Genomic DNA, 57,671 nt, shown 5'->3' with positions numbered 1-57,671 from the left:
CAACTGCGATTTCTGCCGGGACACGGACAGACCCGTGTCCCCGGGCCAGTCGACGTTCTCCACCGTCGACAACCACAGCCCCCGGAACTGGGTGCCTGCTGCCTCTGCGGGCTGGAGCGACGAGGGTCGGATGGCCAGAACGGTCCCCAGGGCAGCACTGAGCACGCCCGCGGAACCGAACAGCCGCAGGGCCCTGCGGCGGTCGAGGTTCACTGATGTCTCCTTGTGTGGGAAGTGGCCCGGCCAGGAGTCCCCGGGCACACGGGAAGTCTAACCGCCGGGCACCCACCGGCTGATGAATTCCCAGTCGCCCGCGCGCCGCCCACTCCACCCCGACAGAGTTCCACTACGACATGAAATGTCGTTTGGGAGCGGTCCCACAGGGATTTTTCAACAATTCAGGGCGTAGTGGAACGTGAGGGCGGGGCTTCGCCCACCACCTGCGGGGCCGTTTCACGCGCCGGCGCCCAGGCCAGCAGGGCGACCACCACGATCAGGCCGGAGACGCCGAAGGCCGCTGCATAACCGAAGGTGTCGGCCAACCAGCCGGCGACGATCGGCCCGAAGATGGAGCCGGCATCCTGGGCCATCTGGAAGCGCGAGATGACCCGGCCGGCCGCGCGCTTGGAACCCACCACATCGGCCACGGCAGCCTGCTGTGCCGGGTTGAGCATCCCGGCGCCCACCCCGCCCACCAGGCTCAGTGCCAGGAACACCCACAACACGCCGGAGAATCCGATCGCGATGGTCGTGGCGGCCAGCACAGCCAGACCCGCCAGAACGAAGGGCTTGCGCCCGTGCCGATCCGACCAGCGGCCGACCATCGTCACCGATGCCGTGTTGCCGATGGCGAACATCGTCAGGGCCAGACCCGCCGCCGAATGGTCCGCATGCAGCACCTGCACCACGAACAGCGGGTACAGCGAGGTCCGCGCCCCCAACGCGGCCCAGCCATTGGCCAGACCACCGACCAGCGAGGCCCGGTAGGCGGTATTGCGCCAGGCCTCGTGAATGCGCATCGGCGGCAGGGACGCCGAGGCCGCGGCCTCTTCCCGCCGCTCCGCCGCCTGCTCGGCAGCCGCCACTGCGTCGACGTCGATCCGCCTGTCGCGCGGCCGGCGCGGCTTGGCGCCGATATCGCCCAGGCGCACCCGGACGATCACCGCCGCGATCACCAGGCCGGTGCCGTAGACGAAGAACGGCACCCGCATGCCGAACCCGGCCAGTAGTCCACCCACCACCGGGCCCACGATATTGCCAAGCAGGAACGAGGTCGCGTACATCCCCGTGGCCCGCCCACGCGCGGCGGGCGGGGCCAGCCGGATGATCAGCGCGGTGGCCGAGATCGTGAACATCGACGAGCCGATCCCGCCCAGGGCACGGAAGATCAACAGCTGCCAGTAGTCCTGCGCGAACCCGCAGGCGTATGTGGAGGCCGCGACGATTCCGATGCCCACGATGTAGACGGTGCGCTCGCCGTAGCGGTTGAGCAGACGGCCCGAGGCCGGGGCCATGACGAGGCGGAACAGGGCGAAGGCGCTGACGACGACCGTCGTGGCCATGATGCCCATGTCGAAGGACGCTGCGAACTGCGGCAGGACGGGGGCGACGAAGCCGAACCCGAAGGCCACGATGAACGCCGCGGACACCAACACCCAGATCTGGTGGGGCAACGGCTCCTTCGGAGGGCGCGGCGGCAGAGGGGGTCTGTCGCTGCGGGCCGGCTTTGGGCTCACTTCCCGCTGCCGGGCAGGTGGCCCAGGAACCGATCGGGGTCCAGCGGCTTCCGCTTGGAGGCGGCCAGCTTCTGCTTGAACTTCGGATCGATGGTACCCACGTAGAGCCATCCCATGAGCAGTTCATCCTCGGCGAGGCCATGGTAGGCGCGGACTTCGGGGGCGTTGGCGGCCAGGCCGGTACGCCACATCACGCCCCAGCCGGCGGCCCACAGGGCAAGTTCCAGCAAGTGAGCCGCACCCGCAGCGGTCGCGTGCTGCTCCCATTCGGGAACCTTGCGGTTCTCCGTATGGCGGGCCACCACCGCGATCAGCAGCTCGGCGCGCAGGGGCTTGGTATTGACCTCGCCGTCTTTCCGCTCCGTGCCCGAGGCCGCGTCCAGTGCCCGGCCCAAGCCGACGCGTTCATCGCCTCGCAGGGTGATGAGGCGCCAGGGACGCAGGGACTTGTGATCGGCCACCGGGGTGACCGCCGCCAGGAGTTCGCGCAGCTCGTCGTCACTCGGTGCGCCGGGTCCGACCTTGGACACCGAACGCCGGGAGGCCATCGTGGCCAGGGTGGGGTTTTCGAAGATATTCACACTTCTATTATGGGTGACCTAAGCAGTGCGGGGCCAGGCCGGGTCATTTCATCCAGTCGGCCCACTGCCGGCGGGCCTGGGCGACCTTCGGATCGATGATGAAGGTGCAGTAGCCGTTGAATGGATTGCGGTTGTAGAAGTCCTGGTGATATTCCTCGGCAGGGTAGAACGTGCTCATCGGTTCCAGGCTGGTCACGATGGGGCGCTCGTAGAGTTCTTGCCATGTGTCGATCGCGGCCTGGAAGTGTTCGCGCTGGGCCTCGTCTACATAGAACATCGCGGACCTGTACTGCGTGCCCACGTCGTTGCCCTGCCGGTTCAGGCTCGTCGGGTCGTGCCCGGTGAAGAACTCGCCCAGGATGACGTCCTCTGGCACCTGTTCCTCGTCGAAGGTCACGCGCACGGCCTCGGCGTGCCCGGTGGCCCCCGTGCACACGGCACGATAGTCCGGGTCCGGCAGGGTCCCGCCGATGTAGCCGGATTCCACGTCCACCACGCCCACCGTGTTGCGGTAGACGGCGTCCAAGCACCAGAAGCAGCCAGCGGCCAAAGTCAGAGTTCTCACGTGCAGGTCAACGGCGCTGGCGGGCCCGGTTATTCCGCCTCCGCCCAACTCCAAAGCGATCCCTGCACTCCAAACCTCAGAGGGGGTTTGGAGTGCAGGGATCGCTTTGGAGTCCGGCCGGCCTCGGCTACTTCCCGGCCGTCGCAGCCTTCTCCGCGCGCCCCAGACGGGAGTGCCCGCGCGACCAGGCGAAGTAGACGATGACGCCGATGACCAGCCACACCACGAAGCGCAGCCAGGTATCCAGGGGCAGGTTCATCATGAGGTACAGGCAGGCGATGACCGACAGGATCGGCAGGACGGGAACCCACGGGACTTTGAAGGAACGCTGCAGATCCGGCCGGGTGCGGCGCAGCACCACCACGCCGATCGACACGACAACGAAGGCGGCCAGGGTGCCGATGTTGACCATCTCGGACAGGGTGGACAGCGGCACGAAGGCCGCCACGATGGCGATGATGATGCCGGTGCAGATGGTCAGGCGGTACGGGGTTTTGGCCTTCGCACCGGTTTTCGAGAACCACTGGGGCAGCAGGCCGTCGCGCGCCATGGCGAAGCCCACGCGAGTCTGTCCCATGAACAGGATCATCGCCACGACGATCAGGCCGATGCAGGCGCCGACCGCGATGATCGTGGCCATCGAATCCATCCCGACGGCCTGGAAGGCCGCCGCCATGGGCGCCCCACCATCCGCGTCGATGTCCTTGTAGCTCTGCATGCCGGTGATGACGAAGGTGACGAGGACGTAGAGCAATACGACGATCGCCAGGGATGCCAGGATGCCGCGCGGCAGATCCCGCTGCGGGTTCTTGACCTCCTCGGCAGTGGTGGCGACGACGTCGAAGCCGATGAAGGCGAAGAACACGATCGCGGCGCCCGCGAAGATGCCTCCCACGCCGAAGGTGCTGGGCTGCATACCGAAGAGCGCCTGGACCATGGGCTGGTGCATCAACCCGCCCTCGGCGGCGGCCGGCGCCTCGGCCGGCGGGATGAAGGGCACCCAGTTGCTCGCCTTGACGAAGAACAGGCCTGCGACGACGACGATCGCCACGACCACCAGTTTGAGGCCGGTGATGACCAGGTTGATCCGGCTGGAGAGTTTGACCCCGGAGACCAGGACGAAGATCAAACCGATGATCAGCAGCCCGGCGGGCAGGTTGATGAACCCGCCCTCGACCGTGGCTATCGCCTCGGGTATTGCGAACGGAGTCTTCTCCAGGACGATCGACAGGTATTGACTGAAGGACGTGGCCAACGCGGCCGCACCCAGGGTGAACTCCAGGATCAGATCCCAGCCGATGATCCAGGCGATGAACTCGCCCAGGGTCGCATAGGCGAAGGTGTAGGCGGAACCGGCCACCGGCACCGTCGAGGCCAGCTCGGCGTAGCACAGGGCCGCCAGGGCACAGGCGATACCGGCGATGACGAAGGACAGGACCAGCGCGGGCCCGGCCTTGGTCGCGGCGGCCGTACCGGTGAGCACGAAGATACCGGCGCCGATCGTAACGCCCACCCCGAAGACCGTCAGGTCCAAAGCGGAGAGGTTCTTCTTCAGCGCGTGTTCCGGCTCCTCGGTTTCTGCGATGCTCTGTTCCACCGTCTTGGTGCGAAACAGTGAGGACATGGGGAAGCCTTTCCATGGGGTCGCGGCCGCCCGACCATGGGAGCCGGACGCCGAAAGTCTGTAGGACAGGATTGTATGCCCCAGGCTACCCACGGAACCGCACCCGGGGTAGGCCAGGTCACATGATCGGGGTGTCCGGCAGTTCGAAGCCCAGAGCCCGGGCGGCGGCCTGCGCGTCGGGTTGGTTCCACCAGCGCGCCACCTGTTCATTCGTCGCCAGCGAGCGCATCTCGGCCCGGTCCAGGTACAGGATCCCGTCGAGGTGATCGGTTTCGTGTTGGACGATCCGCGCCGACCAGCCGGTGACCTCGCGCTCATAGGCGGTGCCCTCATTGTCCTGGGCCGACAGGATGATCTTCCGGTGGCGCGGCACCACGGCCTGGTATCCGGGTACGGACAGGCAGCCCTCGTAGAAGGAGACAAGCTCTCCTGAGGCGTCGCGGTACTCCGGATTGATCAGCGGGGTGAAGGGCAGCAGTTCGCGTTCGCGCACCCGGGCGACCTCCTCTGGCACGGTGGCAGGGTCCTCGACCACTGCCAGGCGCAGGCCGATGCCCACCTGTGGGCAGGCCAGGCCGACGCCGGGCGCGGACCTGACGGTCAGGCGCATGGCCAACAGCAGCTGCAGCAGCACGTCGTCGTCGACCTGCCCGTCGAAGGGCACGGTGGGCTGGCGCAGGATAGGGTCGCCCGCCTCGACGATGGGAATCGTGCCGTCGCCGCGCTCCGCGGCCTCCAGGGCGATTTCGATCTGTTCGGACACGGCGCGGTCGCGGCTTCTCATCATCTTTCAAGAATAGAGGAGGAGCCCACGGCGCCGGGTGCCGAGGCGGCACGCGCCCCGGCACCCGGTCCGGCCGAAGCCGTGCCTATTCCCCCGCCCGCTCCAGGACCCGTGCGGCGTGCTTGAGCAGGGGCGCATCGATCATCTTGCCCTGATAGGCGAAGGCCCCCTGCGAGGACGCAGCCAGTTCGGTCACCGCCCTCGCCCACTCCAGCTGTGCGGAAGTCGGTGCGAAGGCCTCGCGCACCACCGGCACATGTGCGGGATGGATCGACACCTTCGCGTCGAAGCCCGACTCCGCCGCGTCCAGGGCCTCCGCGCGCAGACCGTCGAGGTCCTCGATGTCCGACCAGATCGAGTCGAGCGCCAGCTTGCCGGCGGCCTTGGCCGCCAGCAGGCTGTGGCTGCGCACGTGCGTGGCCACCGCGCGATAGCCGCCGTCGGGTCCCCGGCTCGAGGTCCCGCCCAGTCCCGCGACCAGGTCCTCCGAACCCCAGAACAGGGCGATGACGTTCGGTTCGGCCGCGATCTCGGCCGCGCGCAGGGTGCCTGCGGCCGTTTCGATCATCGCCACCACCTGGTAGTCCGCCAGCGCGCGCACATCCGCCGGAGATTCCGTCTTCGGCAGCATCACGTGCGTATAGGGCAGTTCCTCCAACAGCTGCGCGTCTGCGGCGAAGAACTCGGTGTCACGCGCATTGACCCTGATCACGGTGCGCTCGGGCGACAGACAGCCGGCCGGGTAGACCAGGCCGGCTGCGGTGACGGCCGCCTTCTGCTTCTCACCCGAGGCCTGCGCAGCCAGCGCGGCCTGCGTCTCCGCGGCCACGGCCTCGCGCAGGGCGGTACGGGCGACGGGCTTATCGGCCGGCGCCACCGCATCCTCGAGGTCGATGATGGTGACATCGGAGCGGTCGGCGGCCTTCGCATAACGGTCGGGACGGTCGCCGGGGACGAACAGCCAGGCGGGACGGAATCGGAAGCTCACAGGCGTCCTCCTTCATTGTGTTTCCACTTCATCGTGTTTCAGGGTGTCGCGTGATAGCCCGCGGGGCCGCCGACCGGGTGGCTTCCCACCGGATGGTCGATGGCCCCGCACGCCCAGCCTACGACAGGAGGTGCGCCCGCGGGGCGGTCCGTCTCAGCCCCTCAGTTCAGCCCTGAGATCATCCAGCCCAGCACCGGGGTCGACTGGAGGTAGACGATGATGCACAGCAGCGCCAACAGGCCGACCGACCAGCCCAGCACCTTGCGCAGAATCGTCGCCTCCTGCCCCGGCAGGTTCACCGCGGTCGCGGCGATCGCCAGATTCTGCGGGCTGATCAGCTTGCCGACCACGCCGCCGGTGGTGTTCGCGGACACCGTCAGGTTCGGATCAATCCCCGCACCGGTCGCCGCGGTGTTCTGCAGCGAGGCGAACAGCGCATTGGCCGAGGTATCCGAACCCGTCACCGCAGTGCCGATCCAGCCCAGGACCGGCGAGAGCAGCGCGAACATCGGACCGGTCTGGGCCAGGAACACGCCAACCGACTTCGTCTGACCGGAGAAATTCATGACATAGGCCAGCGCCAGCACCAGCACGATCGTCAGGATCGCCCCGCCCATCTTCACAATGGTCGTACCCAGCTCCTTGACACCCTCGGCAGGCGTCAGGGTGAACCTATCTCCGGAGCTGCACACGGAGTACACGATCGTGACGATCACACCGGTGAGCAACAGCAGGAAACCCGGAGAGGACAGCCACGGAAGTTCGAACACACCGGACTTCAACGGATTGCCGTCGGCATCCACCAGCCCCTTGGCCAGACCCGGCCACGGGATATGCGCATCGGTGGCCTTCAGACCCGCGGCCACTGCCGGCACCAGCTTGGCCACGCCGAACACGACGACCAGCAGGATATAGGGGAACAGGGCCAGCCAGATCCGCGCGCCGGAGAGCTTCTCGGCGGCCTTCGGCTTCTCGATGCCCATGCGCTCGCGGGCCTCGTCTGCGCCCTTGGGTTTGAAGAACATCATGAAGATCACGGCCACGGCCATGCCGACCAGGGCCGCGACGATATCGGTCAGTTCATAGGAGAAGTGGTTCGCACAGAAGTACTGGGCCACGGAGAAGCACACGCCGACGACCAGGGTCAACGGCCACAGCTGCTTGATGCCCTTGATGCCATCGAGCAGGAACAGCAGGAGGAACGGGATGAACCAGGCCAGCAGCGGGGACTGGCGTCCGACAATCGCACCGATGTGTTCGGCGTGCAGACCCGACAGCTGGGCTGCCGTGGTGATCGGGGTGGCGATCGCACCGAAGGCCACGGGAGCGGTGTTGGCGACCAACACGGTGGTAGCCGCCTTCAGGGGCTTGACGCCCAGGGCCATGAGCATGGTGGCGGTGATCGCCACCGGGGCGCCGAAGCCGGCCAGGGCCTCGAGCAGGCCACCGAAGCAGAAGGCGATGAGGATCGCCTGGACGCGGATGTCGCCGTGGCCCACCAGGTCGAAGATCGAGCGCAGGTCCTCGAACCGGCCGGAGCGCACCGTCAGGCCGTAGAGCCAGATCGCCATGATGACGATGTAGAGGATGGGGACCAGGCCGAAGGCCGCACCCTGCGTGGCCGAGAGCAGGGCGAAATCGGCCGGCATCTTGAAGCCGAAGATCGCGACCACGATGGCCACGACCAGTGCCGCGGCGCCGGCGGTCTGCGCGCGCGTGCGGAAGACGGCGAGCATGACGAAGAAGACCAGCAGGGGGATGATGCCGACCAGGGCGGACAGAAACAGACTGTCTCCGACGGGCGCCACCTCCGGGGCGAATGTGTGCATACGTGACTCCTATGTCCTCATGTGTCCATATGTGCGGATGTGCCGCACCGACGCGGTGGGATACCGGGGTCGCCGATATCCGACTAAAACGTTAAGCGACAATACAACCAAAACACATGAAACACTTAACCGAGAGCTAGTGCGAACGCTCACATCCCATTTCGCAACCATCCTGACCTGGGGTTATGCATAGATACAAGATAAATACCCGGGGTATCCCACGAGTTTTCGAGAATAACGCGCACTTCCCTTATCGTGGAATTCCCCGGGTGGTGGAACCCGAATGTATGGAATCGGTCAGCTGTGGGCTACTCCGGTTTCCGTCGTGTGGTCGATCCGGGTCGACAGCAGGCGCTCGCGCTGCTGCGGATCCAGAGCCAGATCGATCGCGGTCCAGGCCATCGCCAGTCCGGACTCCCACATCGCCTCGTCGGCTTCCTCGGTCACGGTGTAGGCGGCGAACTCCGGCTGGTGATTGCCCGCCCCGCCGGCGTTCAAGCGCACCGAGGGGTGGATCGTCGGGATGAGCAGCGAGATGTTCGCCATGTCCGTCGAGCCGGCCTTCTCCTTCAGGTACGCCTCATCGGCATTGTCGAAGGTCCGCCCCAGGGCCTCGGCATTACGCTGATAGGTCGCGGAGAAGGGGTAGTCATTGCGGAACTCCGAGTACGCCGGCCAGTCCTCCTTGATCTCGAACGAGCAGCCGGTGGCCGTGGCCCCGGCCTCGAAGCACTTGAACAGGCGCAGCTTGAGCTCCTCGAGCTCCTCCATCGTATTGGCCCGACCGTTGTAGTACATGCTGGACTCGCCGGGGACGATATTGGGGGCCTCGCCCGCCTTCGTCACGATGCCGTGGAGCAGATTGCCGGGGCGCAGGTGCTGGCGCAGCAGGCCGATCGCAACCTGCGCCACCGTCACGGCGTCGCCGGCGTTGATGCCGTTCCACGGCGCACCGGCCGAATGCGCGGTCTTGCCGTGGTAGAGGACCTCGTAGTCGTTGATGGCGCGCGTGAAGTGGCGGGACTCCTCGTCGGTGCCGGGGTGGACCATCATCGCCGCGTGCACTCCGTCGAAGGCCCCGCGCTCGAGCATGAAGACCTTGCCGGCGCCCAGTTCCTCCGCCGGGGTGCCGTACAGCTTGACGGTGATCCCCAGTTCATCGGCCATGTCGCCCAGGACCGCCGCCGCCAGCACGCCGGAGGAGCCGATCATATTGTGCGCGCAGGCGTGGCCCACCTCCGGCAGGGCGTCCATCTCGGAGCAGATGCCGATGACCAGTTCGCCGCTGCCCTTGGTCGCCGTGAAGGCGGTGTCCAGGTCCGCGATGCCGCGCTCGACGGTGAAGCCCTGGCCCTCGATGAAGGCCACGAGCTTATCCGCCGTCTTGAACTCCTGGTAGGCGGTCTCCGGCTCCGCGTGGATCGCATGGCTCAGGGCCACGGTCGCCTCGCGCAGCGCTTCCGCTGCGGTGCGGGCGGTCTCCTTGAGTGCAGCGCCCGCGGCGGACTCCGCGGCCGCGTACTGGGCGATCGGATTGGGATTGCTGGTGGTCTCCGGGCTGACAGACACGGTTGTCCTCTCAAGGTATGCGGTATCGGGCCGTGGACGGCCCCAGCACAATCGTACCGACCGCTTAGAGTGAGGTGAGACACGCGAAAGGACTCTGATGAACAACACGCCATTGACCCGTGCGGACATGCTGGCCCTCGACGCGGTGGACCCGCTGGCGGGCGTACGGAACGCCTTCGAGCTGCCGGCCGGGGTCATCTACCTGGACGGGAACTCCCTGGGACCCAAGCCAGCCGGCGCACTCGAGGTGGCGCGCCGGGTGATCGGGGGGGGAATGGGGCACCGGCCTGATCCGCTCCTGGAACGACGCCGGCTGGTTCGAACTGCCCGCGCGCCTGGGCGACAAGGTGGCCGGACTCCTGGGCGGGGCCGAGGGGACGGCCGTGGTCACGGACACGACCTCGGTCAACCTGTTCAAGACCTCGGCGGCTGCGCTGAAGATCCAGGCGGCCGACCACCCGGAGAAGCGCACCATCTACACCCAGCGCGAGAACTTCCCCTCCGATATCTACATCCTGACCGGCCTGGCCGAGCAGCTCAACCAGGGCCGGGCGGCGGGCACTCCCGAGCTGGACACCTGGGAGTCGGTGCCCGCGGGCGCCGCGCCCTACCGGGTCGAACTGGTCGACGACGCCGAGGTCGTGGCCTGGGGCGACGGTTCCCGCCCGGTTCCCGAGGACGCGGCACTCATCGTGCTCACGCACGTCAACTACCGCACCGGAAGGCTGTTCCCGATGGCCGAGGTGAGCCGAGCCGCGCACGCAGCCGGTGCGTTGACGGTGTGGGACCTGTGCCATTCGGCCGGGGCCCTGCCGATCGCCCTGCGCGCAGACGGCGCCGACTTCGCCGTCGGATGCACCTACAAGTACCTCAACGGCGGCCCGGGATCACCCGCGTTCCTGTGGGTCTCCCCGGAGCACGTGGGCAGGTTCTCCCAACCGCTGTCCGGCTGGTGGGGTCATAATGCGCCGTTCGCAATGTCCCCGGAGTACACCCCGGCCGATGACGTCAGGCGGTATCTGACTGGAACGCAGGGGATGCTGTCCATGTCGGTGGCCGAGCTGGGACTGGACATCGCCGCCGACTCGGACATCGCGGCTGTACGGGAGAAGTCCCTGGCGATGACGGACCTGTTCATCCGCCTGGTCCGCGAGCGCCTGGCCGACCATCCGCTGACCCTGGTCACCCCGGAGGCGCACGCCGAACGCGGCAGCCAGGTGAGCATCGCGCATCCGGAGGGCTTCGCCGTCATGCAGGCTCTGATCGCCCGTGGGGTGATCGGGGACTACCGCGAGCCCGAGGTGCTGCGTTTCGGCTTCACTCCGCTATACCTGAGCTATGCGGATGTCTGGGACGCGGTGGAGGTGCTGCGCGAGGTGCTCGACGACAAGCTGTGGGACACCCCGGAGTACCGCAGGCGCGGCGCCGTCACCTGAGGCGCCGGCCAGACCACCCGGCGAACCCGGGATTCCGCTTAGCACTCGGGGTTCGATACACTTCTGTATTGAAATACAGTTCTGTATCGAACCCCATCTGCGTATCATCTGCTATCAGGAGTCAGCCGGTTTGAAGAAGTCCGCTCTGTCAGTCCTCCCCCTCGCCGCCACGGGCCTCCTGGCACTCGTCCTATCCGGTTGCGGTACCGGCACCTCACCGACGAAGACCGGAGACGACCTGACCCCCGCACCCACGGTCTCGCGCGGCGATGACCACAAGGCGAAGTTCGGCGACACGGTCGAATTCGACGATGGGCTCAAACTGACGGTGAAGACGAACGGCACCGAGAAGCTGCACAAGAAGGGCAAGGCCGATGACTGCCATACCGGCGATCCGGTCCGCCTGTACAAGCTGACCTATGTCAACGACACGGACGATGATTACGATGCGGCCGAGGACACGACCTACAGCCTGACCTACGAGAACTCCGATGGGCTCGACGACACCGCCACCGAGGTGACCGACACCCACGATGAGGACCACAAGATCAACGGGCTGCAGGACATCGACCCGATGGAGCCCGGGGAGAAGAAGTCGAAGACCATCGGCTTCTGCGTGCCCAACCGGGACTCCTCCGTCACCCTGACCGTGGACACCGACCGCTCGGAGTACACCCCGCGCACTCCGGTGGAGTACAAGGACTGAGCGCAGCCGCCGCCCGGGCCGGGCCGGTATGGCCCAGCCCGGTCCAGCCCGGTCCGGCCGGGCGGCGGCCCCCGAACACCGGATACAATCGTGAGATGACTCACAACAATGACGTTGTCCCCATCCCCGTTTCCGTCGACGTCCTCATCGTCGGCGCCGGCCTGTCCGGGATCGGCACTGCCTGCTATCTGACCCGTGAGCGCCCCCAAGACGACTTCCTGATCCTCGAGGCACGGGCGGAATCCGGGGGAACCTGGGACAAATTCCGCTATCCCGGCATCCGCTCGGATTCCGACCTGTTCACCTTCGGCTACGAGTTCCGGCCCTGGAGCCGGTCCAATGCGATCGCCGCCGGCGGGCTGATCCGCAGCTACATCCGCGACACCGCCGCCGAATACGGCATCGACGAGCACATCGTCTACAACACCAAGGTGCTGGCGGCCGACTGGGATTCCGAAAGCGCGCGCTGGACCATCACCGCCGAACGCGCCGGGCAGACCATCACGGTCACCGCCCGCTGGTTCGTCAGCGCCTCCGGCTACTACGACCACGACCGCGGGCACACGCCGGTCTTCAACGGCCAGGACGATTTCTCCGGCACCATCGTCCATCCGCAGGACTGGCCGGAGGACTTGGACTACGCGGACAAGCGGGTCGTGGTGATCGGCAGCGGCGCCACCGCCGTCACCCTGGTACCCGCCCTGGCCGGCTACAGCGCGGATACCGGGGCCGAGGCCTCGGCCGGGGATGACGCAGCTGCGGCAGGTGCCACGGGCCCGGCAGGTGCCACCGGCCCGACGGGTGCGAGCACGGTGGGCACGGACGGTGGTGCTGCGGGCGAGCGCGCCGGGGCGGCCGCGCACGTGACGATGCTGCAGCGCTCCCCCGCCTTCGTCCTGCCGACCATGACCGAGGACCCCGCCGACGTCCGCCTGCAGCGCTGGCTGCCCGCGCCGCTGGCTGCCAAGGCGACGCGCTACCGGCACATCGTCACCCAGCGCATGGTGTGGCGCAACGCCCAGGACCATCCAGATGAGATGCGCGCCTATATCCGCGCGGCCAATGCCGAGGCCCTGCCGGATGACTATCCGATCGATGAGCACTTCAGCCCCGATTACAACCCGTGGGAGCAACGGCTGTGCTTCGTGCCGGGCGCCGATATGTTCCAGGCGATCAGCGCCGGCGCCGCCGATGTCGTCACCGACACGATCGAGACCTTCGTCCCCGAGGGCATCCGGCTATCCTCCGGGAGGGTGTTGCCGGCCGACATCATCATCACGGCGACCGGACTCGAACTCCTGCAGTTCGGCGGGATCCGGATGAGCGTCGACGGGCAGGACGTGGATCTGCCCGCAACCGTCGTCTACCGCGGCTGCATGCTCAGCGGGGTGCCGAACTTCTTGTTCGCCATGGGGTATTTGAACAATTCGTGGACGCTCAAGCTGGGGCCGCTGTGCCGCTATTGGCTGCGCCTGTTGGCGGCGATGGACGAACGCGGGGCCGATGTAGCGGTGCCCGATGCGCCGACCGCAGGTGCCGAGTTGACCCCGATGAACACCTTCGCCGCCGGCTATGTGCAGCGGGCACAGGATCTGATGCCGCGGGCCGGGCTGGAATTCCCGTGGTCAGTGCCCGAGGACTACACGGACGACAGGCGGATCCTGCGCGGGGATCCCACGGCCGAACCCCATCTGCGGCTGGGGCCGGCGCGGGTGCGGGCGCGCAGGGCCCGAGCCGCTGCCGACTGAGCCGGCAGAGTTCAGCGCTCAGTCGTCGAGCCAGGCTGCGGCGAAGAGCGCGCGGGCCGAATCCTCCGGGGCCGGGTGGAAGATCCCGGCTGCGGCGTCCCGGTACAGGCGCGCGGCCTCGCCGGAGGCGTTGAACGAGGCGCCACCGCCCAAGATCAGCGCGGTCTCCGTGGCCCGGCGGGCCTGGGTGCCGGCGTTGATCCGCGCGGTCAGCAGGCGCTGCGGCCAGCCCGCCCCGTGGTCGGTCAGTTCGTCGAAGTCGCGCGTATAGGCATCGATCTGCGCATTCACCGGCATCTGGGCCATCGCGGCATCGGCCAGGCGCACCCGCCATTCCCCGACCTCGGCCAGAGTGGTGCCGCCCTTGGCGGACTTGCGACGGCGCAGCGCCGCCGCGCCCAGTTCCAGGCCGCGGCGGGCCACCCCGGCGTAGACCGAGGCGATGAGCAGTTGGAAGTTCACGGTGATCCCGAAGACCAGCAGGTCCTTGGCGGCGGCCTGTCCCGGCTCCATGGTCCGCGCGATCCGGTCGGGGCGCATCACGGCGCCGTCGAGGATGGTGGCGCGCGACTGCGAGGCGCGCATACCCAACACGTCCCAATCGTCCGAGGTCGTCACACCCGGCAGGGAGTCCGCGGTGCCGGACAGCTTGCCGCCCAGCGCTCCGGGGCGGTCCAGGAAGCCGTAGACCAAGCGCGGATCGTCCGGGCTGGAGTCGTCGGTCGCATGGACGATCAGCCGTGTCCAGGCCGGCGACAGCGAGGTGAAGATCTTCACGCCCGACAGCGCATAGCCGCCTTCGTCCGGGCCTTCGGTGATGGGGACTGCGCGCGTATTGGCGCCCTGGAGCACCCAGTCGTTGGCCGGTTCGCTGATGCCGAAGGCGAAGACCTCGCCGGCGGCCGCATCCTGCAGCACCCAGTCCAGGGAGTGATCGCCGCGGGCCCGCAGCGCATGGGCCACGCCCGTGCACATGAGGTGCATGTTGATGGCCAGGGCGGTGCCGGGCGCGGCGGTGGCCAGGCGGGTCTGCAGGCGCGCCACCTGGTTGAGGCTCAGGCCGGGACCGCCGAATTCCTCCGGCACGAACAGGGTCAGATAGCCCTGGGCCCGCAGGTCGTCCAGGTCGGCGAAGAAGAAGGTGTTCTGCGCGTCGTAGTCCGCAGCGCGCGAGCGCAGGGTCTCCAGCAGCTCGTCGGGCAGGTAGGTTTCGGCGAGTTCCGCGTGGCGGGCTTCGCGGTCGGTCATGGCGTTTCCTTCACTGTTGAGGGGTTTGATCGGGGATGTGGCGGTCGGGGTTCGCTCACGCTGCACTCTCACTCAGGCTGCATTCGCGAGACCACGAGCGAGGCGTTGTGCCCGCCGAAGCCGAAGGAGTTCGACAGCACATGGTCCAGGTGCTCGACGCGCCGGGCCGCGGTGACCAGGTCGAAATCCGCGAAGGCGGGATCGGGCTTGGCCAGGTTGATCGTCGGCGGCAGCAGCTGGTCTTCCAGGGTGGCGATGGCGATGATCGCCTCGACCACGCCGCCGGCGCCCAGCAGATGGCCGGTCGAGGACTTGGTCGCGCTGATCGGCGGTGCATCTGTCCCGAACACGGTGGTCACGGCGGCCAGTTCTGCGGAGTCCCCGGCCGCGGTCGAGGTCCCGTGCGCGTTGATGTGCCCGATTGCCGCGGGTGCCAGGCCGGCATCGGCGAGGGCACGGTGCATCGCCTGGGCCGCACCCCGGCCGTCGGGGTGCGGGGCCGTCGGGTGGAAGGCGTCCGAGCTGTCGCCGAAGCCGGTGATCCGGGCCAGGGCGCGGGCGCCGCGGGAGGCTGCGGATGAGGCGGATTCCACCAGGATTGCGGCAGCTCCCTGGCTCATGACGAAGCCCCGGCGGTTTGCGGCGAAGGGCCGGCTGGCGGCGGCGGGGTCGTCCTCGCAGCCGCTGGCCAGGGCCCGCAGGTTCGCGTTCGATGACAGGTTGACCGGGCCCAGGCAGTCCTCCATGCCCACGACCAGCACAGCGTCGGCGTAGCCGTGGCGGATGGTGCGCAGCGCCCGGCCCAGGGCCACCGTTCCCGATGCGCAGGTGGCACTGACCGAGTCCGCCGGGCCCTGGATTCCGTGGCGCTGGCTGATGACGGCGGCGGCGGAATCGGGGGCGCCGTGCATTGCCAGGCTCAGCGGCACGCGGCGCGGGCCTTCGGCGTCGAGGAGTCGGGTGGCCTGTTGCATGGCGCGTACGGGGCCGGAGCCGGTGCCCACCGTGACCTGGATGCGCGGTGGGTCCCAGGGCAGGTCCAGGGCTGGTTTGGGGCCCAGCGGCGCATACCCGGACGGGGCCTCGGCGGCGCCGTCCGACGCTTTCGAGCTCAGGCGATCGCCCGGGCCCAGGGCCCGCGAAAGGGCCTGTGCCAGGGCCTGGTCACCGGCGGCCACGGCCCAGGCGACCACGGCGTCCACCCGGCGGGCCTGCTGGCGGGTGAGCACGGCCTCGGCGTCGAAGCCGGTGACCCGGCCGCCGATCCGCACGGCCAGATCCGCGAATTCCGGATCGTCGTCCAGACGGGTGATCGCGCTGCGGCCGGAGCGCACGGCGTCCCACAGTGCACCGGGGGTCGTGCCCGAGGGGGTGATGGCCCCCAGGCCCGTGACGACGACTTCGCGGAGTTCGCTCAAATCCGCTGCACCCCCAGCTGGTCGGCATCGTGGCCGCCGGATTCGGCCAGCACGATGAGTTCGGCGGTGGCGCCGCGGCGGATCTTGCCGCCCACGGTGCGCGGCAGTTTGTCGATCTTGTACCAGCGGCGCGGTACGAACTGCGGGGCCAGGTTGGCGCGCGCGTGCATGATGAGCTCGGACTTCGAGGGGAAGGTCGAGGACTTGCCGACCTTGGAGTGGGACACGCGTTCCTCGATCGCCAGGGCCACGATCTGACCCAGGGACTCACTCGGCAGGGCGACCGCGCACACTGTGTTGAGGCCTGCCAGGGTTTCGAAGGCCCGCTCGACTTCCGGCAGGGACACCTTGTGGCCGCCGGTGGCGATGATGTCGCCGGCGCGCCCGGCCAGGCTGATCTTGCCGTCGACGATCCGGCCCATATCGTGCACGGTGCCCCAGCCGGCGGCGTCGCGCAGGTGTTCGGAGCTGGTCGAGGAGACGTAGCCGTCGGACACGGCGCCGCCGGAGATCCAGATCTCGCCCAGTTCCCCGTCCGGCAGGACCGCTGCGGGGCCGTCGCTCAGGGCCAGTTTGGGATCGCGGATCTGCACCTTGATGCCGTCGTAGATGCTGATGAGCGTGCCGTCGCCGTCGCGGGAGTCACCGATGAAGCCCAGTTCGGCAGCGCCGTAATAGCTGACGAGGCGGGCGTCGGGCAGCACTGCGCCCACCAGGTCGCGGGTGCGGGCGGACAGGTTCGCCCCGCCCACCACCATGAGGTTGACGCTGGTGAAGCGCTCAGGGTCGCGCAGAGCGGCGGCGGCCAGGCCCTGGACCACGGCGGGGACTGCGACGATCCGGGAGATCTTCTCCTGGGCGATCCGCGTGCCGATTTCGATCGGTGCGAATTCGTCGGCCACGTGGATGCTGCCGCCCGAGGCCAGGCATTCGATCAGCGCGTAGAGCGTCAGGCTGTAGGACATGGGACCGGGTGCCAGGGTCTGCACCTGTGGGTCCGGTTCCAGATACGCCGAGGACACGGCGAAGTTGTTGCGATACTGTTCTCTGGTCTTCAGGAAGGCCTTGGGCGCCGAGGTGGTGCCGGAGGAGAAGAGCATGAGGAAGGGCTCGGCGCCGTCGCGCACCGTGGGCTGGGCCAGGTCGTCGAATCCGTCGACCCACTGGGATTCGTGGGAGTGGAATTCCTTGAGGCTGATCGCAGTGCCGGTCCATCCGGCGTTGGCCAGGGCCGCGGGCAGGTCGGGGCTGTCCGTGATGACCAGGCCGATTCCCGTCGAGGTGATGACGTGGACCTGGTGCTCCATGGGCCAGCGCGGGTCCACCGTTGCCGAGACCGCGCGGAAGCCGGCCAGACCCGCGACGATGCGCGCGGAGTGGTAGGCGGATTTGAGGCTGACGGCGGTGATGGGGATGCCGCCGGTTTCCGGAGCGGGGGCAGGGGGATCAGACTGTTCGGCATGCAGCATGGACACGGATTTGAACATGTGCGCGGAATCGGTCACGAGCTGCGCATAGCTCAGGGACTCGCCTGGGGCAGGGCCGACGATGGCGGGCAGATCGGGGGTGCTGTCTGCGACTTCGAGGATTTTGCGCGTAATGGGCATATCTCTAGTCAACCACCCGGCACTGACCTGCGTCACACCAGTCCATCACCGCAGCCCGCTCCCTCAGTCCTTGGCCCCATCCAACAGCTCAGTCCATCACGCCGAATTCGAAGCCCAGCTTCTTCAAGCGCTTGACCACCGGGGTGATCGAATCGACGGTCGGCTCATTGTCCTTGTAGTCGTGCATCAGGATGACGGCCACGCGCGTGTCCGTGCCGATCGTGGACAGGGCCCGCTGAGCGCGGCCGGATCCGGTCGAGGAGGCAGTATCCGTGCCGTCGCCGTTCTCAGAGTTCCAGTCGATCCAGTTCATGCCCTTGGCATTCAGAGCCTTGTCCGCGGGCTTCATCCCGTTCCAGCCGTGGCCGCCGGGGTAGCGCCAGGTGTGGGTGTTGAATTCGGGGTCGACGGCCTCACGCAGATTGGCCAGGGTCTTCTCGTATTCCTTGACGATGGCCTTGGGCTTGGCGACCCGGCCGGGGTAGAGCTTGTGGAAGTTATGGCTGTAGCTGTGGATCGCGACGGAGTGGCCGGCGGCAATCTCGTCTTTGAGGTGGGCGGGGCTGCCCTTGCGCTCGACACCCAGTTCTCCGCCGATGACGAAGAAGGTGGCGGGCACGTCATTCTTCTTCAGCTGTTTGAGCACTTTGGGGGTGGTGTTCGTGGGGCCGTCGTCGAAGGTCAGGAAGGCGATCTTCTTCTTCGGGTAGGTCTTCGATTCCTTCTTCTCGCCCCACAGCCAGTCGTGGACGTCCTTGGACTTATAGACGTAGCCGGCCTCGTCCGCCGCATAGCTGTGGTTGGTGCCCGGCTTCAGGGCCGTAGGGTCCTGGGTTTCGGTGGGCTCCGCCGCGGCCGAGGCCTGGGCGCCGCCGGTGCCGTTCGTCGCGTTGGCAGCGTCGTTGCCGCTTTCATTCGAGCTGGTGCCCGAGGTGCAGCCGGTCAGTGCCAGCGTCACCGCCAGGGCCGATGCTGTCAGGGTCTTGGCGAGCGTGGCGCGGTGACGAGGGGCTGCAGAGCGCTCAACGGAGCGTGCGACAGAGCGGGGGCTGGTCTTCATCCTTCGATCCTCGCACAGCCGGTGAGGAGTCTCAACTGGGGTGGGAGTGCACAGACTCCCAGCCCATACCATCCGGGCATTAATTTAAAACTCAACTATTTCTCCTAGAGTCTGCGGGACCAGCAATCATCGATCCGACAGCAGGAGACCTCCGCCGTCGGGTCCCAATCCTCGAAGGAGCATCGATGTCCACCGACCGCATGCCGACCGAAACGACCAAGACCAGTCCAGCCGGGACCTCGGCGGATTCCGACCGCAGGCTCTTCACACTGCCGACCGCCGTCCGGGACTGGGTTCTGCTCATCGCCCGAGTCCTGCTGGGCGTGGTGCTCATCGCCCACGGCTACCAGAAGTGGGGCATGCAGGGCTTCGGCGACGGTGTCGAGATGTTCGCGGGCATGGGCGTGCCGGCCCCGGCCTTAGCACTGGTGTTCGCCCTGGCCGTGGAGTACGTGGGCGGCGCACTGATGATCCTGGGGCTGTTCACGCCGATCGTCGGACTCCTGGTCGTGCTCGACATGATTGGCGCTTTCTTCCTGGTCCATGCCGGGGCGGGGATCATCGTCTCGAGCGGCGGCTGGGAACTGGTCGCCATGATCGCCCTGGCCGCGGCGACCATCGCCGCGGTGGGCCCGGGCCGGTTCGGCCTGGACCGGGCTCTGGCCAGGAAGCGCTGAGGGCAGGTCTGAGTGCAGGGCCGAGGCCCTTCATACGGCACGCGATCGCGGTCGGTACATGGCGTACCGGCCGCGATCGCGTGCGTTGAGCGGTGATTCGGAGGGGCTTCTAGCGACGGAGGGTTCGGAGTTCTAGAACTTGCTCTAGAGTCGACTTCAGAATGATCCCCAACAAATGAATCACCCTGACCTCACCGAGGAAGTTCCCCGCAATGAATGACCATCTCGCCCTTGCCGCCCACCTCTGGGCGAAGACGGGACTGGATCCCGACACCGGCCAGATCACCCATTGGCTCCCTCTGCCAGTGCACCTGTACGACACGGGGGAAGTCGCCACGCGGCTGCTCCACCACAGAGTGTCCCCACAACAGCGGCGCGTCCTCACCGCATCACTGCCGACTGATGTAGAACTAGACCAGCTGGTCTGGTTCCTCGGCGCATCGCATGACCTCGGCAAGTCTGGCCCGGCGTTCCAAGGACAGGTAGACAAGATGGCTGGACACCTGCTCGAACAGACACAGATGGCTTTCGACGACCCGGGCTTTGCCCTGAACACCCATGATGCCGAACCTGTTGCAAGCCAAGGCGAGTTCCCGCATTCCCTGGCCTCGGAGATCATCCTGGCCCGGGTGCTGAGCGAAGACTTTGGGCTGCAGGAACCAGGACAGGCATCCAAGAAAAAGCGTCACCCGACTCCAGTGGAGTTCCCCATCGTTCACCAGATGGCCAGCATTGCAGGGGCCCACCACGGGATGACAACACCCATCCAGCCGACAACGAGTCTGATGCAGCAGAAATTGTGGCCGGCGCGGCTCGGCTCGGAAGACTCCCCCTGGCCACATGTGCAGCGGGCCCTCGCCCACCACATCATCGACGTATCAAGACTCGATTTCGCTGCTCCGATATGGAAGGACCCCGGATTCGTCCTTGACCGGGCAGTTCTGTCTCTACTGACTGGCTTGGTCATCCAAGCCGACTGGATCGCATCGAACCAGGACGTTTTCCCCTTGATCGAGCTGGAGGAGGACATCTGCTCCTGTGCATCGACACAGGAGCGAGTCGACCACGCATGGAAAAGGCTGCGGCTCCCCAGCCAATGGCGACCGGCACCGGCGCCTTCCGCCGATGTCGCGCTGCGCCACCGGTTCGACTTACCCGATGCTGCCACACCACGTCCCGGTCAATCAGCCGCGTTCAACGAGACCAAGGACCTCACGGAGTCGGCGCTGCTCATCTTGGAGGACGAAACAGGTGCGGGCAAGACCGAGGCCGCGCTTCTGGCTGCGGAGAACCTGGCCCAGGCGACTGGAGCCACGGGTGTGTTCATCGGCCTACCCACGCAGGCTACGACGAATGCCATTTTCACCCGAGTCGCCGAATGGTTGCGCCACGTCGAATCACATTCTCCGGACAGTCAGGTGTCCGTTGCGCTAGCCCACGGCAAATCATTGCTGAATCGGACTTACCGGGACATGCGCCGCATCAGGCCCAAGGACACCTCGGATACGGCTGAGCTGTCAGACGCACTGGATTTCCAGAGCCCCCCGGCCCAGGCTCCGACCGAATGCCACGATGCAGCTGCCGGGAATCGGAAGACCAAGATCCTCCAACCTGGTACCCACGACTGGCTGTCCGGCCGCAAAAAACGCATCCTGGCCGACTTCGTCGTAGGAACTGTCGACCAGCTCCTCATGGCATCGCTCAAGGCGCGCCACGTCATGCTGCGCCACAGTGGATTCGCCAATAAGGTCGTCATCATCGATGAGGCACACGCTGCGGACACGACGATGAAGGTCTTCATGCGCGATTCTCTGGAATGGCTGGGCCGCTTGGGCATACCCACGATCATCCTCACCGCAACACTGCCCCCGGCACAGAAGGCCGACCTCGCTGCGGCTTACCGTCGGGGCCTACGACAAAGGGCGAAGACCCCGGCGATGGCCTCTGCCGGAGATACCAACCCGGACGGCGACGAGATTGCCGTTACGGCCCAGGCAGACACGTCTACTGCACCCAAGTATCCAGTGCTCACGTTGGTGACCGGAACCTCGGTCACGGAGACGGAATTCCCTGGCAAGCCGAACCGATCCGTCGCATTGCAGGAACTCACCGACGATGACTCGACCCTGGTGGCGACAGTTCGCGAACTCATTGCGGAAGGCGGCTGCATCGCGGTGATTCGGAACTCCGTGAAACGCGTTCAGCACACCGCGCAGCTACTCCGCGAGGCCTTCGGCGCCGACGTCGTCAACGTCGCCCATGCACGCTTCGCAGCCAGCGACCGAGCCCAGTTGGACCAAGACTTGTTGGACCGCTTCGGCAAGGACGGCGCACGTCCCGAACGGGCCATCGTAGTCGCATCCCAGGTTGTCGAACAGAGCCTCGACATTGATTTTGACGCAGTCATCACCGACCTGTGCCCCGTCGACCTGCTGATTCAACGGCTCGGCCGCGTCCACCGGCATGCGGGCCGGACCCGACCGCAGCCACTGCGCGATCCGCGTTGCTTCATCGCGGGCATTACAGATCCCGCAGTCATCCCGCCGAAGATCAACGGGGACAGCATCGCCATCTACGGTGAACATGTTCTGCTCCGCTCACTCGCTGCGCTACAGCAGGTGTGCGGCGTGCCGGGCTCTCTCACGACTCCGGGAGACGTTCCGACTCTGGTCCACACCGTCTACGGAACTGACCCCATCGGTCCGGCAGACTGGCAACTGGCAATGGATGAAGCTACCCAAAACGCAGCAACCAAGGTACAGGAGATCGAAGACTTCGCGAATCGTTGGGCCACTACGCCCACGGCTTCCCTCAGCGGCCTGGACGGCTGGCTGCAGGACAATGACGGTGAAGCCGACGACCCGGACCCCTACAACCGCGCACGCGGCAGGGTCAGGGACGGCTCCGAATCCATCGAAGTGCTGCTCGTCCTCACCGACGGCACCGGCTGGCGGACCCTGGACTGGTTGCCCGAACACCGTGGTGAGGTCATCCCGGATGAGGGCCCCGTACCCTGGACCATCGCCGAGGCAGTCGCCAACTCATCCATCCGTCTCCCCTTCCAGATGTCCAAGGGGAAAGTCGGTGATGCCGTGATCGGCGAGCTGGAGAAACTGGGGCGGCCGAACCTGCAACACTCGCCTCTACTCCGCGGGCAGTTGATCCTCCCCCTGCAAACCGATGAGGGGAATCCGCACCGCTGCACAGGCCGAATTGGCGACTGGACCATCATCTATGACCTGGATGACGGACTTCAGGCATCTCGCCGATAACGCCGTCCCACCGCCAAGACACCTATAGGAAGGAAGCTCATGTCCGCATCCCCCACAATCCACGCAGAGGAGGTGTCTACCCAGATGAACCAACCGTTCTTCAACCTCATCGACGAACCGTGGATCCCAGTCCTTCTGACCGATGGCACGGACGCTGAGCTGTCCATCAACGAGGTGTTCAGGAAAGCCGAGTCGATCCGCCGGCTCAACGGTGAACTCCCCACGATGCGGCCGGCCCTCCTGAGGGTCCTCGTCGCCATCATGTCCAGGGCGCTGGGTCTGCCCAAAGATCCAAGTGACTGGGACACCAGAACGAATGACTGGCAGGACACGGTCGACCAAGTCGGGGCCTATCTGGCGAAACACCGTGAACGGTTCTGGTTGCGACACCCCACTGAACCGTTCTTCCAGGTAGCCGACCTGGGCCCGGCCAAGGGTGACCCCAAGGGCCTTGGGACCTTCGTCGCAGATTACCCCGCGAATGTACAGATGTTCGCTCAGCGCGGGCCCGATAGCCTCGAACGAATGACCCCGGCCGAGGCCGCACGCTGGTTGGTCCACACCCAGGCATACGACACCTCCGGCATCAAGACTCCGGACCGCCGTGACCCCCGGGCCAAGAATGGAAAGGTCTACCCCCTGGGAACCGCTTGGGGTGGCAAAGGCGAAATCCTCATCGCCTCCGGCGAGGACCTCGCCTTCACCCTGCAGCTCAACTACATTGCGCCGGAAACCATCGGAGCGATCAGCAGTCCGGATGATCTTCCGCCATGGGAACGTCCCCATCCCGGAGCTGTTCCAGAATTCGACAGCCCGGCCAGACCCCGGGGCTTCATCCAGGTCTACACCTGGCAGGCCCGGCGACTGCGATTGGTCTTCGACGGCCAATCAGTCGTCCGAGTCGTGCTCTGCTATGGCGATCCCCTGGCGGAACAGAACAAATACGATCTGGACCCGATGATGACCTGGCGCTATAGCAAGCCCCAGTCCAAGAAGTTCGACACCACAGTGTTCATGCCGGGCATGGTCGACCCAAACAAGGCCGTGTGGAGAGGCTTGACCGCCTGGCTACCGACTAAGGCCCAAGCACTCGTTGACAACCAACGACAGTTCAAGGAGCCGGGAATTCTCCAATGGATCGGTGCCCTGGCCGCCGCAGGCAAGCTGGACGTTGGCTTTATGCCTGATATCGCAAGTTTCGGCGTGGAGTACGGCCCTCAGAGCGCAACCTTTGCCGAGGTCACCGACGATAGTCTCAAGGTTCCGCCGTTCCTTCTAGAAGAAGAGGCAGTCGACGCTGCGCGCACCGTGTTGGCAGCTATCGACGAGGCAGACACCGTCGCCTGGTATCTGGGGACGTATGCCGCAAATCTGGCCAAGGCCCGCGGGATCGATATGGCCGACACACCTCGCGCCGAGGCCAAGGAAGAGGCCTATCTGCTCTTCGGCAAGCTCTTCAAACAGTGGCTGACGCTCTTGGAGAAAAACACTGCTTGGACCGATGCCCGCGCACATTGGCAGAAGGCCCTCAAAGTCGCGGCACTCAACCAGGCGAAGACCATGGCGGACGAGGCGGGCGAGGAGTCCTATCTCGGGCGCATCGTCGATAGTGAGAATAAGACCTGGCTCAATACCGAGCTGGCCCTGATCTATCTGCGCAGGGGGCTGGCGAAGACACTCCCATTTGCCTTCGAAGAGGAGAATCATGACGACAAATCCTGAACCAGAGACAAGAACCGGTTCCGTCGCAGAGAAGGCGGAAAGATTCGTGAGGACCCAAGCGGCATCCTTGCAGAGCCGCTACCTTGAAGGAGATCCCACCGCCCGTGCCGCTCTGGCCCAGCTCCGGCATGCGACGGCGGCTGAGCCCGGAACCGCGTGGGAGGTGGGCGAGTACCTCATCCCAGACTTCTTGCCGAACAATGACCCGGACGCGGACACCTACGGTCAGAGCCGGTATGACCGGGTGGAAATCGCCGTACACATCGCGATGACCAGTTTCGCCCAGTTGCAGCAGTCCAAGAGCGCTCCCATGCACGTCCGGTGGCGTGGCCTGGGCGAAGCGGCACGGAAACTCGCCGACCACCCCGATGAGCATATGGAACGCGGCGCGGTGTGGGAACGTCTGGCGAAGCTCGCTCAGGCGGAATCCGTCACCGGACTGCAGCGGCACCTGCGCAACCTCGTGGGTTTGATGGAACGCCGTAGCATCGGCCTGGACTTCGGCGTCCTTGCCAAAGACCTCTACTACTGGCAGGACCGTTCACTCCGGGCCAATGTGCAGAGGAATTGGAGCCGTGATTTCTTCAGATACCGCAAGGACCCGAATTCCATGAGTGCGGAAACACCGCAGGACTGATGCGCCCTATCCACGCACACGCATATTTTCATCCACTGAGAACTGAATCCCCACTTAGGAGAACACCATGTCCAACACCTTCCTCGACATTCACGTCCTGCAGTCCGTTCCGCCCAGCAACCTCAACCGGGATGACACCGGCGCACCCAAGACAGCCTTCTACGGCGGCGTCCGCCGTGCTCGGGTGTCCTCCCAGGCGTGGAAGCGGGCGACCCGCACGGCTTTCGACCAGTACGTCGACAAGGGCGAACTCGGAATCCGCACGAAGCGCATCATCGAACTGCTCGCCAGGGAGATCACCGCTATCGATCCGGCGATGGAGGACAGTGCCGAAGTCCTGGCCGAAGAAGTGATCAAGACGATCGGGGTCAAGGTCGAAAAGCCCAAGAAGGCGAAGAACGCCCAAGCCGACGAGCCCGAGCCCAAAACCGAGGCATCCTACCTCCTGTTCTTCAGCCACCTGCAGATCGCCAAGGCAGCCCGTCAGGCGGTCGAGGACCACAACAACGGGGCGAAGCTCGCCAAGAAGACATACAAGGAGATCTTGTCTTCGGATAATTCCCTGGACATCGCCTTGTTCGGCCGGATGATCGCAGACCTCACCGATCTGGGCGTCGACGCCGCAGCCCAGGTGGCTCATGCCATCTCCGTGCATGCGGTTGAATCCGAGGCCGATTTCTTCACCGCGGTCGACGATGCGAAGGCCGAGGACCCGGATCGCGACGCGGGAGCAGGGATGATCGGCACGGTGGAGTTCAACTCTTCGACCCTGTATCGCTATGCGACAGTCAACCTCTCCCAGTTGCAGAGGAACCTGGGAACGACCGAGGCAGTCGAACAGGCGTTGGGAGCCTTTGCCAAATCCTTCGCGTTGAGTCTGCCGACCGGCAAGGTCAACTCGTTCGGCAACGAGACTGTCCCGGCGGCCGTTGTGTACTCGGTGCGCACAGACCGCCCCATCAGCTTCGTCGAAGCGTTCGAAGATCCGATCGGGGCAGGCCGAGGATATGTGACTCCTGCGGTCGAAAAGTTGGTCGAGTACGCCCAGAACGTCGACGATACCTACGGAGCCGCGCAGGGTTACTGGACCGCGGGCTTGGGCGACAAAGCCGCCGAGCTCGATTCGCTGGCCCGGCGTTCCACCCTGGACCAGGCGGCGAGCGATGCGGTGGTGTCCGCGGTCTCCGCGCTTCGGGAATCCCAGGAGGCCTGATGAGCACCCTGTTGCTACGGCTCGCGGGCCCCATGCAATCGTGGGGAGTCAAGGGCCGTTTCACCCGCCGGACCACTGAGCTACAACCGACCAAGTCAGGAGTCGTCGGGCTCCTGGCCTCGGCCCTGGGACGCCGGCGCACCGATTCCATCGAGGACCTTGCGCAGCTGTCGATGGGTGTGCGGGTCGAACAATCGGGCAGACTCATGCGCGATTTCCAAACCGCGCAGCGCACAGGAGTCACGGCGCCGCTGTCCTACCGTTACTATCTGAGCGATGCCGTCTTCTTGGCCGCAGTCGAGGGTCCCGACGACTTCGTACAGAGCCTGGATGCCGCGATGGCCAGCCCGGTCTTCCCCTTGTACCTGGGCCGCCGGGCCTTCCCACCAGCAGGACAGCTGAGCCTGGGGGTCCATCGGGCATCGATGTCGGAACTGCTCCGGTCTACTCCTTGGAAGGCCAGCCCTCGGGTCATGAAGGACAACGGCAATCCTGTGGTGAAGATCCGCATCGTCCGTGACCTGTTGCCAGGAGAGGCCCCGACTGCCACCTTTGAGGACGATCCCGTGAGCTTCGATCCGGACCGGCGCCTTTTCGGCACCCGGCAGGTTGTCGAGGACTGGGAAGACATCGTCAACCCGGTGGTTCCGGCACAGCCGGCCGGGACCTCGGCACCGGCACCGGTCTTCGACAAACACGATCCCTTCAGCTATTTGGGAGGCCAGATTGTTTCTTAGCAAGCTAGAGCTCAACGGTGCCAGGCGTGGCACCGGCCGTCTGCTCGCCTCGCCCCAGCGAATGCACGCGGCGGTGGCCGCTTCGTTCCCGGCCGAGGACGCGGTCGATGCCGCCGGCGCCGGTGCCCGAATCCTGTGGCGGGTGGACGCCGGCAGTCACAATCCCGTGGTCTATGTGGTGAGTCCGGAGACCCCGGATTTCACCCACATTGTCGAGCAAGCGGGCTGGCCGACAAAGGTCTCGTGGGGCGTGGCCGACTACGCACCACTGCTCGATCGATTGGCGGAGGGCCAGGTCTGGCAATTCCGGCTGGCAGCCAATCCCGTGCACAACGTCGCCGGCGCACGGGGAACCCGCGGTAAACGGGTCCCCCATGTCACTGCGGCGCATCAGGAGGAGTGGCTGTTGGGCAAGGCCGACCAGATTGGAGCGGCATTCGATGTGGAATCCCCTCTTCCCGGTTCAACAGACTCGGAAACCGGTTCAGCGTCCTCCGCTCCGTCGTTCCGCATCGAAGAACGCAAGGTCGTGCGATTCGCGCGGAGAAAACCGGCTAATGGGAAGGTCGCCAAGACAGTGACCATTACCCAGGCCCGATTCGACGGGCTATTACGGGTCACGGATCCCGAATCGCTTCGGAAGGCGTTGGTTCAGGGCATCGGCCCGGCAAAGGGTTACGGCTGCGGTTTGTTAACTTTGGCCCCGGTCCCCCGGTCCTGACGCCGAGGGCCCTTTCCTCAGTGTGGCCGGGCGACACATAGGTGTCGCCCGGCCACACGCTTCTTCTCACACGTCCTCATCGCTGAAAGGTGTCACCATGCAGGGCTCCAAACCGTTGGAACGATATGAACTGACTCGGATACGTGACCGCCTCTCCTTCCTCTATGTGGAGCGAGCCACGATTGCCCGGGACCGCAACGCGCTGACCATCCGCACCGAGGAGGGCACGACATACGCCCCTGGCGCCGGGCTCGCCTGTTTGATGGTAGGTCCGGGAACCCGGATCACTCATCAGGGCATGAGCCTGTTGGGCGAATGCGGGGTTTCCACAGTGTGGGTTGGCGAGCGCGGGATACGGTATTATGCCCACGGCCGGTCCTTGGCATCATCTACCCGGTACCTGGTGAAGCAGGCCGAACTGGTGTCGAACGTGCGCAGTCGAGTCGCCGTGGCACGGGCCATGTATGCCATGCGGTTCCCGGACGAAGACGTCTCCGGTTTGAGCATGCAACAGCTGCGAGGACGCGAGGGCGCTCGGGTAAAACGCATATACAAAAAAGAATCCGAGCGGACCGGGGTGCAATGGAGGCGTCGAGATTTCGATGCGGTGGATTTCGATGCCTCGGACGGGATCAATATGGCGCTCAGTGCGGCTCACACCTGTTTGTATGGATTGACGCATGCTGTGATCACGGCAATCGGGGCTTCGCCTGGATTGGGGTTCGTGCACAATGGACACGAGAGGGCTTTCGTCTACGACATCGCGGATTTGTATAAGGCGGAGATAACCATTCCGCTTGCCTTCGACATCGCAGCCGAGGACCCACCGGACATCGGTTCGGCCGTTCGGCACAGGGCCAGGGACGCAATCAACACCGGGCACATCATCAGCCGCATGATCAGCGATATCACCACCCTGTTCTTCAAGCCCGAGGATGCCGCGGCCGCTTTAGACTCTTTGGGGCGTGACGACAATGTCATCAGCCTCTGGGATCCCAAAGGGAACGTCGCGGGCGGCGCCAACTACGACGGGGATAACTGATGTTGGTCGTGGTGGTGGCGGCGTGCCCAGCCGGGCTCCGGGGCGAACTGACCCGATGGCTCCTGGAGATATCGCCCGGGACATTTGTGGGCAAAACCTCTTCACGAGTCAGGGAGAAGATCTGGGACCGCATTCTGGATGGTGTGGGGACCGGCCGGGCGTCGATGGTGTGGTCGGCGCAGAACGAGCAGGGACTCGAGTTCCGGACGCACGGCAACACCTGGTCCGTAACCGACTTCGACGGTCTAAAGCTCATCACCCGTCCGGACCCGGGACAAACGGAGATCCGACGCCGCGGCGAGCGCTTGGCCGATAGCGACAAGGGCGGTTTGCAGACCGGTTGGAGCTTCGCTTCCAGGAACCGGACGTGAGGGCGGAACGCATTCAAACTCATCTAAAATCGGGGTATTGAGGATCAAACTTGCAGGTCAGCAAGTGTTGCCTCCGCGCCAGCGGGGATGATCCGCTACCTCGGCGGGGACCCCGGCCAGGGTGGCCGTTGCCTCCGCGCCAGCGGGGATGATCCCGGCCCTAGAACGGCCTGAAATCGTGTCGGATGGTTGCCTCCGCGCCAGCGGGGATGATCCCGCATCAGCAGCCTTCGACCCATCCTCCAAGCCGTTGCCTCCGCGCCAGCGGGGATGATCCGCGATCAAGGACAACGCGGAACGCGACAAGATAGTTGCCTCCGCGCCAGCGGGGATGATCCGGTCTTGTCGATAGACTTGGCGATCTTCTCGACGTTGCCTCCGCGCCAGCGGGGATGATCCCGAGTAACGACGAAACGGCCCCACCCTCCGTAGGTTGCCTCCGCGCCAGCGGGGATGATCCCAACGGCGAGGACAGCTCAGAGCCAGCTCGCCAGGTTGCCTCCGCGCCAGCGGGGATGATCCGTCGGCCGCGTCGAGGACCTGCACCTGAGCCGTGTTGCCTCCGCGCCAGCGGGGATGATCCCGTCCCATCCGAGCAGTTCGTACTGCCGCCGCTGTTGCCTCCGCGCCAGCGGGGATGATCCGACGCCCGCCACTGATCGCGTCCAAGGCGAAACGTTGCCTCCGCGCCAGCGGGGATGATCCCCGAGCTACGATCGGCCACCAGGTTTCCAACTCGTTGCCTCCGCGCCAGCGGGGATGATCCGAAGCCCGCGAACATCACGCTGCCAATCTCACGGTTGCCTCCGCGCCAGCGGGGATGATCCCTGGTGGGACCGCGCCACCGCAGCCCTTGAAACGTTGCCTCCGCGCCAGCGGGGATGATCCCTGTGATGCCGGCCATGTGGACGATGACCCGATGTTGCCTCCGCGCCAGCGGGGATGATCCGACCGCTAGCTTTATGGCTGCGAACCACTCAGGGTTGCCTCCGCGCCAGCGGGGATGATCCGAAACTGTACGCCCACGGCATCGCAGGCGACGGGTTGCCTCCGCGCCAGCGGGGATGATCCCAGCCCAACAGGGGCAGAGTGGCACAATCTCCCGTTGCCTCCGCGCCAGCGGGGATGATCCCCTGACCGCCAAACACCTGGAAGAGAACCGATGGTTGCCTCCGCGCCAGCGGGGATGATCCCATCTACGTGATCGGCGGGAAGCCTGCCCTGTATGTTGCCTCCGCGCCAGCGGGGATGATCCGGAACAGAGTCACTGACTAGGCGGCAGAAGGCTGTTGCCTCCGCGCCAGCGGGGATGATCCCTGTGCCGCCATCTGCGTGAAGCCTCCACCGTCGTTGCCTCCGCGCCAGCGGGGATGATCCCAGCGGACATTTCAGACTTGTACTTGGTGGCGGGTTGCCTCCGCGCCAGCGGGGATGATCCGACCAAAGGCAAGCCGGCACCTGGCGCATTCCTGTTGCCTCCGCGCCAGCGGGGATGATCCGGTACTTCACCGTGTCCAACTCACCCGGCACGGGTTGCCTCCGCGCCAGCGGGGATGATCCCGTGGGTGTGGTGATGTCTGCGACTCTCGGGTTGTTGCCTCCGCGCCAGCGGGGATGATCCGTCAGGGCGGGTCGTGTGCGAGACGATGGGATCGTTGCCTCCGCGCCAGCGGGGATGATCCCGTGGGCGTCCGCCGTACTGGATGAGGGATAGGGTTGCCTCCGCGCCAGCGGGGATGATCCACAATCTCCCACCCGCACAATTTCAGGCCGTTCGTTGCCTCCGCGCCAGCGGGGATGATCCTGCCACGCAGCTGCGAACGCAGGTTGCGGCCGGGTTGCCTCCGCGCCAGCGGGGATGATCCTGGAAACGGTAGCAATTGAACGTGACGTACTCAGTTGCCTCCGCGCCAGCGGGGATGATCCCCGGGACTCGATGAAGCCGTGGCGGCCGCTCGAGTTGCCTCCGCGCCAGCGGGGATGATCCTTGCCCAACACATGTAGGTGCCGGCACCCTGCGGTTGCCTCCGCGCCAGCGGGGATGATCCGGTCCGATGAGGTATCGGGAGCACCTGAAGAAAGTTGCCTCCGCGCCAGCGGGGATGATCCTCCGTGGCCACGAGCAGGACATGCGCGGCATGAGTTGCCTCCGCGCCAGCGGGGATGATCCCGATGAGGCGACGAGACGCGCCACTCTGGCTGAGTTGCCTCCGCGCCAGCGGGGATGATCCGGCCTCCAACGACATCCGCACGGACACGATCAGCGTTGCCTCCGCGCCAGCGGGGATGATCCCGCGCTGGCCTTCGCAAACGCCTTCTTCATGTCGTTGCCTCCGCGCCAGCGGGGATGATCCCGTGACGTACTCACGTCATTGTTAAAGGCCGCAGTTGCCTCCGCGCCAGCGGGGATGATCCGGCGGATGCAACGGTCGAGTCCATCTGCAAGCTGTTGCCTCCGCGCCAGCGGGGATGATCCGGCCATCGCGTCGCCGGATGGCGACACGGAAAGGTTGCCTCCGCGCCAGCGGGGATGATCCCGGCCTGTTGGGGGCGCTTTTAGGCCTCTCCAGGTTGCCTCCGCGCCAGCGGGGATGATCCCTGCAGGCACTGGGTGTCGATGTCATGGCCGGAGTTGCCTCCGCGCCAGCGGGGATGATCCGGCCGCACATGAGGAATATCGTGTGCTGGTCAAGTTGCCTCCGCGCCAGCGGGGATGATCCGTGGCGCAGGTCACGGGAATCCGTGGTGCTAATGTTGCCTCCGCGCCAGCGGGGATGATCCGCACGACTAGCCCCTGGGCGCTTCGGCGCCTGGGTTGCCTCCGCGCCAGCGGGGATGATCCCTTACGGCGAGGTTGTTGATGCGGAGGTCATCCGTTGCCTCCGCGCCAGCGGGGATGATCCGCGCGACGGACTGGGAATAAGCCCTGCCGCCGAGTTGCCTCCGCGCCAGCGGGGATGATCCGGCCAGCCTCGTGCCACAAGAGGATGAACATTTGTTGCCTCCGCGCCAGCGGGGATGATCCGTAGGTGCCTGTGTACTGCTCCACTGCGTGCGTGTTGCCTCCGCGCCAGCGGGGATGATCCCCGTTGAGTGCCATTTGAGCATCGCTCAACCTCGTTGCCTCCGCGCCAGCGGGGATGATCCCGACAGGCAGCGCGCACGAATCGGTGGACTCGTGTTGCCTCCGCGCCAGCGGGGATGATCCCGCCTTGAACCTGGACACCGTGTCACCGCAGATGTTGCCTCCGCGCCAGCGGGGATGATCCGCACCACCCCCGAAGGTATCGAAGAAACCGAGGGTTGCCTCCGCGCCAGCGGGGATGATCCCTGTCCGCACGGTTCCCAGCGGACGGCGTGGACGTTGCCTCCGCGCCAGCGGGGATGATCCGACGATCGATTCCTTCATGGAAGTAGGGCGGTCGTTGCCTCCGCGCCAGCGGGGATGATCCCTCGCATTGGACGCAGGATGGTTTCGTGTAGACGTTGCCTCCGCGCCAGCGGGGATGATCCGGCCGATACCGTTTCGACCCTCGATAATGATGGGTTGCCTCCGCGCCAGCGGGGATGATCCGACGCGGAGGACTATTGCCGAATGCGCTGTGCACGTTGCCTCCGCGCCAGCGGGGATGATCCGACGACCAGCTCGTGGACGGACAACGGGAGGTCGTTGCCTCCGCGCCAGCGGGGATGATCCTACCTGGATCATGTCTTTCTCGAAGCCGCCGTCGTTGCCTCCGCGCCAGCGGGGATGATCCGTCATGGCGAAAGGCAAGAACAATGAGCAACAGGTTGCCTCCGCGCCAGCGGGGATGATCCCTGCACCCCGTGCAGCCGGCACCATGAGGCCATGTTGCCTCCGCGCCAGCGGGGATGATCCGAAGCCGAGGAAGCAGAGCGCAACGCGGGAATCGTTGCCTCCGCGCCAGCGGGGATGATCCGGCGCGGGTCCCTCCGCATTTCCTGACTCTGTTGTTGCCTCCGCGCCAGCGGGGATGATCCGGAACAACCATGACAAAGCCAAAACCAGACGATGTTGCCTCCGCGCCAGCGGGGATGATCCGACCGCTAGCTTTATGGCTGCGAACCACTCAGGGTTGCCTCCGCGCCAGCGGGGATGATCCCTCCGATGAGGACGTAGCCCCAGTCCTGGCGGCGTTGCCTCCGCGCCAGCGGGGATGATCCCACGTGCGCGAGGGCGGATATTGCCTCTGGGCTGTTGCCTCCGCGCCAGCGGGGATGATCCCACTGGCTCGCCCTGTTCCCCGGTCGTTTCCGCGTTGCCTCCGCGCCAGCGGGGATGATCCCTCGCCAGGTCTGGCATGGCTGGAATGGTCACCGTTGCCTCCGCGCCAGCGGGGATGATCCCATGGGGGACACCGGGGGCGAAGCTGATCCTGCGTTGCCTCCGCGCCAGCGGGGATGATCCCGCATCCACTCCGGCAGTCACTCCAAGCACCAGGTTGCCTCCGCGCCAGCGGGGATGATCCCAGCCGACTCGTAGGCCACCAGCGCAGCCACCGGTTGCCTCCGCGCCAGCGGGGATGATCCGGGATCGAGTACGCGCCAGACAGGGCTACGGTGGTTGCCTCCGCGCCAGCGGGGATGATCCCCGCTGAGATTGCAGGATCGAGCCCGCACCCTCGTTGCCTCCGCGCCAGCGGGGATGATCCCACGCCGGCGTCCAAGCCGATCACGGGTGACGAGTTGCCTCCGCGCCAGCGGGGATGATCCCCGAGGACTCCATCTCCTGCTTCATGCGCTTCTGTTGCCTCCGCGCCAGCGGGGATGATCCGTGTGAACATGTGGCCTCCTAGCCAAAGTAGACGTTGCCTCCGCGCCAGCGGGGATGATCCGTTCTTCCTGCGCGGCCACCTGCGGAGTGTCCGGTTGCCTCCGCGCCAGCGGGGATGATCCCGCTCGCGGCGTGGCAGGGCCAGGCAGGGCTGGGTTGCCTCCGCGCCAGCGGGGATGATCCGCAGGATGCGACATGGTGGGATGACCTCTACCTGTTGCCTCCGCGCCAGCGGGGATGATCCGGCCCTCATCTGGCCCGGATGCCTGGCCTACCAGTTGCCTCCGCGCCAGCGGGGATGATCCGGGCATGTCTTCACGATCACGGATGTGAAGGTGGTTGCCTCCGCGCCAGCGGGGATGATCCGGCCAAGCTGGAAAAGCTTGGCAAAATGAAGCCGTTGCCTCCGCGCCAGCGGGGATGATCCCACACACCCACCTGCGACAGCGAGGACGAATACCGTTGCCTCCGCGCCAGCGGGGATGATCCCGGTGGTGGCGCGAATGACCACCGCAACAGCAAGTTGCCTCCGCGCCAGCGGGGATGATCCGGCTGCGGATGCGTTCCTGAACGCGTCGAAGGCGTTGCCTCCGCGCCAGCGGGGATGATCCCCTGGAGACCAGAAGAAGACGCTCAGCACCCGCGTTGCCTCCGCGCCAGCGGGGATGATCCGTCGGCGGCCAGTACCACGAGGGGACCCCCAAGGTTGCCTCCGCGCCAGCGGGGATGATCCGGGCCTGCGCGAGGGTGCTGGTGCCCAGATGGGGTTGCCTCCGCGCCAGCGGGGATGATCCATGGCGTCTCCTCTGTCACTCGACACGGTGGTGAGTTGCCTCCGCGCCAGCGGGGATGATCCAGAGGCCGCCAGGCAGCAGGAGGCGGCCAGCGCTAGTTGCCTCCGCGCCAGCGGGGATGATCCGTCACCCAGACGATCCACCACAGAGTACGCACCGTTGCCTCCGCGCCAGCGGGGATGATCCGTCCTGACCGCGTACACGATCCCGCCGACGATCGTTGCCTCCGCGCCAGCGGGGATGATCCCACGCCCTGACGGCCGCCAACCTCGGCTGCCCGGTTGCCTCCGCGCCAGCGGGGATGATCCGGAGAAGGGCACCCGCTTCTGGGTCGTTCAGCGGTTGCCTCCGCGCCAGCGGGGATGATCCCTATGATCGCCAGGTCGGCTGTCGGGAAGAATGGTTGCCTCCGCGCCAGCGGGGATGATCCCGGGGCCGGGCCCTCCGAGGCCCGCACACCCAAGTTGCCTCCGCGCCAGCGGGGATGATCCTCAGCTCATGTTGAGCGAGATTCAGGGACGCTGGTTGCCTCCGCGCCAGCGGGGATGATCCCTTGGCGTTGAATCCGGGGATGGAGCGGAACGAGTTGCCTCCGCGCCAGCGGGGATGATCCCGCGCCCGACGAGGATCAGCCGACCGGCCAGGGGTTGCCTCCGCGCCAGCGGGGATGATCCCAGTTCCCGTACCGCACGAACTGGCTCCTCTCAGTTGCCTCCGCGCCAGCGGGGATGATCCTGAGACCGCCATCCCGCCACAGTCGCCAACCTGGTTGCCTCCGCGCCAGCGGGGATGATCCCAGGCAGGGGCCTACGAACTCGATCAGCGCGTGGTTGCCTCCGCGCCAGCGGGGATGATCCGACCACGGAAGACCAGATCAAGGATTTGGCCGAGTTGCCTCCGCGCCAGCGGGGATGATCCGGCCCTCGCGTTCTACCAGCGACAGGGCGAAGAGTTGCCTCCGCGCCAGCGGGGATGATCCCGGTTCGGCAGTCGAGTTGCGGAACGTCACCGTGTTGCCTCCGCGCCAGCGGGGATGATCCGCACGGCGGGGAGTTGCGCCTCTACATCGTCGTGTTGCCTCCGCGCCAGCGGGGATGATCCGGTCTCGCAGACGCCGACGCCCGGATCCTCGGTGTTGCCTCCGCGCCAGCGGGGATGATCCCCCGTCTGATGCGGTGTCCATGGCGCCGCCTTGGTTGCCTCCGCGCCAGCGGGGATGATCCGCAGCTCACGTCCGCACGCCGGCACAAGAGCGAGTTGCCTCCGCGCCAGCGGGGATGATCCCTTCGCCACCAAACCGTAGCCCTTAGGACCCATGTTGCCTCCGCGCCAGCGGGGATGATCCCTCGCCTGGCAAGGCCAGAAGCAGACGCTCACGGTTGCCTCCGCGCCAGCGGGGATGATCCCTCTGACAACCTGCTGAAGGATCGGCAGATTGACGTTGCCTCCGCGCCAGCGGGGATGATCCCCTCTCCCTGGTGGCGGTGCGCAGGTGACCCAGGTTGCCTCCGCGCCAGCGGGGATGATCCGTCGAGCTTCACGGGCGGCGGGAAGTAGTGGACGTTGCCTCCGCGCCAGCGGGGATGATCCCCGTCCGATGTTGTCGAATGACTCACCGCCACGGTTGCCTCCGCGCCAGCGGGGATGATCCGAAGGCTGACGGCGGCCCGATTTCCGGCCCGGGGTTGCCTCCGCGCCAGCGGGGATGATCCCTGCAAAGCATCATGCAGTTCATCCGCGATCATGTTGCCTCCGCGCCAGCGGGGATGATCCGACGATGATCGACATGGGCGAGTCCACGAACTTGGTTGCCTCCGCGCCAGCGGGGATGATCCCGGTAGACGGGTCCCCGAAGCAGCTCAACGAGGGTTGCCTCCGCGCCAGCGGGGATGATCCGGCCGCTCTGATCGAGCAGGCCGAAGGCATGGGGTTGCCTCCGCGCCAGCGGGGATGATCCGGGGAAAACTTGGGGTACTAAGAAACGGGGATGGTTGCCTCCGCGCCAGCGGGGATGATCCCATCTAAGGAGCATCATGGATCAGTGGCTACGCGTTGCCTCCGCGCCAGCGGGGATGATCCGAGGCGCCGCGCTTCGAGCGGAGTCTCAAGGAGGTTGCCTCCGCGCCAGCGGGGATGATCCGTAGGTGACCCCGTCGATTTCCTTGGGCATTTGAGTTGCCTCCGCGCCAGCGGGGATGATCCGGCTTATGAAGCTGAAAAGGCGAAGCGCCGGGAGTTGCCTCCGCGCCAGCGGGGATGATCCCACCGTCCCATAGTGTGACCCGAATGGATTCGGGTTGCCTCCGCGCCAGCGGGGATGATCCGTACTCCATGCAGGCCGGCAAGTACGTCACCAAGTTGCCTCCGCGCCAGCGGGGATGATCCCGACACCGACACCAGACGGTTCGGCCGGGACTTGTTGCCTCCGCGCCAGCGGGGATGATCCGCAGGAACTCATCGACCTACTCAAGAAACAGCAGTTGCCTCCGCGCCAGCGGGGATGATCCGGGTCGCCCCCGTCCTCTACGTGTGGGCCGAATGTTGCCTCCGCGCCAGCGGGGATGATCCGGACGCGATCGACGACCTCGCGTGGACCAGGCGGTTGCCTCCGCGCCAGCGGGGATGATCCGTGGTAGACGACACGGATGCCACCCCGGCACCCGTTGCCTCCGCGCCAGCGGGGATACCCACCCACCAAAAACCTCGGCCACGGGAAATCCCGCGGCCGAGGCCCTCTCAAGCGTCACCCGACAACCACCCCATCACCCCAGTGACTCCAACTCCTGGACGATGGCCTTATCGAAGGCCGCCAGATCATCCGGACTACGGGAGGTGATCAGGTTGCTGTCGCGCACCAGTTCCTGGTCCACCCAGTTCGCCCCGGCGTTGAGCAGGTCCTGCTTGATCGAGTGGTAGCTGGTCAGCGTCCGGCCCTGCGCCAGCTTGGCCTCGGCCAGCATCCACGGCGCGTGGCAGATCGCTGCCACCGGCTTTCCGGCCTCGAAGAACGCCTTGACGAACTCCACCGCCGGCGCCGAGGTCCGCAGATTGTCGACGTTGAGTGTGCCGCCCGGCATGACCAGCATGTCGTAGTCCTCCGCTTTCGCGGCGATCACGGGCACATCAACCTCGAAGTCCTCACCCTTGTGCCAATCACTGTTCAGCGCGGTCAGCGGCCCGTCGTCCCAGGGCGACACGATAACCGCCTGGGCTCCGGCCCCGCGCACGGCACTGAGCGGTCCGGTCAGTTCGACCTCTTCAACCCCGCGGGTCAGCAGGAAGGCCACCTTCTTATCGGCGATTGCCATGACGAACTCCTTTCACGCGGTTTCGTATGTCCCACCATGGAACACCCATCGCACCACAGACGCAAGGTCCCCTAATTCTCTATTCCCCACCCACATCGTGACACCGGACACACCCGTGTCACACCCTCCCTATAGGCTCTGACCATGAGTTTCTTCCACGCACTGGCCTCGCCCGCCAACGCCCAGTTCACGCCACCCGCCACCCACACCACACGCCCCAGCCTGCAGGGCTCCTTCGGCATGGCCGCCTCCACCCACTGGCTGGCCACCGCCACCGCCCAGTCCGTGCTGGAACGCGGGGGCAACGCCTTCGACGCCGCAGCCGCAGGCGCCTTCGTCCTGCACGTGGTCGAACCGCACCTCAACGGCCCGGCAGGGGACATGACCGGCGTCCTCACCACCGCACCCACCGCCGCGGAACCGCACCCTGCACCCCAGATCATGATGGGCCAGGGCGATGCCCCAGCCGGCGCCTCGGTCGAGGCGTACAAGGCACTCGGCCTGGACTTCGTGCCCGGCGCGGGCGCACTGGCCGCGGCCATCCCCACCTCGGTCGACATGTGGCTGAACCTGCTGATCACCCACGGCAGCTGGGAGCTGCCCGATGTCCTGGCCTACGCGATCCACTACGCCGAACACGGACACGCGATCCTCGCCTCGGCCACCGCCACCATCGCCCGGGTCAAGGACCTGTTCACCGAACACTGGCCGTCCTCGGCGGACCTGTGGCTGACTTCCGACGGCCAGGTCCCCGCGCCCGGCACCACCGTGCGCAATCCCGAATACGCGCGGGTGCTGCGCGAACTGGCCGCGGCCTCGGCGCCCGATTCCGCCGGGGCCGAGGCCACCTCCCGTGCCGCTCGCATCCAGGCCGCCCGCGACCTGTGGCACACCGGCCGGGTCGCCCAGACGATCGCCGAGTTCGTCAAGACCCCACACCGCCACGCCGACGGCGGCGACTACGCCGGCGTCATCACCGCCGCTGACCTGGCACGCGAATGCTCCAGATTCGAGGCTCCGGCCAGCGTCGAGTTCCGCGGCTACACGGTCTCCAAGATCGGCGCCTGGGGCCAGGGCCCCATCCTGTTGCAGGCCCTGAAGATCCTCGACGGATTCTCCGACGACCGCCTCGACCCGTCCAGCGAACTGGGCGCGCACACGATCCTGGAGACCCTCAAACTGGTCCTGGCCGACCGCGACGTCTACTACGGCGATGCGGACACGGATGCCACCGGCCGGGTGCTGGAGTACCTGCTCTCCGACGAGTACGCGGCCGAACGCCGCACGCTCATCACCGATACCGCCAGTGCCGAGTTCCGCCCCGGCACCCTGCCTGCGGAGCTCCTGTCCCTGCTGCCCGGCGGCAGTGCCTTCGCACCGCCCCTGATCACCGAGGACGAGTGGGCACAGTACGCCGCCGCACATGCTCCGGGTGCAGGCCAGGGTTCGGGCGAACCGACCATGCAGACGAACGACTCCGCAGTGCAGACCGCCGCCGACGGCACGCACCGCGGCGACACCTGTCATATCGATGTGGTGGACCGTTGGGGCAATGCGATTTCGGCGACGCCATCGGGCGGCTGGCTGCAGTCCTCCCCCACGGTGCCGGGTCTGGGCTTCTGTCTGGGCACCCGCCTGCAGATGACCTGGTTGGACGAATCATCGCCCTCAGCTCTGACGCCGGGCAAACGGCCGCGCACCACGCTGAGCCCCACGCTGATCCAGAAGGACGGGCAGACCGTCGCGGTGTTGGGCACTCCGGGCGGGGACCAGCAGGATCAGTGGCAGCTGCTCCTGGTGCTGCGGCTGCTGGTGGGCGAGTACGAACCACAGCAGGCGATCGACGCGCCTGCCTTCCACACGAACGCGATGCCGGCCTCGTTCTATCCGCGGACCTGGGACCCGGCCTCGGCCGTGGTCGAGGACCGGCTGGGCGAAGCGGTCATCGACGGCCTGCGCGCCCGGGGCCACCGGGTCACGTGCGCCGGGGACTGGGCGCTGGGCAGGCTGTCCGCCATCACCCGCGATCCCGCCACCGGTAACCTGCAGGCCGCGGCCAATCCACGTGGTGCTCAGGGCTACGCCGCGGGCCGCTGAGCTGTAAGACGCCTAAACACGCCTTTGGCACGGAAACACGTCACTATACAGACGTGTTTCCGTGCCAAAGGCGTGTTTGCGAATGCCAACCTGGCAGCCCTACAGCACCTTGGAGAGGAACTCCTGGGTGCGGGGGTTCTGCGGATTGCCGATCACATCGGCGGGCTTGCCCTGCTCCTGGATCACACCGCCGTCCATGAACAACACCTTGTCCGAAATGCTGCGGGCGAAGCCGATCTCGTGCGTGACGATGAGCATCGTCATGCCGTCGGCCGCCAGTTCCCGGATGACCTCCAGGACATCGCCCACCAATTCCGGGTCCAGCGCGCTGGTCGGCTCGTCGAACAGCATAAGGTCCGGATTCAGCGCCAGTGCCCTGGCGATCGCCACGCGTTGCTGCTGCCCGCCGGACAGCTGTTCGGGATAGGCCTCGGCCTTGTCGGCCAGACCCACCCGCTCCAACAGGGCCAGCGCCTGCTCGCGGAGTTCACGCGGTTTGCGCTTCTGCGTCAGCCGCGGGGAGAGCTCCACGTTCTTCAACACCGTCAGGTGCGGGAACAGGTTGAAGCGCTGGAACACCATGCCGATCGGCCGCCGTTGCTGGGCGATCTCCGAATCGGTCAGCTCCGCCAGGGTCCCATCGGCCAACGTCTTGTAGCCCATCCGCTGGCCGTCGACGTAGATCTCGCCGGCCTCCACGTGCTCCAACAGGTTGATCGAGCGCAGCACCGTCGACTTGCCGGAGCCCGAGGGCCCGATCAGGGTGACGACCTCGCCGGGTGCCACCGCAAGGTCGATGCCCTGCAGCACATGGTGCTCGCCGAAGAACTTGTGCACGCCCTTGAGCTCGACCATCTTCTCAGCCCCGCTCATACGGACACGCCCTTTCCGAACTTCTTCTCCAGGAAGTGCTGACCGACCATCAGCACGGAGGTGATGATGATGTACCAGATCGCCGCGACCATCAACATGGGCACGGGCAGGTACAGGCGGTTGGCCACGGAGTTCGTCACGTACGTCAGTTCGAACGTGAACGGCACGGCCAGCACCAGCGAGGTGGACTTGAGCATGCCGATGAGCTCATTGCCCGTCGGCGGGATGATCACGCGCATGGCCTGCGGCAGGATCACGTTCCACATGGTGCGGCGCCGGGGCAGGCCCAGTGAGGCCGCAGCCTCGAACTGGCCCTTGGGCAGGGACTGGAAGCCCGCGCGGAAAATCTCCGCCAGGTACGCCGATTCGTTCAGGCCCAGGCCCAGGATCGCGGCCACGGCGGCCGAGTAGAACTTCTGCGTCTCGAAGGACACGAAGGTGGGTCCGCCGAACGGCAGGCCGATCGTGAACGTGGGGTACAGGGTCGCGACCAGGCCCCAGAACAGCAGCTGCGTGTACACGGGGGTGCCGCGGAAGAACCAGATCCACAGGTTCGCCACCCATTTGGCCAACGGGTTCGCCGACTGCCGCATCAGCGCCAGCGCCACCGCCAGGACGATGCCCAGGGCCATCGCGACGACGGTCAGCAGCAGGGTCCAGCCCAGCGCCTTGATGACCATCCGGTCGAACAGGTACTCCCCGACGACGTCCCAGTGGAAGTTCTCATTGGTGCGGAAGCCGTCGACCACGCACACCGCGATGTAGAGGATGACGATCGCGATCACGTACCGCCACGGGTGGCGGACGGGACGCGCATTGATCAGATCCACCCCGTCCTTCTGCCGGGGTGTGCGCCATGAGGCGGGAAATGCCATCGTGTCCCTCCTCAGACGGTCGCTGCGCGGTATCCCGCGAAGCTCAGAGCGGTCAACAGGATGCCCTGCGGCCCCAGATGACTGTCGGTCGGGTCGAAGTACTCATTCGTCGAATGGTTGTTCCCGGCCGCGCCGCCGCCGCCCACGCACAGGGCGGGGATGCCGCGGCTCAGCGGCACGTTCGCATCCGTGGTCGCAGCGGCCCCCAGGTAGGGCTCCAGGCCCACCGCGCCGTAGCCGGCCAGGGCCGCCCGGCCCAGTTCCGCGTCCTCGGGCAGGGTGCCGCCGGGGATGTCGCAGGTCGTGGCGATTTCATAGGTGATCTCCCCGGCCGAGGTGTCGGCCCGGTCGTTCTCCACGGCCACTGCCGCTTCGATCGCCTGGCGCACCCGGGCGACGAGGTCGTCGAGCACGGGCTGTTCATCGCTGCGCATGTCGATCTCCACCGTGCACTGGTAGGCGATCGAGGTCTCCGTGACCCCGCCGCGGATCGCACCCACGTTGACGATGGTCTTCGGAACGGCTGCGACCTCGAGGTCGGCAACGGCCACGGTGGCCCTGCCGGCCGCGTGCACGGCGGAGACCCGGCCGGCATCCCCGTAGGCGTGTCCGCCGGGGCCGGTGAAGGTCACGAGGAAGCTGTGGCAGGCCGGCCCGATCGTCACAATGCGTTCGGGATTCGCGCCGTCGACGGTGATGAAGGCCTCGAAGCGCCCGGCCAGGGTGTCGAGCAGGCCGGTGATCCCGCCCAGGTTGCCCTTGCCCTCCTCCAGCACGTTCGCGCCGATCAGGATGCCCGTCTCCAGGCCGTCCTCCAGGGCGGCCAGGGATTTGGCGGCGCTGAGCACCGCGGCCAGGCCGCGGGCATCATCGCAGATGCCCGCCCCGTGCAGCACGCCGGCCTCATCGGTCGTCACGCGCACATCCGTGTCCTGGTCGAACACGGTGTCCAGGTGGCCGGTCAGCAGCAGCTTGGTATCCGCCGGACCCAGCCGGCCGATCACATTGTGCGACTCGTCGATTTCGATGTCGTGCACCCCGGCCGCGGCCAACAGGCGCGCGAACTCCTGGGCGCGGGGGCCCTCGGCGAAGGAGGGCGCTGGGATCTCGCTCAACGCGATCTGTTGGGCCAGGGTCTGCGGTTCGCGCTGCGCGATCGCGGTCAGCTCAGTGGCGACCTCGGGCAGTGCTGCCGGATTCGTTTCGGTCATCGGCTCCCCCATCACAGGTCCGTCGCCGGGTTGACTTCGGACTTCTTGATGATGGAGGCCTCCTGGCCCCAGGCTTTCATGACGTCACCGTAGGTGCCGTCCTTGATCAGCGCGTTCATCGTGTCGGCCAACAGCTTGGACCATTCCTTGTCCTTCTTATCCACCGCGATGCCGGTCTGCGCGGTGGCGTAGACATCGTCGATGGTCTCCAGCGCGCCATGCGACTGCGTCGCGGCATAGCCCAGGGTCGAGGTCCCCGACAGCACGCCGTCGACGGTGCCGCCCGACAGGCGGGTCACGGCATCCGTGGTGATCTTGAGCGGGGTGACGTTGAGGGCCTTCTCACCGGCGTCCGTGCACTTCTTGCTCATCTTCTCGGTGTCGTCCTGCTGCGTGGTCCCGATCTGCACGGCGATGTTGTGCCCGCACAGATTGTCGAACTTCAGCCCGTCGGGATTGCCCTTCTTGACCAGCAGGGTCGTGCCTCCCTGGGAGGCGGACACGAAGTCCACGGCCTGCAGGCGCTTCTTGGTGATGTTGAACGACGAATAGCCCAGGTCGTACTTGCTGCCGATGCCCGGCAGGATCGCGTCGAAGCTCGAGGACTGGAAGTCAAGCTTCAGACCCAGCTTGGCCGCGATCGCCTTGGACATGTCGACCTCGTTGCCCACTGCGGTCTGGCCGTCCTTGCCCGCCAGGAACTCCGCCGGCGGGAAGGTCGTATCCGAACCGACGACCAGCGTGCCGCGGTCGGCGATCTTCTTGGGCAGGCGCTTGGCCAGCGCATCGTCCTTGGCGACCTTGTCCAGGGACTCGACCTTCGGAATGTCGGAGTCGCCGGCGCTGGTGTCACCGCTGTCGCCCTCGGAACCACCGCAGGCGGTCAGCAGCAGAGAGCCGGCTGCCACGACGGCTGCCAGGCTCATCGCGTGTCGGCGGTTCGACCGATGATGACGACCGGCGACGCGGTCGGACGGACGGCTGAAACGCTGCGTTGTGAACATGGCACCCCTGAAGAGTTGAATATATGGAGAGGGACACGGGAAATGTTACTCGGACAATGTTTCGGCCCGCGCACTTGTCCACTCCCGCGCCCGCCCAGCGGTCCATCCGACGCTCACCAGTCCACCCGGCATTCACCCGTGGGCAATCCACCGGTGGCGCACGTCCACTAGGCTGGAGGCCATGGGGACTATGGGGATCGAGAACATCGAATGCTGGCTGACCGATATGGACGGGGTCCTGGTCAGCGAACAACAGGCACTGCCGGGTGCGGCCGAACTGCTGGCGCAGTGGCGGGTCAACGACACGCCCTTCCTGGTGCTGACGAACAATTCGATCTACACCGCGCGTGATCTGGCGGCCCGCCTGCACGGCATGGGCCTGGACGTTCCGGAGGAACGGATCTGGACCTCGGCTCTGGCCACCGCGGATTTCTTGGCCAATCAGGCCCCCGGCGGCTCCGCCTTCGTCGTCGGCGAGGTCGGACTGACCACCGCCCTGCACGACGCCGGCTTCATCATGACCGAAGCGGATCCCGACTTCGTAGTCGTCGGGGAGACGCACACCTATTCCTTCGAGGCGATCACCAAGGCGATCCGTCTGATCTCCCGCGGCGCCAGGTTCATCGCCACGAACCCGGATGCCACAGGCCCCTCCCCCGAGGGCATCCTGCCGGCCACCGGCGCGATCACCAGTCTCATCACGAAGGCCACGGGCGCCGAGCCCTATGTGGTGGGCAAGCCCAATCCCATGATGTTCCGCTCGGCCCTGAACAAGATCGGGGCCCATTCGAAGTCCACCGCGATGATCGGCGACCGGATGGACACAGACATCATGGCCGGCATGGAGGCCGGACTGCACACCTTCCTGGTCCTTTCGGGCATCAGCTCCCGCCGCGACGTCGACACTTTCCCCTTCCGTCCCGATCATGTGGTCGGCGGGGTAGACGAACTGGCCCAGGCCCTGGCGGCCGCACCACCGGCTGCGCAGTAGTCCCGATTCGAGGTAGTCCCTACTGCAGGGCCGAGGTGAGCCGGAAGACCGATTCCAGGTAACGCCGCCAGTAGGGCCGGTGGTGCCATTCTGGCCGCATCAGGCGCCGTGACTTCGCCTGGTAGCCGTCGATGATCTCCACGGTCTGCGCGACCAGATCGCCGGCGAAGGCCAGCAGGCTGATCTCATAGTTCAACCCGAACGAGCGCATGTCCATATTCGACGATCCGACAACCGCGATTCGGTCGTCGATCGTGAAGGCCTTTGTGTGCAGCACCGCGGGCTTGGGGAACAGATAGATGTGCACGCCCGCGTCCAACAGCGCCTGATAGTACGAGGACTGGGCGTAATCGACCATGAACTGATCGGCCTTTTCGCTGACGTAGAGTTCCACCCGCACACCGCGGTAGCAGGCGGTGACGATCGCGGCCAGGATCGATTCATCCGGGACGAAGTAGGGGCTGACGATCCTGACATTGTCCAGCGCATTGTTGATCAGCGCGGTGAACGCCCGCAGATTGGGCTCCGTCCGGTAGCCCGGTCCCGAGGGGATCAGCTGCAGGGCGTTGTCCTGCCCGCCCATGGCGGCCTCGGCGCCCTGGGTCGGACGGTACTCGCGGATCCCGATCTCCTCGCCCGATTCGGAGAACCAGTCGGTGGCGAACACGGCTTCGAGTTCCGCGACGATCTCCCCCGACAGCTCGACCAGCACGTCGTTCCAATGCCTGCCGACCCGCACGTTCTTCTGCAGCAGATAGCTCGAATCGATCATATTGAGCGAGCCCATGAAGCCCCGCTGCCCGTCGACCACCAGCAGCTTGCGGTGATTGCGCAGGTCGATCCGCCGCAGATGCCCGCGCCACGGGATGAACGGCAGGGTCAGATGCCATTCGATGCCGGCGGCCGACAGCGAACGGCCCAACTGCTTGAAACCGGGGTACTTGCGCGAACCGATGTGGTCGAACAGCACCTTGACCTCGACCCCGCGGGCCGCCGCCCGCTCCAGCGCTGCGAAGAAGACTTCGGTCGTGGCATCGCGGGCCATGATGTAGATTCCGCAGAAGACGTAGTCGTCTGCCGCGTCGACGGCCGCCGCCATCCGGCGGATATTGCCCTCGTAGTCCCCGGACAGTCCGTGGTTGACTCCCGCGACCATCGGCAGGCTGGTCAACCTGCGCGACATCCCCACGATCGAGGCCAGGGCCGGGTCCGCGCGCATCGCGGCTTCCAGCTGGACCGGATAGTCGGGGACGTCCTCCGTGCCCAGCTTCATGATCGCGTTCGACCGTGCCTGGATCCGCTGCCGGCGCCGGTTGATGTACGGATTGCCGATGAGCAGGAACAATGGGATTCCCACCACGGGCAGGAACAGGATGACCAGCAGCCAGGCGGTCCCCGAACCCGGTTTGCGGTCTTCGGGAACGACGCCGATCGCCACGATCTTGACCACGTATTCCGCTATCAGGGTCGTGATGGTGAAGATCGAGGCGGATTCGAGGCCGGACGGCAGCAGAGCGAAGAGATCCACCCTGCTATCTTCGCATCCGCAGCGGCCATGAATGCGCCCGGCCGCAGGTTCGCATTCCAAGGGGGCGGAAGCGTGCACCCGTGGCAGTCCCGATGCATGGTGATTCCACCACACACAGTATTCCCACGTTATAGTTCACCCGCGGTTCACCTTGTGCTCCCCGTGCGCTTAACCCGCCGGTCGTAGCGTGTCCACGCAGCCGCCGTGCACCGGCCGGCGGGCTGGCCCACTCCCACAGAAGAGGATGCTCATATGCTCACCCCGCACTCGGCCAAACGCATCGCGGCCATCGGAACCACCGTCGGAATCATGTTCGCAGGAACGGCCGTCCCCGCCACTGCCGCCGGACTGGGAACCGCCGCGCCCGGCGACACGCCCTCGCACACGAGCACGGCGACGGACACCGCCACCGCTCCGACGGCCGACGCCACCACTTCGACGAAGGCGCCCACCGCGCCCCCGTCCACAGCCGGGGCCCCGGCCGAGCCCACGGCGAAGGCGGCCAAGGTCGACGAGAACGTCGAACTCATGCGGGAATTCGACGACTACTGGACACCGCTGGTCTACGACGACAGCACCGCCGACACCAAGCGGGAAACCGGCTTCCGTGGCAGCGTAACCGCACACGGTGCCCCGATCCTGGGCGCCAATGACGACCTGTACAAGAAGATCAACACCCGGGCGGCCAAGGACACGGAACAGGCGCACCGCGCGCTGGTCGATGCCGACTACGACTGGAAAGAGACCCTGCCGGACTCGCTCGGACCCGTGCTCGCCGAATACTTCAGCGAGGGCGTCGAAGGCGGCGAACTGGACCGGGCCGCGAAGGCGTTCGACGGAGTTCTGGCCGAGTCGTCGACCGGCGCGGCGAAGCCGTACTTCAACTATCCGCGCCCATTCTTAAGCGACCGTGGCTTCGCGGGGCAGAAGAACGAGAACGACCTGCGTGGGTTGGCCCCCGACCTCGAAACCGCGCGGATCGCCGACTGGACCGACGCCCACGGCAGGAAGCACACCGCCGACTACAACGGCATGGCCGAGGGCATCTCACAGGCGTTCCCATCCGGGCACACCACATTCGCCTATGAGGAGACACTGCTGCTGGCAGTCCTGTTGCCGGAGCTGGGACCCGAGATCGCCACGCGCGGATCGGAAGCCGGCAACAACCGCATCGCGCTCGGCGTGCACTACCCACTCGATGTGATCGGCGGCCGGATCCTGGGCCATGCCCACACCGCGGCGACCCTGGATGCGAAGTACATCGAGAACACGCTGCAGCCGGCCCGCAAACAGCTGGTCGACTACCTGACCGACAGGTGCGAGGCCGACGGCCACGGGGACACTCTGGCCGCGTGCATCACCGCAACCAAGGCCAATGGCACCGGCGGATACGCCAATGCCTTCACCGACGCCGTCGCCACCGTCCCGGTGACCGACCGCAGCAGCGCTCTGCAGGTGTACAGGGAGCGCATGACCTACGGATTCGACCGGGCGACGAGCTATACGGGTGGAACCCGGACCGCGGACGAGGCACCCAGGGTGCCGGCGGGTGCTGCGAACCTCCTGGTCACGACCTTCCCCGAGCTCAACGAGGAACAGCGCACCGCGGTGCTGGCCGCGACCGAGGCCCCGGCCGGCTACCCGCTCGATTCCAGTTCCAGGGGATGGGCCCGGATCGACCTGCCCGCAGCGCAGAGCGCGAAGGTCACGCTCGACGAGGCCGGCACCGTCACGAAGGTCGAGCCCGGCCAGCCGGCGGCCTCGGTGGTGACCGCCGGCCGGCCGAGCGCCTCGACCGAGCCCAGCGATTCGCCCAGTGCGCCCAGTGCGACGACCGCGGCGCCCGCTCCCGGCGGGGACGCAAGCGGGGACGGCGGCTCCGCGGGTGACAACGCCGGCGGTGGCGAGGACACCGGCGCACTGCCCACGACCGGCACCGAACTCGGACTACCGGTGGGCATCGGAGCGGTGCTGGTGATCGGCGGGGCCACGGTACTGCTGACGGTCCGCAGGCGCCGGAACCGGGCCGCCGCGCACCGGTGATACCGGGCAACGCTCATCCAGCGCACCGGTAATACGGGGCGCGGGTAATAGCGTGCGGCGGCCAGGCCCTGCGGCGGGCTACAGGCCCAGCTCCCGGCCGATCAACATCAGCTGCACCTCCGTCGTGCCCTCGCCGATCTCCAGGACCTTCGAGTCCCGGTAGTGGCGGGCGACCGGGGACTCGTTCATGAAGCCGTACCCGCCGTGGACCTGCGTGGCATCGCGCGCATTGTCCATGGCGGCCTCGCCCGCCACCAGCTTCGCAATGGCCGCCTCCGTTTTGAACGGCAGGCCGGCCAGCATCCGCGAGGCCGCCGCATAATAGGCGGCCCGGGCAGTCTGCGTCCGGGCCGCCATCCGCGCGATCTTGAACGACATGCCCTGGTAGTCCCCGATCGGCCGGCCGAAGGCGGTGCGTTCGCGCGCATAGCGCACCGATTCGTCGAGGCAGCCCTGCGCGGCGCCCACTGCGAGCGCGGCCACGGCGATCCTGCCCTCGTCGAGGATCCGCAGGAAGTTCGCGTACCCGCGCCCACGCTGTCCCAGCAGGTTCCCCTCTGGCACGTTGACCCCTGCGAAGGTCAGTGGGTGGGTGTCCGAGGAGTTCCAGCCGACCTTGTCGTAGGCCGGCTCCACGGTGAAGCCGGGGGTGCCGGAGGGCACGATGAGGGTGGAGATCTCCGGGCGCGGGGAGCCGTCGGCTGCGGTGCGGGTGCCGGTGACCGCCGTGACGGTGACGAACTTCGTGATCGAGGTGCCCGAGTTCGTGATGAAGCACTTCGCCCCGTCGATCGTCCACGTGCCGCCGCCGGTGGGTGAACCGGGCGTGCCGTCCTGCCCGCCCGAGCCGGGGGTCAGGACCGCCCGGGTGCGGGTGCCGCCGGCGTCCGAACCGGCCTCGGGCTCGGTCAGTCCGAAGGCCGCCAGGCCGCGCCCGTCGATCACCTGTGGCAACAGTTCGGCGCGCTGTGCGTCCGTGCCGAAGCGGTGGATCGGCATCGCCCCCAATGAGACGCCCGCCTCCAGGGTGATGGCCAGGGACTGGTTGACCCGCGCTAATTCCTCGATCGCCAGGCACAGGGCGAAGTAGTCCCCGCCCATGCCCCCGTACTCCTCCGGGAACGGCAGTCCGAACAGGCCCATATCGCCCATTTTGGCGACCAGTTCGTAGGGGAAGGCGTGTGCCCGGTCCAGTTCGGCGCTGACCGGCGCGACCTCGGCGTCCGCGAAATCGGCGACGGACCTGCGCAGGGACTCGTACTCCTCCGGCAGCATTCCCGGGGTGAAGCTGATGGCCATGACTACTCCTCGCTCTGTGTTTCCGGCACGACCCGTGCCAGTACCTCGTCCAGGGCCACCTGGGCCCCTGGCACCGTCTCGAGTGCCAGCACCCCGTCCACGGGGGCGGTGAGCACGTGTTCCATCTTCATCGCCTCGACCACCAGCAGGGCCTGCCCCGCCGTGACCTGTGCGCCGTCGGCGGCGTGGACGGCGATCACCGAACCCGGCATCGGCGCGGTGAGTTCGGCCCCGACGGTACCCGGATCAAGATTCGCGTCCGCGGTGGGCCGGACGAAGGAATAGACGCCGCGCTCACTCGCCACCCAGATCTGGCGATCGGCGGACCTGGCCCAGATCCGCGCGGTGTGGCGCACCCCGTCGACCGTCATCGACCAGCCGGGGGTGGCCGTCGCAGCGCCGAGGTCCGGGTACGGATAGTCGACCGCCACCGGTTCCCCGGATTCCAGGAGCGGCACCGTGGTGTGCGGCGGGCGGCCCAACCGCCAGCCGGTGGGCCGGTCCCATGCGCCGGCCTTCACCGGAGCGGGCGGGGCGAGTTCCCCGTCCCAGGCGGGATCGGCCCCGGCCCCACCGCCCGTGGACACCACCGCGGCGGCCGCGAACAGGCGGTCGATCGGCCCGGGCGCGTGTTCGAGTTCCGTAGCGGAAAGACCGTCGATGATTTCCGTCGTCAGGTCTCCGGCGCGGACATCGTCCCTGGTCAACAGCTTGCGCAGGAAGTCGATATTGGTCGTGATGCCGGGTATCGCACAGCCGGCGAGCGCGTAGTCCAGCCGAGCCAGGGCGGTGGCGCGGTCGGGGCCGTGGGCGATGACCTTGGCGATCATCGGGTCGTAGGCGGAGACGATCGGCTGGCCCGCACTCAGTCCCGCGTCGACGCGGATGCCGTTGCCCTGGGACTGGGCCGAGGCCCGGGTGAAGGCGGTGGCCGCGGGCAGGCAGACGTCGAGGGCGCGGCCGCCGGTGGGCAGGAAGCCGCGGGCGGGGTCCTCGGCGTAGATGCGCGCCTCGATCGCGTGGCCGTGCAGGTCCACCTGGTCCTGGGTGATGTGCAGGGGTTCGCCTGCGCCGATGAGCAGCATCTGTTCGACCAGGTCCAGGCCGGTGACCTCTTCGGTGACGGGGTGTTCGACCTGGAGGCGGGTGTTCATCTCCATGAAGAAGAACTCTTCGGGCCGATCGGCGCTGAGGATGAATTCGACGGTGCCCGCGCCGCGGTAGCCCACGGCCAGGGCGGTCTGGCGGGCGGCCTCGCCGATTCTGGCGCGGGTGCCGGGGTCGAGCAGGGCCGAGGGTGCTTCTTCGATCACCTTCTGGTGGCGGCGCTGCAGGGAGCATTCGCGTTCGCCCAGGTGGATGACGGTGCCGTGGGAGTCTGCCAGGATCTGCACTTCGATGTGGCGGGGGTGGGCGATGAGGCGTTCAAGGAACAGGGTGTCGTCGCCGAAGCCGGCTGCGGCCTCGCGACGGGCGGCGGCCAGGGCGGGCAGCAGTTCGGCTTCGTGGTGGACGGCGTGCATGCCCTTGCCGCCTCCGCCGGCGGAGGGTTTGATGAGCACGGGCAGGCCGATGTCCATGGCTGCGGCGGCCAGTTGGGCATCGCTCAGCCCGGCCCGGGCCACACCGGGGACCAGGGGGACGCCTCGGGCGGCGACGGCCTGTTTGGCCGCGATCTTGTCCCCCATGGTTTCGATCGCGGTGGAGTCGGGTCCCAGGAACACGATTCCGGCGTCTTCGCAGGCGCGGGCGAAGTCGGCGTTCTCGGACAGGAAGCCGTAGCCGGGGTGGATCGCCTGGGCGCCGGTGGCCCGGGCCGCGGCGATGACCTTGGCGATGTCGAGGTAGGAGTCCTTGGCCGGGGCCGGGCCGAGGCGCACGGCGAGGTCCGCGGCCCGGGTGTGGGCGGCCTCGGCGTCGGCGTCGGAGTAGACGGCGACGGTGCGCACGCCCAGGCGGCGGCAGGTGGTGATGACGCGCAGGGCGATTTCCCCGCGGTTGGCGATGAGCACTGTGTGGAACATGGCGGTCACATCCTGAAGATGCCGTAGCCGGGGGCGTTGCCCGGTCTGGTCAGTGGGGTGTGGCGGCAGGCTTCGAGCGCCAGGGCCAGGACCTGGCGGGTCTGGGCGGGTTCGATGATGCCGTCGTCCCAGAGTCGGGCGGTCGAGTAGTAGGGGTCGCCCTGGTGTTCGTACTGGTCGAGGGTGGGTTGGCGCAGGGCGGCCTCGGCGGCGGGGTCGAGGGTTTCGCCGCGGGCTTCCAGTTGGGCGCGTTTGACGGTGGTGAGCACTCCGGCGGCCTGTTCCCCGCCCATCACGGAGATCCGGGCGTGGGGCCAGATCCACAGGAAGCGGGGGTCGTAGGCGCGCCCGCACATGGCGTAGTTGCCCGCGCCGAAGGATCCGCCGATGATGACGGTGAGTTTGGGGACGCGTGCGCAGGCCACGGCGTTGACCATTTTGGCGCCGTGTTTGGCGATACCGCCGGCTTCGTAGTCGCGGCCGACCATGAAGCCGGTGATGTTCTGCAGGAAGATCAGCGGGGTGTCGCGCTGATCGCACAGTTGGATGAAGTGGGCGCCCTTGAGTGCGGATTCGCCGAACAGCACGCCGTTGTTGGCCACGATTCCCACGGGGTGGCCGTCCAGGTGGGCGAAGCCGGTGACCAGGGTGGTGCCGTATTCGGCTTTGAATTCGTGGAAGCTACTGCCGTCGACCAGGCGGGCGATGACCTCGCGCACGTCGTAGGGGGTTTTCAGGTCGGCGGGGACGACGGCGGTGAGTTCCTCCGGATCGGCCGCCGGGGGCTGCGGGGTGGTGCGCTGCCAGGCGGGGGCGTCCTGGGGCGCCAGGGTGGAGACGATGTCGCGCATGATCTCCAGTGCGTGTCCGTCGTTCGCCGCCAGGTGGTCGGTGACGCCGGAGACGCGCGAGTGCAGGGCGCCGCCGCCCAGGTCCTCGGCAGTGACGTCCTCGCCGGTGGCGGCCTTGACCAGGGGCGGGCCGCCGAGGAAGATCGTGCCCTGGTCGCCCACGATGATGGTCTCGTCGCTCATCGCGGGGACGTAGGCGCCGCCGGCGGTGCACGAGCCCAGGACCGCGGCCAGCTGGGGGACGCCGGCGGCCGACAGGGTGGCTTGGTTGTAGAAGATCCGGCCGAAGTGGTCCCGGTCGGGGAACACTTCGTCCTGGTTGGGCAGGTTCGCTCCGCCTGAGTCGACCAGGTAGATGCACGGCAGCCGGTTGGCCAGGGCCACTTCCTGGGCGCGCAGGTGCTTCTTGACGGTCATCGGGTAGTAGGTCCCGCCCTTGACGGTAGCGTCATTGGCCACGATCACGCAGATCCGCCCGGCGACCCGGCCCAGCCCGGTGATGATGCCGGCGCCCGGTGAGGCGTCTGCGTACATTCCGTTGGCGGCCAGTGGGCTCAGTTCAAGGAAGGGCGCGCCGGGATCCAACAGCCGTTCCACGCGCTCGCGCGGGAGGAGTTTGCCGCGGTCCAGATGGCGCTGCCGCGACCGTTCGCCGCCGCCGCGCGCGGTGGCCTCCAGGCGTGTGCGCAGTGCTTCGATGAGTGTGGTGTGGGCGGCCCGCCTGGCCTTGACGGCCGGATCGTGGGTGTCCACCGATGTCCCCAGGGTCTTCATTGACTCTCCTGTACGAGGGTGTGTCCAGGTATGTGCAGGGGCCCGTGCCTGTCGTGCGGTGGGCTCCTGGTCCCGAGTCTAGGCCAGTTCGTCGGGAGACGACCGATACCGCTGCCAACAGCACACAGGAGACGAGCACATAAAGTTGGATATATGCGTTCATCCAGCGGCCTCCTGCGTCAGATACTCGCGAATCGTATCCGCAGCGCGCTTATTCCACTGGCCGCCTCGCTCATCGTCATGGTGTTGCTGGCCCTGCTCTACATTCCGCTGACCACGTTCCGGGCCGATGCGAAGATCCGCAACGATGCCCGTGACCAGGCGGCCGCCGCGGCCGGGCACACTCAGCAGGCCGGCCGGGATGGCGGGAACGGCACCGGCGGAAAGGACCACGCGGCCGGGCACTACCGGGTCGCGGTGGGCATCGACGATGAACAGCGGGAGCTGTCCACCATGGATGCGAAGCCCCAGTGGAGGAATTTCTCCCAGACCTTCGCGGATAAGCTGAAGGCCCAGCCGGCGGGCAGGACCGAGGTCACCGTCGTCAAGCCGAAGCAGACCAGGAAGCTGGTGGCCGATGGCAGTGTGGCCGCCGCGCTCGTCTTCCCCAAGGGCTTTACCGACACGATGACGGAGACGATCGACCGAGTCTCTCGACAAGAACGTTATCCGCAGGCCTACACGCACCATATGGACCTGCTGGCCGGGCCGGATGCCCGAGCCGAGGACGGCTTCGACCTGGATGCGTATCGGAAGGACACAATCGCCCCGGCCCTGCGGGAGAGCCAGAAGGAAATCCGCCTGATCGCGCTGAAATGGGATTGTGCCGGCGTCATCGACAAGCCGAACGTCGAATGCAAGGCCGACCGGACGGCCCGCTACAACGCCTTCGAACAGGCCTATGACTTCACGGTGAAGAAGGTCGCAGGGCCGGCGCGTGCGAATACGGGTCCCAGCGCGGACGCCGCTGTCGTGGCCGGCGGGCACAGAGCGGCACCCACAAGCGGCACGACGACATCCGGCACCGAAACGTCCGATACCGTAACGCCCGGTGCGCAGGGACAGGACGGCGAACCGATCACCGTCTCGCCCGAGCAGCACGCCGACTCGCTCACGCTGGCCTTCCGCAGCGCCCTACCGCTGCTGCTCGTGGCCGGTGCGCTGACCGCGGGCTTCGCCTCGGCCTGGCTGGTGCGCCGTAGGGTCCGCCGCACATACGGTGGGTACGAGGCCGCCCCCGACGCCTCCGAGCCCGAACACGAAACCGCCCCCGGTGCTCTCGAAGCGGGGCATGAGTCCGGTCCGGCCACCCGCGAACTGGCAGCAGTCGACGCGCGGGTCGACACACAGGTCGATCCGCGTACCGCGTTCGGCGCCAAACAGCTGCTGAGCCTGGGCACGGTCGGCATCCTCACCCTCGCCCTGCTGGGGGTGTGGGCTCTGCTGGGCTATCTGGGCAATTGGTCCGGGGGCTTCGCGAACACCGGCGGACAACTGCTGGGCGGTTTCACCCCGCTCATCGCCTCACTCCTGTGCGTGATCGTGTGCCTGGTGGTCGCCACGCTCACGGCCTGGTCGGTGCTGGCCATCGACGCGGTGTTCGGGCGAACCATCGGAGGGTTCCTCAGTATCAGCCTGGTCATGTGCGCACTCAGCAGTGCCTTCGGCATCCTGCCGCTGGTGCCCGGCTGGTGGTTCATCGAGCAGATCACCTCCGACCAGTTCCCACGGAACCTCCTGGGATCGTTCCCCCATGGACACTTCGGGTGGCGGACCCTGAGCACCGTAGTGTCCGCGACGACCGGCGGCTTCTCGCTCTCCGCCTACCGCGCGGTGGCGGTGCCGGGTCTGGTCTACGCCTGCGTGGCATTGCTGGTGGTCAACGCGGTGACCAGGGCCTGGCTGGGACACCTGGTGCGTCGGCCCCGCCGCAACCCCCGTCACTGAGCGGGCTGCACATCCCAGCGCGCCGACGCCTGGGATGTGCAGGGATCGCCTCAGCGGACCTCGCGCCGGGTCTCCAAACGTCGGTCCTCGCGGTACGGCACGAACAGCACGCTGGAGCGCGCATCGCGCAACACAGCGGCCGAGGTCCGCCCCAGCTGTACCCGCATGCTCTCGAACAGCCCCATACCGCGCTTTCCGACGGCCAGCCCGGAGGCCTCATCGCCGGCCTCGACCAGCACCTCGGCGGGCGTGCGGCCCGCGGCCGGCACGTATTCGTGCACGATCACGGCGCCGGGGACCTCCGCGCGCAACCAGGCCAGGTCGAATTCGACCTGCGTGGCGACCAGATCGCCGGGTTCGTCCTCGCGGATCACCGTCAGCACCCGCAGCGGCACGCCGAGCACCCGGGCGTAGATCGCGGCATCGATGGTCGCGATCGCGGAGTACACCGAGGTGTCCAAGCCGACGACCACCGGCTTGCGGTCGCGCGGATGGCCGTCGGGAACCTCGGATTCGGCCTTCTGCCCGGGCGTCTGCCGCAGGATCAGCACACTGCACAGAGCATGCCCGGGGATACCGGCCGCCACGGTGCCCAGACGGCCGGGCTCGGCCTCGTCCTTGCCGTGTTCGCCCAACACCAGGAGGGTCGCATCCGCGGCCAGGTCGACCAGCACCTCGGCCGGATCGCCGGTGGTGGCCAGGGTGGTGAAGACCGCTTCAGGGGCGTGTGTGGAGAGTTCGTCGGCCAGCTCCTCGAGCCGGGCGTCGGCCCGCTCCAGCTGGGATTCGTCGACCACCGCGACCAACCGGACTTCGATCCCGGTGGACCTGGCGTCCTTCATTGCCCACCAGGCGGCCTCCCGCGATGCCTGCGATCCGTCGATTCCGACGACGATGAACTTGCCGTTGCCCACGGACAGCCTCCCGGTTACGCCTTTGCACTATGCAGCAGAGCACTACGCAACAGATCCTAACAGGCGCCGGCACGACAGAACCCCGACACCATGGAATCATGGTGCCGGGGTTCGGATTGCCGAGCCGCTTGTGAGAATCGAACTCACGACCTTCTCATTACGAGTGAGACGCTCTGCCGACTGAGCTAAAGCGGCAACGCAGATAACTCTATCGGCTCAGCTGCCTCCAGGTCAAAGCTGCGAATTGAGATGTCGACCACAGGCGAGTCGGGCGCAGCGCGCCGGGGCCATGCCCCACCGACGCAGTGCCCCGTAGACTGGACGAATGGACCTCGAGCTCTTCCTCTCCCAGTTCAAGACCCTGGTCGAATGCGAATCCCCCACCTCGGACCCCGCAGCACTGTCGCGCTCCGCCCATCTGGTGGCACGTGTGGGCGCCTCGCTGCTGGGTGCCGCGCCCCGGGTCCTGACCCCCGGCGACGCCCCACACCTGCTCTGGCGCTTCGGCTCGGGCCCGCGCAGTGTCGTACTGATCGGTCACCACGACACGGTCTGGCCGCTGGGCACACTGGCGCGCATTCCCTTCTCGATTCGCGCCGGTGTGGTCCGAGGCCCCGGTACCGACGATATGAAGGGCGGGGACCTCATCGCCCTGCACGCCCTGGCCGCCGTACGCGCGAACCGCGGGAACCTGGACGGGGTCAGCCTGCTCATCACCGGCGATGAGGAGATCGGCTCGGTGTCCTCGCGCGGCATCATCGAGGCCGAGGCCGCCGGCGCAGAGGCCGCACTCGTGTTCGAAAGCGGCGAAGGCCACCGGGAGGGCGCGGTGAAGACCGGTCGCAAGGGCGTTGCCCTGTACCGGTTGGAGATCACCGGTCGGGCCTCCCACGCCGGTGTCGAACCGGAGAAGGGCATCAACGCCACCACCGAGGTCGCCGCCCAGGTGCTGCGCATCGCCGCCCTGGACCGGCAGACGGCCGACGGCACCTCGGTCACCCCCACCGTCATGACCTCGGGGACGACCACGAACACCATTCCCGCGCAGGCCT

40 protein-coding genes, 1 tRNA gene and 1 CRISPR repeat array (2 of these 42 cut by a window edge) are annotated in these 57,671 nt (G+C 66.8%); of the genes, 17 read left to right on the top strand and 24 right to left on the bottom strand.

From position 1 onward, the window contains the following. The 9 genes from NQ034_RS07525 to NQ034_RS07485 all read right to left on the bottom strand — a co-directional run. Window positions 1-213 carry the beginning of a glycoside hydrolase family 10-like protein gene (locus tag NQ034_RS07525; RefSeq protein ID WP_257048023.1) on the bottom strand. It extends 1,128 nt beyond the left edge of the window, so 213 of the gene's 1,341 nt are visible here — the first part of the coding sequence; its start codon is at window positions 211-213; its stop codon lies off the left edge, out of view. A 185-nt stretch (window positions 214-398) separates the two neighbouring features. Continuing rightward, entirely contained in the window at window positions 399-1,673 is a 1,275-nt protein-coding gene (locus NQ034_RS07520; protein WP_257048022.1) for an MFS transporter, read from the bottom strand. Window positions 1,674-1,732: 59 nt separating this feature from the next. Beyond that, window positions 1,733-2,284, bottom strand: a complete 552-nt coding sequence (locus NQ034_RS07515; protein ID WP_306428169.1) for a nitroreductase family protein — start codon at window positions 2,282-2,284, stop codon at window positions 1,733-1,735. Between the two features lie 76 nt (window positions 2,285-2,360). Then, window positions 2,361-2,882, bottom strand: coding sequence for a peptide-methionine (S)-S-oxide reductase MsrA (gene msrA, locus NQ034_RS07510; RefSeq protein ID WP_257048020.1), 522 nt, complete (start codon window positions 2,880-2,882; stop codon window positions 2,361-2,363). A 127-nt stretch (window positions 2,883-3,009) separates the two neighbouring features. Continuing rightward, on the bottom strand, window positions 3,010-4,506 hold the full coding sequence (locus tag NQ034_RS07505; protein WP_257048019.1) for an amino acid permease: 1,497 nt from the start codon (window positions 4,504-4,506) through the stop codon (window positions 3,010-3,012). Window positions 4,507-4,624: 118 nt separating this feature from the next. Next, window positions 4,625-5,293, bottom strand: a complete 669-nt coding sequence (locus NQ034_RS07500) for a peptide deformylase (RefSeq protein WP_306428161.1) — start codon at window positions 5,291-5,293, stop codon at window positions 4,625-4,627. 82 nt (window positions 5,294-5,375) lie between these two features. Then, window positions 5,376-6,278, bottom strand: a complete 903-nt coding sequence (locus NQ034_RS07495) for an HpcH/HpaI aldolase/citrate lyase family protein (protein ID WP_257048018.1) — start codon at window positions 6,276-6,278, stop codon at window positions 5,376-5,378. Window positions 6,279-6,439: 161 nt separating this feature from the next. Then, window positions 6,440-8,107 (bottom strand): L-lactate permease, encoded by a 1,668-nt coding sequence (locus NQ034_RS07490; protein WP_257048017.1) that lies wholly within the window; start codon window positions 8,105-8,107, stop codon window positions 6,440-6,442. Window positions 8,108-8,404: 297 nt separating this feature from the next. Beyond that, the gene (locus tag NQ034_RS07485; RefSeq protein WP_257048015.1) at window positions 8,405-9,676 is read right to left on the bottom strand and encodes a M20 family metallopeptidase; all 1,272 of its coding nucleotides are present in this window, start codon (window positions 9,674-9,676) and stop codon (window positions 8,405-8,407) included. A gap of 287 nt (window positions 9,677-9,963) precedes the next feature. Between NQ034_RS07485 and kynU the strand changes: the two genes are divergently transcribed. The 3 genes from kynU (at window position 9,964) to NQ034_RS07470 (ending at window position 13,566) form a co-directional block, all read left to right on the top strand. Then, window positions 9,964-11,112 carry a kynureninase gene (gene kynU / locus NQ034_RS07480; RefSeq protein WP_306428166.1) on the top strand — a complete coding sequence of 383 codons (1,149 nt, stop codon included), beginning with the start codon at window positions 9,964-9,966 and terminating at the stop codon, window positions 11,110-11,112. Window positions 11,113-11,242: 130 nt separating this feature from the next. Then, window positions 11,243-11,818 carry a hypothetical protein gene (locus NQ034_RS07475; protein WP_257048013.1) on the top strand — a complete coding sequence of 192 codons (576 nt, stop codon included), beginning with the start codon at window positions 11,243-11,245 and terminating at the stop codon, window positions 11,816-11,818. Between the two features lie 95 nt (window positions 11,819-11,913). Beyond that, window positions 11,914-13,566 carry a flavin-containing monooxygenase gene (locus NQ034_RS07470; protein ID WP_257048012.1) on the top strand — a complete coding sequence of 551 codons (1,653 nt, stop codon included), beginning with the start codon at window positions 11,914-11,916 and terminating at the stop codon, window positions 13,564-13,566. Between the two features lie 18 nt (window positions 13,567-13,584). Here NQ034_RS07470 and NQ034_RS07465 read toward each other — a convergent pair whose 3' ends face one another. From NQ034_RS07465 to NQ034_RS07450, 4 genes are all read right to left on the bottom strand, one after another. After that, window positions 13,585-14,814: an acyl-CoA dehydrogenase family protein gene (locus tag NQ034_RS07465; protein WP_257048011.1), complete on the bottom strand. Its 1,230-nt coding sequence runs from the start codon at window positions 14,812-14,814 to the stop codon at window positions 13,585-13,587. Window positions 14,815-14,882: 68 nt separating this feature from the next. Beyond that, a complete protein-coding gene (locus NQ034_RS07460; RefSeq protein ID WP_257048010.1) occupies window positions 14,883-16,232 on the bottom strand; it encodes a beta-ketoacyl-[acyl-carrier-protein] synthase family protein in 1,350 nt (449 codons plus the stop codon). Next, window positions 16,229-17,839, bottom strand: coding sequence for a class I adenylate-forming enzyme family protein (locus NQ034_RS07455; protein WP_257048009.1), 1,611 nt, complete (start codon window positions 17,837-17,839; stop codon window positions 16,229-16,231). Before NQ034_RS07455 ends, NQ034_RS07460 begins: the two co-directional genes overlap by 4 nt. Before the next feature lie 88 nt (window positions 17,840-17,927). Next, window positions 17,928-18,899 carry a polysaccharide deacetylase family protein gene (locus tag NQ034_RS07450; protein ID WP_257048008.1) on the bottom strand — a complete coding sequence of 324 codons (972 nt, stop codon included), beginning with the start codon at window positions 18,897-18,899 and terminating at the stop codon, window positions 17,928-17,930. A 185-nt stretch (window positions 18,900-19,084) separates the two neighbouring features. On the opposite strand from NQ034_RS07450, the gene NQ034_RS07445 reads away from it, so the two are divergent. The 9 genes from NQ034_RS07445 to cas2e all read left to right on the top strand — a co-directional run bounded on the left by NQ034_RS07445 (window position 19,085) and on the right by cas2e (window position 29,291). Beyond that, a complete protein-coding gene (locus NQ034_RS07445; RefSeq protein ID WP_257048007.1) occupies window positions 19,085-19,576 on the top strand; it encodes a DoxX family protein in 492 nt (163 codons plus the stop codon). Between the two features lie 212 nt (window positions 19,577-19,788). Further along, complete coding sequence (cas3, locus tag NQ034_RS07440; RefSeq protein ID WP_257048006.1) at window positions 19,789-22,848, top strand: CRISPR-associated helicase Cas3'; 3,060 nt, start codon at window positions 19,789-19,791, stop codon at window positions 22,846-22,848. An 84-nt stretch (window positions 22,849-22,932) separates the two neighbouring features. Further along, window positions 22,933-24,570, top strand: a complete 1,638-nt coding sequence (gene casA, locus NQ034_RS07435) for a type I-E CRISPR-associated protein Cse1/CasA (RefSeq protein WP_257048005.1) — start codon at window positions 22,933-22,935, stop codon at window positions 24,568-24,570. Window positions 24,571-24,616: 46 nt separating this feature from the next. Then, window positions 24,617-25,207 (top strand): type I-E CRISPR-associated protein Cse2/CasB, encoded by a 591-nt coding sequence (gene casB, locus NQ034_RS07430; RefSeq protein ID WP_257048004.1) that lies wholly within the window; start codon window positions 24,617-24,619, stop codon window positions 25,205-25,207. A 67-nt stretch (window positions 25,208-25,274) separates the two neighbouring features. Then, entirely contained in the window at window positions 25,275-26,420 is a 1,146-nt protein-coding gene (gene cas7e / locus NQ034_RS07425) for a type I-E CRISPR-associated protein Cas7/Cse4/CasC (protein WP_257048002.1), read from the top strand. Beyond that, window positions 26,420-27,157, top strand: coding sequence for a type I-E CRISPR-associated protein Cas5/CasD (cas5e, locus tag NQ034_RS07420; protein ID WP_257048001.1), 738 nt, complete (start codon window positions 26,420-26,422; stop codon window positions 27,155-27,157). The genes cas7e and cas5e overlap by 1 nt, the downstream gene beginning before the upstream one ends. Continuing rightward, window positions 27,147-27,878, top strand: a complete 732-nt coding sequence (gene cas6e / locus NQ034_RS07415) for a type I-E CRISPR-associated protein Cas6/Cse3/CasE (protein WP_257047999.1) — start codon at window positions 27,147-27,149, stop codon at window positions 27,876-27,878. The genes cas5e and cas6e overlap by 11 nt, the downstream gene beginning before the upstream one ends. A 97-nt stretch (window positions 27,879-27,975) precedes the next feature. Next, window positions 27,976-28,920, top strand: coding sequence for a type I-E CRISPR-associated endonuclease Cas1e (gene cas1e, locus NQ034_RS07410; protein WP_257047998.1), 945 nt, complete (start codon window positions 27,976-27,978; stop codon window positions 28,918-28,920). After that, window positions 28,920-29,291, top strand: a complete 372-nt coding sequence (gene cas2e, locus NQ034_RS07405; RefSeq protein WP_257047996.1) for a type I-E CRISPR-associated endoribonuclease Cas2e — start codon at window positions 28,920-28,922, stop codon at window positions 29,289-29,291. The genes cas1e and cas2e overlap by 1 nt, the downstream gene beginning before the upstream one ends. A gap of 66 nt (window positions 29,292-29,357) precedes the next feature. Beyond that, a CRISPR array of direct repeats spans window positions 29,358-37,570; the repeat unit is 28 nt; unit sequence GTTGCCTCCGCGCCAGCGGGGATGATCC. 72 nt (window positions 37,571-37,642) lie between these two features. Here cas2e and NQ034_RS07400 read toward each other — a convergent pair. Beyond that, window positions 37,643-38,188 carry a type 1 glutamine amidotransferase domain-containing protein gene (locus NQ034_RS07400; protein ID WP_257047994.1) on the bottom strand — a complete coding sequence of 182 codons (546 nt, stop codon included), beginning with the start codon at window positions 38,186-38,188 and terminating at the stop codon, window positions 37,643-37,645. A 144-nt stretch (window positions 38,189-38,332) separates the two neighbouring features. On the opposite strand from NQ034_RS07400, the gene NQ034_RS07395 reads away from it, so the two are divergent. Continuing rightward, a complete protein-coding gene (locus tag NQ034_RS07395) occupies window positions 38,333-40,285 on the top strand; it encodes a gamma-glutamyltransferase family protein (protein WP_257047993.1) in 1,953 nt (650 codons plus the stop codon). Between the two features lie 99 nt (window positions 40,286-40,384). On the opposite strand, the gene NQ034_RS07390 is transcribed toward NQ034_RS07395, so the two are convergent. From NQ034_RS07390 to NQ034_RS07375, 4 genes are read right to left on the bottom strand one after another with little or no spacing between them, the layout of a single operon-like run. Next, entirely contained in the window at window positions 40,385-41,158 is a 774-nt protein-coding gene (locus NQ034_RS07390; RefSeq protein WP_306427584.1) for an amino acid ABC transporter ATP-binding protein, read from the bottom strand. Continuing rightward, on the bottom strand, window positions 41,155-42,033 hold the full coding sequence (locus tag NQ034_RS07385; protein ID WP_257047992.1) for an amino acid ABC transporter permease: 879 nt from the start codon (window positions 42,031-42,033) through the stop codon (window positions 41,155-41,157). The genes NQ034_RS07390 and NQ034_RS07385 overlap by 4 nt, the downstream gene beginning before the upstream one ends. 11 nt (window positions 42,034-42,044) lie before the next feature. Further along, on the bottom strand, window positions 42,045-43,244 hold the full coding sequence (locus tag NQ034_RS07380) for a M20/M25/M40 family metallo-hydrolase (protein WP_257047991.1): 1,200 nt from the start codon (window positions 43,242-43,244) through the stop codon (window positions 42,045-42,047). A gap of 11 nt (window positions 43,245-43,255) precedes the next feature. Then, window positions 43,256-44,248: an ABC transporter substrate-binding protein gene (locus NQ034_RS07375; RefSeq protein ID WP_257047989.1), complete on the bottom strand. Its 993-nt coding sequence runs from the start codon at window positions 44,246-44,248 to the stop codon at window positions 43,256-43,258. 190 nt (window positions 44,249-44,438) lie between these two features. Between NQ034_RS07375 and NQ034_RS07370 the strand changes: the two genes are divergently transcribed. Beyond that, entirely contained in the window at window positions 44,439-45,239 is an 801-nt protein-coding gene (locus tag NQ034_RS07370; protein WP_257048028.1) for an HAD-IIA family hydrolase, read from the top strand. 19 nt (window positions 45,240-45,258) lie between these two features. On the opposite strand, the gene cls is transcribed toward NQ034_RS07370, so the two are convergent. Next, window positions 45,259-46,767, bottom strand: coding sequence for a cardiolipin synthase (cls, locus tag NQ034_RS07365; protein WP_257047987.1), 1,509 nt, complete (start codon window positions 46,765-46,767; stop codon window positions 45,259-45,261). A gap of 252 nt (window positions 46,768-47,019) precedes the next feature. Here cls and NQ034_RS07360 point away from each other — a divergent pair, with 252 nt between their 5' ends. After that, window positions 47,020-48,810 carry a phosphatase PAP2 family protein gene (locus NQ034_RS07360; RefSeq protein WP_257047985.1) on the top strand — a complete coding sequence of 597 codons (1,791 nt, stop codon included), beginning with the start codon at window positions 47,020-47,022 and terminating at the stop codon, window positions 48,808-48,810. A 78-nt stretch (window positions 48,811-48,888) separates the two neighbouring features. Here NQ034_RS07360 and NQ034_RS07355 read toward each other — a convergent pair whose 3' ends face one another. Genes NQ034_RS07355 through NQ034_RS07345 form a run of 3 tightly spaced genes read right to left on the bottom strand, consistent with a single transcriptional unit; the run spans window position 48,889 to window position 53,758 of the window. Beyond that, window positions 48,889-50,109 carry an acyl-CoA dehydrogenase family protein gene (locus NQ034_RS07355; RefSeq protein WP_257047983.1) on the bottom strand — a complete coding sequence of 407 codons (1,221 nt, stop codon included), beginning with the start codon at window positions 50,107-50,109 and terminating at the stop codon, window positions 48,889-48,891. 2 nt (window positions 50,110-50,111) lie between these two features. After that, window positions 50,112-52,133, bottom strand: a complete 2,022-nt coding sequence (locus NQ034_RS07350; protein ID WP_257047982.1) for an ATP-binding protein — start codon at window positions 52,131-52,133, stop codon at window positions 50,112-50,114. 5 nt (window positions 52,134-52,138) lie between these two features. Beyond that, on the bottom strand, window positions 52,139-53,758 hold the full coding sequence (locus tag NQ034_RS07345; RefSeq protein ID WP_257047981.1) for a carboxyl transferase domain-containing protein: 1,620 nt from the start codon (window positions 53,756-53,758) through the stop codon (window positions 52,139-52,141). 153 nt (window positions 53,759-53,911) lie between these two features. Between NQ034_RS07345 and NQ034_RS07340 the strand changes: the two genes are divergently transcribed. Further along, on the top strand, window positions 53,912-55,705 hold the full coding sequence (locus NQ034_RS07340; protein WP_257047979.1) for a hypothetical protein: 1,794 nt from the start codon (window positions 53,912-53,914) through the stop codon (window positions 55,703-55,705). 50 nt (window positions 55,706-55,755) lie between these two features. Here NQ034_RS07340 and NQ034_RS07335 read toward each other — a convergent pair whose 3' ends face one another. Next, window positions 55,756-56,619, bottom strand: coding sequence for a universal stress protein (locus tag NQ034_RS07335; RefSeq protein WP_257047977.1), 864 nt, complete (start codon window positions 56,617-56,619; stop codon window positions 55,756-55,758). A 122-nt stretch (window positions 56,620-56,741) separates the two neighbouring features. Continuing rightward, window positions 56,742-56,814 (bottom strand) — tRNA-Thr (locus NQ034_RS07330). Between the two features lie 130 nt (window positions 56,815-56,944). Between NQ034_RS07330 and NQ034_RS07325 the strand changes: the two genes are divergently transcribed. Beyond that, window positions 56,945-57,671, top strand: partial view of a M20/M25/M40 family metallo-hydrolase gene (locus NQ034_RS07325; RefSeq protein ID WP_257047976.1) — the 5' portion only. It continues 386 nt past the right edge of the window; 727 of the gene's 1,113 nt are visible here — the first part of the coding sequence; its start codon is at window positions 56,945-56,947; its stop codon lies off the right edge, out of view.

Origin of the sequence: Brevibacterium moorei, assembly GCF_024580735.1 — a bacterium.
Classification (GTDB): domain Bacteria; phylum Actinomycetota; class Actinomycetes; order Actinomycetales; family Brevibacteriaceae; genus Brevibacterium; species Brevibacterium moorei.
This window is presented reverse-complemented; position numbering and strand designations above follow the sequence as displayed.

Excerpts from the sequence above, each read along its gene's own strand:
- NQ034_RS07515 (WP_306428169.1), bottom strand. The coding sequence starts at position 2,284 with ATGGCCTCCCGGCGTTCGGTGTCCAAGGTCGGACCCGGCGCACCGAGT.
- NQ034_RS07505 (WP_257048019.1), bottom strand. The coding sequence starts at position 4,506 with ATGTCCTCACTGTTTCGCACCAAGACGGTGGAACAGAGCATCGCAGAA.
- NQ034_RS07500 (WP_306428161.1), bottom strand. The coding sequence starts at position 5,293 with ATGATGAGAAGCCGCGACCGCGCCGTGTCCGAACAGATCGAAATCGCC.
- NQ034_RS07490 (WP_257048017.1), bottom strand. The coding sequence starts at position 8,107 with ATGCACACATTCGCCCCGGAGGTGGCGCCCGTCGGAGACAGTCTGTTT.
- NQ034_RS07470 (WP_257048012.1), top strand. The coding sequence starts at position 11,914 with ATGACTCACAACAATGACGTTGTCCCCATCCCCGTTTCCGTCGACGTC.
- NQ034_RS07465 (WP_257048011.1), bottom strand. The coding sequence starts at position 14,814 with ATGACCGACCGCGAAGCCCGCCACGCGGAACTCGCCGAAACCTACCTG.
- NQ034_RS07455 (WP_257048009.1), bottom strand. The coding sequence starts at position 17,839 with ATGCCCATTACGCGCAAAATCCTCGAAGTCGCAGACAGCACCCCCGAT.
- NQ034_RS07450 (WP_257048008.1), bottom strand. The coding sequence starts at position 18,899 with ATGAAGACCAGCCCCCGCTCTGTCGCACGCTCCGTTGAGCGCTCTGCA.
- NQ034_RS07445 (WP_257048007.1), top strand. The coding sequence starts at position 19,085 with ATGTCCACCGACCGCATGCCGACCGAAACGACCAAGACCAGTCCAGCC.
- cas3 (WP_257048006.1), top strand. The coding sequence starts at position 19,789 with ATGAATGACCATCTCGCCCTTGCCGCCCACCTCTGGGCGAAGACGGGA.
- casA (WP_257048005.1), top strand. The coding sequence starts at position 22,933 with ATGAACCAACCGTTCTTCAACCTCATCGACGAACCGTGGATCCCAGTC.
- cas7e (WP_257048002.1), top strand. The coding sequence starts at position 25,275 with ATGTCCAACACCTTCCTCGACATTCACGTCCTGCAGTCCGTTCCGCCC.
- cas5e (WP_257048001.1), top strand. The coding sequence starts at position 26,420 with ATGAGCACCCTGTTGCTACGGCTCGCGGGCCCCATGCAATCGTGGGGA.
- cas1e (WP_257047998.1), top strand. The coding sequence starts at position 27,976 with ATGCAGGGCTCCAAACCGTTGGAACGATATGAACTGACTCGGATACGT.
- cas2e (WP_257047996.1), top strand. The coding sequence starts at position 28,920 with ATGTTGGTCGTGGTGGTGGCGGCGTGCCCAGCCGGGCTCCGGGGCGAA.
- NQ034_RS07400 (WP_257047994.1), bottom strand. The coding sequence starts at position 38,188 with ATGGCAATCGCCGATAAGAAGGTGGCCTTCCTGCTGACCCGCGGGGTT.
- NQ034_RS07395 (WP_257047993.1), top strand. The coding sequence starts at position 38,333 with ATGAGTTTCTTCCACGCACTGGCCTCGCCCGCCAACGCCCAGTTCACG.
- NQ034_RS07390 (WP_306427584.1), bottom strand. The coding sequence starts at position 41,158 with ATGAGCGGGGCTGAGAAGATGGTCGAGCTCAAGGGCGTGCACAAGTTC.
- NQ034_RS07385 (WP_257047992.1), bottom strand. The coding sequence starts at position 42,033 with ATGGCATTTCCCGCCTCATGGCGCACACCCCGGCAGAAGGACGGGGTG.
- NQ034_RS07380 (WP_257047991.1), bottom strand. The coding sequence starts at position 43,244 with ATGACCGAAACGAATCCGGCAGCACTGCCCGAGGTCGCCACTGAGCTG.
- NQ034_RS07375 (WP_257047989.1), bottom strand. The coding sequence starts at position 44,248 with ATGTTCACAACGCAGCGTTTCAGCCGTCCGTCCGACCGCGTCGCCGGT.
- NQ034_RS07370 (WP_257048028.1), top strand. The coding sequence starts at position 44,439 with ATGGGGATCGAGAACATCGAATGCTGGCTGACCGATATGGACGGGGTC.
- NQ034_RS07360 (WP_257047985.1), top strand. The coding sequence starts at position 47,020 with ATGCTCACCCCGCACTCGGCCAAACGCATCGCGGCCATCGGAACCACC.
- NQ034_RS07355 (WP_257047983.1), bottom strand. The coding sequence starts at position 50,109 with ATGGCCATCAGCTTCACCCCGGGAATGCTGCCGGAGGAGTACGAGTCC.
- NQ034_RS07350 (WP_257047982.1), bottom strand. The coding sequence starts at position 52,133 with ATGTTCCACACAGTGCTCATCGCCAACCGCGGGGAAATCGCCCTGCGC.
- NQ034_RS07345 (WP_257047981.1), bottom strand. The coding sequence starts at position 53,758 with ATGAAGACCCTGGGGACATCGGTGGACACCCACGATCCGGCCGTCAAG.
- NQ034_RS07340 (WP_257047979.1), top strand. The coding sequence starts at position 53,912 with ATGCGTTCATCCAGCGGCCTCCTGCGTCAGATACTCGCGAATCGTATC.